Source organism: Niveispirillum sp. KHB5.9, from assembly GCF_048066115.1.
Classification (GTDB): domain Bacteria; phylum Pseudomonadota; class Alphaproteobacteria; order Azospirillales; family Azospirillaceae; genus Niveispirillum.
Window position 1 is genome coordinate 55,733 of sequence record NZ_JBLTYX010000022.1, and the last position, 51,811, is coordinate 107,543.

The 51,811-nt window shown below is 65.9% G+C and carries 43 protein-coding genes (1 of these 43 only partly in view); 22 read left to right on the forward strand and 21 right to left on the reverse strand.

Features of this window, described 5'->3' with window-relative positions:
* The 4 genes from wrbA to ACM9HJ_RS25840 all read right to left on the reverse strand — a co-directional run.
* Positions 1 to 36, reverse strand: the beginning of a protein-coding gene (wrbA, locus tag ACM9HJ_RS25825) for an NAD(P)H:quinone oxidoreductase (protein ID WP_416574668.1). Its footprint begins 567 nt before the window's first position; only the first 36 of its 603 coding nucleotides appear in the window; the start codon lies at positions 34 to 36; its stop codon lies beyond the left edge, outside the window.
* A gap of 11 nt (positions 37 to 47) precedes the next feature.
* A complete protein-coding gene (locus tag ACM9HJ_RS25830; protein WP_416574669.1) occupies positions 48 to 2,219 on the reverse strand; it encodes a TonB-dependent receptor in 2,172 nt (723 codons plus the stop codon).
* A 338-nt stretch (positions 2,220 to 2,557) separates the two neighbouring features.
* Positions 2,558 to 3,409, reverse strand: coding sequence for an IclR family transcriptional regulator domain-containing protein (locus tag ACM9HJ_RS25835; protein WP_416574670.1), 852 nt, complete (start codon positions 3,407 to 3,409; stop codon positions 2,558 to 2,560).
* 68 nt (positions 3,410 to 3,477) lie between these two features.
* Positions 3,478 to 4,605: a CaiB/BaiF CoA transferase family protein gene (locus ACM9HJ_RS25840; protein WP_416574671.1), complete on the reverse strand. Its 1,128-nt coding sequence runs from the start codon at positions 4,603 to 4,605 to the stop codon at positions 3,478 to 3,480.
* Between the two features lie 206 nt (positions 4,606 to 4,811).
* Here ACM9HJ_RS25840 and ACM9HJ_RS25845 point away from each other — a divergent pair, with 206 nt between their 5' ends.
* Positions 4,812 to 5,588 carry a citryl-CoA lyase gene (locus tag ACM9HJ_RS25845; RefSeq protein WP_416574672.1) on the forward strand — a complete coding sequence of 259 codons (777 nt, stop codon included), beginning with the start codon at positions 4,812 to 4,814 and terminating at the stop codon, positions 5,586 to 5,588.
* A 23-nt stretch (positions 5,589 to 5,611) separates the two neighbouring features.
* Here the strand turns inward: ACM9HJ_RS25845 and ACM9HJ_RS25850 are convergent, their stop codons facing one another.
* Positions 5,612 to 6,352 (reverse strand): SDR family oxidoreductase, encoded by a 741-nt coding sequence (locus ACM9HJ_RS25850; RefSeq protein WP_416574673.1) that lies wholly within the window; start codon positions 6,350 to 6,352, stop codon positions 5,612 to 5,614.
* An 87-nt stretch (positions 6,353 to 6,439) separates the two neighbouring features.
* Here ACM9HJ_RS25850 and ACM9HJ_RS25855 point away from each other — a divergent pair, with 87 nt between their 5' ends.
* Positions 6,440 to 7,093 carry a TetR/AcrR family transcriptional regulator gene (locus ACM9HJ_RS25855; protein ID WP_416574674.1) on the forward strand — a complete coding sequence of 218 codons (654 nt, stop codon included), beginning with the start codon at positions 6,440 to 6,442 and terminating at the stop codon, positions 7,091 to 7,093.
* Between the two features lie 5 nt (positions 7,094 to 7,098).
* On the opposite strand, the gene ACM9HJ_RS25860 is transcribed toward ACM9HJ_RS25855, so the two are convergent.
* Positions 7,099 to 7,824: an extensin family protein gene (locus tag ACM9HJ_RS25860; RefSeq protein ID WP_416574675.1), complete on the reverse strand. Its 726-nt coding sequence runs from the start codon at positions 7,822 to 7,824 to the stop codon at positions 7,099 to 7,101.
* Between the two features lie 338 nt (positions 7,825 to 8,162).
* Here ACM9HJ_RS25860 and ACM9HJ_RS25865 point away from each other — a divergent pair, with 338 nt between their 5' ends.
* On the forward strand, positions 8,163 to 14,456 hold the full coding sequence (locus tag ACM9HJ_RS25865; RefSeq protein ID WP_416574676.1) for a HAMP domain-containing protein: 6,294 nt from the start codon (positions 8,163 to 8,165) through the stop codon (positions 14,454 to 14,456).
* Between the two features lie 18 nt (positions 14,457 to 14,474).
* On the forward strand, positions 14,475 to 16,580 hold the full coding sequence (locus ACM9HJ_RS25870) for a response regulator (protein WP_416574677.1): 2,106 nt from the start codon (positions 14,475 to 14,477) through the stop codon (positions 16,578 to 16,580).
* 11 nt (positions 16,581 to 16,591) lie between these two features.
* On the opposite strand, the gene ACM9HJ_RS25875 is transcribed toward ACM9HJ_RS25870, so the two are convergent.
* The 13 genes from ACM9HJ_RS25875 to ACM9HJ_RS25935 form a co-directional block, all read right to left on the reverse strand.
* Complete coding sequence (locus ACM9HJ_RS25875) at positions 16,592 to 16,855, reverse strand: DUF5985 family protein (protein WP_416574678.1); 264 nt, start codon at positions 16,853 to 16,855, stop codon at positions 16,592 to 16,594.
* A gap of 112 nt (positions 16,856 to 16,967) precedes the next feature.
* Complete coding sequence (locus tag ACM9HJ_RS25880) at positions 16,968 to 17,237, reverse strand: DUF5985 family protein (protein WP_416574679.1); 270 nt, start codon at positions 17,235 to 17,237, stop codon at positions 16,968 to 16,970.
* Between the two features lie 3 nt (positions 17,238 to 17,240).
* Positions 17,241 to 17,606, reverse strand: a complete 366-nt coding sequence (locus tag ACM9HJ_RS25885) for a hypothetical protein (RefSeq protein ID WP_416574680.1) — start codon at positions 17,604 to 17,606, stop codon at positions 17,241 to 17,243.
* 159 nt (positions 17,607 to 17,765) lie between these two features.
* Positions 17,766 to 18,992 (reverse strand): MFS transporter, encoded by a 1,227-nt coding sequence (locus ACM9HJ_RS25890; protein WP_416574681.1) that lies wholly within the window; start codon positions 18,990 to 18,992, stop codon positions 17,766 to 17,768.
* Positions 18,993 to 19,256: 264 nt separating this feature from the next.
* Positions 19,257 to 21,647: a TonB-dependent receptor gene (locus tag ACM9HJ_RS25895; RefSeq protein ID WP_416574682.1), complete on the reverse strand. Its 2,391-nt coding sequence runs from the start codon at positions 21,645 to 21,647 to the stop codon at positions 19,257 to 19,259.
* 50 nt (positions 21,648 to 21,697) lie between these two features.
* Complete coding sequence (locus ACM9HJ_RS25900; RefSeq protein ID WP_416574683.1) at positions 21,698 to 22,393, reverse strand: class II aldolase/adducin family protein; 696 nt, start codon at positions 22,391 to 22,393, stop codon at positions 21,698 to 21,700.
* The gene (locus tag ACM9HJ_RS25905) at positions 22,390 to 22,641 is read right to left on the reverse strand and encodes a hypothetical protein (RefSeq protein WP_416574684.1); all 252 of its coding nucleotides are present in this window, start codon (positions 22,639 to 22,641) and stop codon (positions 22,390 to 22,392) included. Before ACM9HJ_RS25905 ends, ACM9HJ_RS25900 begins: the two co-directional genes overlap by 4 nt.
* A complete protein-coding gene (locus ACM9HJ_RS25910) occupies positions 22,638 to 23,459 on the reverse strand; it encodes a hypothetical protein (RefSeq protein WP_416574685.1) in 822 nt (273 codons plus the stop codon). The genes ACM9HJ_RS25905 and ACM9HJ_RS25910 overlap by 4 nt, the downstream gene beginning before the upstream one ends.
* Before the next feature lie 5 nt (positions 23,460 to 23,464).
* The gene (locus tag ACM9HJ_RS25915; RefSeq protein ID WP_416574686.1) at positions 23,465 to 24,331 is read right to left on the reverse strand and encodes an alpha/beta fold hydrolase; all 867 of its coding nucleotides are present in this window, start codon (positions 24,329 to 24,331) and stop codon (positions 23,465 to 23,467) included.
* Positions 24,331 to 25,176 (reverse strand): alpha/beta fold hydrolase, encoded by an 846-nt coding sequence (locus ACM9HJ_RS25920; protein ID WP_416574687.1) that lies wholly within the window; start codon positions 25,174 to 25,176, stop codon positions 24,331 to 24,333. The genes ACM9HJ_RS25915 and ACM9HJ_RS25920 overlap by 1 nt, the downstream gene beginning before the upstream one ends.
* 5 nt (positions 25,177 to 25,181) lie before the next feature.
* On the reverse strand, positions 25,182 to 25,943 hold the full coding sequence (locus ACM9HJ_RS25925; RefSeq protein ID WP_416574688.1) for a dienelactone hydrolase family protein: 762 nt from the start codon (positions 25,941 to 25,943) through the stop codon (positions 25,182 to 25,184).
* Between the two features lie 11 nt (positions 25,944 to 25,954).
* A complete protein-coding gene (locus tag ACM9HJ_RS25930) occupies positions 25,955 to 28,144 on the reverse strand; it encodes a hydantoinase B/oxoprolinase family protein (protein WP_416574689.1) in 2,190 nt (729 codons plus the stop codon).
* 127 nt (positions 28,145 to 28,271) lie between these two features.
* Positions 28,272 to 30,365 (reverse strand): hydantoinase/oxoprolinase family protein, encoded by a 2,094-nt coding sequence (locus ACM9HJ_RS25935; protein ID WP_416574690.1) that lies wholly within the window; start codon positions 30,363 to 30,365, stop codon positions 28,272 to 28,274.
* Positions 30,366 to 30,742: 377 nt separating this feature from the next.
* Between ACM9HJ_RS25935 and ACM9HJ_RS25940 the strand changes: the two genes are divergently transcribed.
* The 15 genes from ACM9HJ_RS25940 (at position 30,743) to ACM9HJ_RS26010 (ending at position 47,784) form a co-directional block, all read left to right on the forward strand.
* Positions 30,743 to 31,558 carry an IclR family transcriptional regulator domain-containing protein gene (locus ACM9HJ_RS25940; protein ID WP_416574691.1) on the forward strand — a complete coding sequence of 272 codons (816 nt, stop codon included), beginning with the start codon at positions 30,743 to 30,745 and terminating at the stop codon, positions 31,556 to 31,558.
* Between the two features lie 366 nt (positions 31,559 to 31,924).
* Positions 31,925 to 34,036 (forward strand): TonB-dependent receptor, encoded by a 2,112-nt coding sequence (locus ACM9HJ_RS25945; RefSeq protein WP_416574692.1) that lies wholly within the window; start codon positions 31,925 to 31,927, stop codon positions 34,034 to 34,036.
* 58 nt (positions 34,037 to 34,094) lie between these two features.
* Complete coding sequence (locus tag ACM9HJ_RS25950) at positions 34,095 to 34,952, forward strand: hypothetical protein (protein WP_416574693.1); 858 nt, start codon at positions 34,095 to 34,097, stop codon at positions 34,950 to 34,952.
* Complete coding sequence (locus tag ACM9HJ_RS25955) at positions 34,939 to 35,697, forward strand: HpcH/HpaI aldolase family protein (RefSeq protein ID WP_416574694.1); 759 nt, start codon at positions 34,939 to 34,941, stop codon at positions 35,695 to 35,697. Before ACM9HJ_RS25950 ends, ACM9HJ_RS25955 begins: the two co-directional genes overlap by 14 nt.
* 10 nt (positions 35,698 to 35,707) lie before the next feature.
* On the forward strand, positions 35,708 to 36,823 hold the full coding sequence (locus tag ACM9HJ_RS25960) for an ABC transporter substrate-binding protein (RefSeq protein ID WP_416574695.1): 1,116 nt from the start codon (positions 35,708 to 35,710) through the stop codon (positions 36,821 to 36,823).
* 188 nt (positions 36,824 to 37,011) lie between these two features.
* Positions 37,012 to 38,724: an ABC transporter permease gene (locus ACM9HJ_RS25965; RefSeq protein WP_416574696.1), complete on the forward strand. Its 1,713-nt coding sequence runs from the start codon at positions 37,012 to 37,014 to the stop codon at positions 38,722 to 38,724.
* On the forward strand, positions 38,717 to 39,799 hold the full coding sequence (locus tag ACM9HJ_RS25970) for an ABC transporter ATP-binding protein (RefSeq protein WP_416574697.1): 1,083 nt from the start codon (positions 38,717 to 38,719) through the stop codon (positions 39,797 to 39,799). Before ACM9HJ_RS25965 ends, ACM9HJ_RS25970 begins: the two co-directional genes overlap by 8 nt.
* A gap of 4 nt (positions 39,800 to 39,803) precedes the next feature.
* Complete coding sequence (locus ACM9HJ_RS25975) at positions 39,804 to 41,201, forward strand: ethanolamine ammonia-lyase subunit EutB (RefSeq protein WP_416574698.1); 1,398 nt, start codon at positions 39,804 to 39,806, stop codon at positions 41,199 to 41,201.
* On the forward strand, positions 41,198 to 42,031 hold the full coding sequence (gene eutC, locus ACM9HJ_RS25980; RefSeq protein WP_416574699.1) for an ethanolamine ammonia-lyase subunit EutC: 834 nt from the start codon (positions 41,198 to 41,200) through the stop codon (positions 42,029 to 42,031). The genes ACM9HJ_RS25975 and eutC overlap by 4 nt, the downstream gene beginning before the upstream one ends.
* Positions 41,934 to 42,599, forward strand: coding sequence for an RraA family protein (locus ACM9HJ_RS25985; protein WP_416574700.1), 666 nt, complete (start codon positions 41,934 to 41,936; stop codon positions 42,597 to 42,599). The genes eutC and ACM9HJ_RS25985 overlap by 98 nt, the downstream gene beginning before the upstream one ends.
* On the forward strand, positions 42,596 to 44,542 hold the full coding sequence (locus tag ACM9HJ_RS25990) for a PepSY domain-containing protein (protein WP_416574701.1): 1,947 nt from the start codon (positions 42,596 to 42,598) through the stop codon (positions 44,540 to 44,542). The genes ACM9HJ_RS25985 and ACM9HJ_RS25990 overlap by 4 nt, the downstream gene beginning before the upstream one ends.
* 166 nt (positions 44,543 to 44,708) lie before the next feature.
* Complete coding sequence (locus ACM9HJ_RS25995; protein ID WP_416574702.1) at positions 44,709 to 45,533, forward strand: carbon-nitrogen hydrolase family protein; 825 nt, start codon at positions 44,709 to 44,711, stop codon at positions 45,531 to 45,533.
* A gap of 4 nt (positions 45,534 to 45,537) precedes the next feature.
* Positions 45,538 to 46,410 (forward strand): proline iminopeptidase-family hydrolase, encoded by an 873-nt coding sequence (locus tag ACM9HJ_RS26000; RefSeq protein WP_416574703.1) that lies wholly within the window; start codon positions 45,538 to 45,540, stop codon positions 46,408 to 46,410.
* Complete coding sequence (locus ACM9HJ_RS26005) at positions 46,407 to 47,072, forward strand: RraA family protein (RefSeq protein ID WP_416574704.1); 666 nt, start codon at positions 46,407 to 46,409, stop codon at positions 47,070 to 47,072. Before ACM9HJ_RS26000 ends, ACM9HJ_RS26005 begins: the two co-directional genes overlap by 4 nt.
* An 82-nt stretch (positions 47,073 to 47,154) precedes the next feature.
* Positions 47,155 to 47,784 (forward strand): GntR family transcriptional regulator, encoded by a 630-nt coding sequence (locus ACM9HJ_RS26010; RefSeq protein WP_416574705.1) that lies wholly within the window; start codon positions 47,155 to 47,157, stop codon positions 47,782 to 47,784.
* Between the two features lie 25 nt (positions 47,785 to 47,809).
* Here the strand turns inward: ACM9HJ_RS26010 and ACM9HJ_RS26015 are convergent, their stop codons facing one another.
* Complete coding sequence (locus tag ACM9HJ_RS26015; protein ID WP_416574706.1) at positions 47,810 to 48,670, reverse strand: hypothetical protein; 861 nt, start codon at positions 48,668 to 48,670, stop codon at positions 47,810 to 47,812.
* A 232-nt stretch (positions 48,671 to 48,902) separates the two neighbouring features.
* On the opposite strand from ACM9HJ_RS26015, the gene ACM9HJ_RS26020 reads away from it, so the two are divergent.
* Positions 48,903 to 49,073 (forward strand): hypothetical protein, encoded by a 171-nt coding sequence (locus ACM9HJ_RS26020; protein ID WP_416574707.1) that lies wholly within the window; start codon positions 48,903 to 48,905, stop codon positions 49,071 to 49,073.
* Position 49,074: 1 nt separating this feature from the next.
* Here ACM9HJ_RS26020 and ACM9HJ_RS26025 read toward each other — a convergent pair whose 3' ends face one another.
* Positions 49,075 to 49,770, reverse strand: a complete 696-nt coding sequence (locus tag ACM9HJ_RS26025; RefSeq protein WP_416574708.1) for a tRNA-uridine aminocarboxypropyltransferase — start codon at positions 49,768 to 49,770, stop codon at positions 49,075 to 49,077.
* 201 nt (positions 49,771 to 49,971) lie between these two features.
* Between ACM9HJ_RS26025 and map the strand changes: the two genes are divergently transcribed.
* Positions 49,972 to 50,790: a type I methionyl aminopeptidase gene (gene map, locus ACM9HJ_RS26030; RefSeq protein ID WP_416574709.1), complete on the forward strand. Its 819-nt coding sequence runs from the start codon at positions 49,972 to 49,974 to the stop codon at positions 50,788 to 50,790.
* A 98-nt stretch (positions 50,791 to 50,888) separates the two neighbouring features.
* On the forward strand, positions 50,889 to 51,734 hold the full coding sequence (gene radC / locus ACM9HJ_RS26035; protein WP_416574710.1) for a RadC family protein: 846 nt from the start codon (positions 50,889 to 50,891) through the stop codon (positions 51,732 to 51,734).
* The last annotated feature ends 77 nt before the right edge of the window (positions 51,735 to 51,811 follow it).

A 51,811-nucleotide genomic window follows, 5' to 3' on the forward strand; every position in this document is an offset into this window, starting at 1 on the left:
GTAACTGGAATAATAAAGGACAAGCACCTTTGCCATGAGTATCCCCTTTAAAATTTCATGCCATATTCCAGGCCATACCGCCGGGGCCGTCCCTTGAAGACGAAGCCGCCGGGCGAGAATTCGGCATTGTATTTCTTGTCGAACAGGTTGTCGGAATAGGCGGACAGGGTCCAGTTCTCTCCCTCCAACCCCAGGCGGACATCGACAATATCCAGCGGGTCACGGACCGTGCTGTTCTGGATGTCGAACCAGGTCCTGCCGATGCGGCGATAGTCGGCACGCATCGTGCCGGACAGGCCGCTGTCGCCCAGGGCTGTGGTGTATTGGGCCCCGACATTCAGCGTGTAGCGGGAGATCAGCGGCGCCTCGTTGCCCAGCACGGTGGGATCGGGGAATTCCTTGATCTTGCTGTCGGTAAAGCCGTAGCCGACATTGACCTGCAGACCCGTGGTCAGGAAGGCGGTGGCGTCCAGTTCGAACCCGCGCAGGCGGGTTTCCGGCACATTGCCCAGGTTCTGGGTCGAGTTCGCGGCCAGGAAGACGAAGAAGTACGAATTGTCGGAGATGGTGTTGTAGACGGAGCCGTTCAGGCGCAGCTTGCGGTCCAGCAGCTGTGATTTGAACCCGGCCTCCACGGTGCTGGCCGTTTCCGCCTTGAACACGTCCGACACGCCCAGGATGCCGTTGGATGCCGCCACCGCGCCCACCCCGGTCTGGTTGAACCCGCCGCTGCGGAAGCCCTTGGAATAGCCGGTATAGAGCGTCAGCGCCTCATCCGCCTTGTAGGTCAGGGTGAATTTCGGCTGCCAGGCGGTGAAGGTCTCCTTGCGCACCTCCCCCGACCGGCCGGCGGGGAAACCCGCGACATTGGGCAGGAAGGCGGTGGGCGTCAGGGTGGTGTTCTCCCGCTTGTCCTTGTCATAGCGCAGCGACAGGTCGGCGGTCAGCTTCTCGGTCAGGTCGTAGCTGCTGCTGGCGAACAGCGCCCAGGCGAAATTATCCTGACTGTCGGCCAGGAAGGAGAATTGCGGGTTGCGCGGATCGGTGCTGGGCGTGCGGTAGACGGGGAACACCCCCTGCCCCCGATCGATCATGTTGCCGGTGGAGATGTAACGCTTGGTGCCGATCATGTAGCCACCGACGCTCCACTGGAACCGGTCGGTGGTGGGCGAGGCGAAGCGCAGCTCCTCGCTCCAGGCCTTCACGTTCAGATACTGGCTCTGGTTCAGATCGAAGCCCAATATCTGGAAGAACAGGCTTTCCTGGATCGGCAGGAAGTCGAAGGCGTCACCGGTCAGCACCTCCTTCACCATGTCGTAGGAGGTGACGGAGGTGAGGCTGCCGGCATCCGTCTCATATGCAATGCGCAGCGAGGTGCCGTACATGTCGCGGTCATTCTGGCCGGGATTGTTGACCCGCACCGGCAGGCTGGTGTCGTTCACATCGGTGACGATGTTGAAATAGAGCGCCTGGGTGCGCAGTTGCGACGCCGACCCGCGCACATCCACGGTCAGATTGTCCGTGGGCTGGAACAGCAGGGTGCCGCGCAGCGACAGATCCTCGTACGGATCGGCCTTTTCATCCAGATAGGCGTTGCGGATCAAGCCGTCATTATTGACGTAGGACCCAGCCAGCCGGAATTTCACCTTCTCCGACAAGGGCCCGCTGATCCCGGCGCGGGCGGAATAGCCGAAGCCGTTTTCCACCCCGACCTTGACGCGGGTGTCGAACGTGTCGGTCGGCTGTTTGGTGCGGATGACGATGGCACCGCCGATGGCGTTGCGGCCATAGAGCGCCCCTTGCGGACCTTTCAGCACCTCGATCTGGTCGATATCGAACAGTTCCTGGCTGAACTGCGCGGCATTCACCTGCTGCACGCCATCGACAATGACGGCCACCGACGGCTCGGAATTGCGGGCCTGGGTGATGCCGCGGATGATGATGAAGGCGTTGCCGGCGTTCTGCGTTTCCACCAGCGTCACGTTGGAGGTCAGGTCGATGAAATCGGCCGGCTTCTCGATGCCCGCCATTTCGATGGCATCGGCGGTGAAGGCCATGATGGCGGCCGGCACATCCTGCTGCGCCTGCGGCCGGCGCAGGCCGGTGACCACCACCTCCTCGATCTCCTGGTTGGATTGGGCGCCGGCCGGCGCCGTGGCCGCCAGGGCAAGGGCCGAGGCGCCGGCTAAACAGGCGAGGCGCCAAGAGGAACGTGCCATGCAAAACCTCCCGTTCGTCACTTGTCATTGAAGGCGCACGTCGTTTTCCGCCGCTTCGGCGGTCGGTGCGCTTGGGTCCGCGTGTGGCGCGGCCGTCGGATCGTTGCCCGTGATGCGAACAATCCATCCTTCGATTATCGAAGTCAAGTTCGATGTTCGAAGTTTTTTCCGTTGTCGAAGAATGCGGTGCGCACAAAGAAAAACGCCCCGGCGGGTGGGCCGGGGCGTTGGTGGGACGTAGGTCAGGTCGAGCCGAAGGCGAGCCCTGACGAGTGATGGTGCGGGAGAATTGTCAGGGCTCGGGGCTTTGCTCCTCGACCTGACCTACGGCATCAACCTCAATTCCTGGCCAGCGAGTGCATCAGGAAGGGCCATTGCTGCAACGATGCTTCGATACCGCGGGCGGCGGTGCGCAGCAGCGGCAGGCGGGTGCGCACCAGCTCATCCTGGGAGATGCGGGTGGTGGAGGTGGAACAGTTGATGGAGGCGCAGACATTGCCCTCCTTGTCGCGCACCGGCACGGCGACGGAGACGATGCCGTAATCCAGCTCGTCCAATGCTGAATCATACCCGACCTCCCGCACCCTTTGCAGGCGGCTGGCCAGTTCCTCGCGGTTGATGATGGTGCGTTCGGTGAAGCGGGTCAGGTTGGCCTTGGCCAGATAATCGGCCAGTGCCGGGGCCGGCTCATGCGCCAGCATCACCTTGCCCAGCGAGGTGGCATGGGCCGGAAACCGCGTGCCGACGCTGGCGCCGATGCGGATATGGCGGTTGGTGGAGACATGCACGAGGTACAGGATGTCATGGCCGGACAGGGTGGCCATGGAGGCACTGTCGCCGGTCTCGTCGCGCAAGGCCTGGAGGTGCGGTGTCACCACCTGTTCCAGGTTCATCGAGGCCAGATAGGCCGAGCCGAAGACCAGCACCTCCGGCCGCAGCAGGAAGCGCCGCCCGTGCCGACCGACATAGCCCAGCGCCACCAGCGTGTTCAGGCAGCGCCGCGCCACGGCAGGGCTCAAACCCGTCGCGGCCGCCACCTCGCTCAACTGCATTTCCGGGCGCTGCTGGTTGAAGGCGCGCAGGACCGTCAGGCCGCGTTCCAGGGTCAGCAGATATTCGGGGTCCTTCTCCCGCTCCGCTGCCGGCTCCCGCTCCGCCGCCGGTTCATCCTTCACGCCCGTGTCCGCCATCGCGTCTGCCCTGTCCGCCGAAATCCCAGCGGGCCAGCTATAACCGCAGCACCGGCCGACCGCCAGAACTATGCTTTGCCCAGGAGGACGGCGTTATGTTCGCCCAACACCGGCGGCGGCGTGATGGTCAGGTCGCGCTCGCCATCGAAGGTGACGGGGGAGCGGACGGTGCGGAACGTACCCATCTGCGGGTGCTCGGCCTCCACTGCCAGACGCAGGTGCCGGGCCTGATCGGTGGCGAGCGCCGCCGCCGCGTCATGCACGGGGGAGTGCGGCACATCCTGGCGGCCCAGCCGGTCGCACCAGTCGGCCAGGCTGCGGGTGCGGAAGATGGGGGCCAGCTGTTCCACCACCTTCTCGTAATTGGCGATGCGGGCCTGGCGGTCGGCGAATTCCGGGCGTTGCAGCATGTCGGGCCATTCCACGGCCTGGGCCAGCCCTTCCCAGAATTTCGGCGGCGAGGACATGTGCAGCGCGATCCATTTCCCGTCGGCACAGACGAAAACGTAAGACTGCGACACTGACGGCCGGGAATAAGGCCCCATGATCTGGTCGGCGGAGAAGAAATGGGTGAAATCATCCAGGTTGAAATGGCACATGGCCTCCAGCATGGACAGTTCCACCAGCCGCCCCTTCCCCGTGCGGTGGCGTTCATGCAGGGCGCCCAGGATGCCATAGGCGGCATAGAAGCCGGTGATCGCATCGGCCAGGGCCGGGCCCACCACGCGCGGGTTGTCGGGGTTCAGCACCAGGCGCAGAAAACCACTGGCGGCTTGCGCCACCGTGTCGAAGGCCGGGCGCTGGCTGTCCGGTCCCGTGGCGCCGAAGCCGGAAATGGCGCAATAGATCAGGCGCGGGTTGAGCGCCCGCAGCCTTTCGGCATCGACATTCAGCTTGGCGGCCGCACCGGGGCGGAAATTCTGGATGAAGATGTCGGCACCGGCCACCAGCTCGTCCAGCTTCGCCCTTCCGGCCGCATCGCGCGTGTCCAGGGTGATGGAGCGCTTGTTGCGGTTATAGGTCTGGAAATGCGGGCTGTAGAGGCCGCCATTGAAGGCGCGGAACGGGTCGCCGGTGCCCGGCTGTTCGATCTTCACCACATCCGCACCCAGGTCCGCCAGCAGCATCCCCGCCGCCGGCCCGGTGATGAAGGTGCCCATTTCCAGTACCCGAACATCCTTCAGGACTTTTGCCATCTCATGCTCCAATCGGGGGAAGGGCCGCGGATGCAAGGGCCGGGCGGCGGGGCATATCCCCGAGGCCGGACGGCGGGCGCCGTCGCTTCCTGCCTTCCGGTATATCGACTTCGATAATCGAAATCAACTTCGATCATCGAAATTTACTTGTCAGGAAAGTCGGGCTGGGATTAGGTGGGTGGCAGACGACCCACGGGAGCAGCCCCATGCGCATCGGCAAGACCGACCAGCCCCTCACCGCCATCTCCACTTCCGACGCGGACAGCATCACGGTACGGGGGCTGGATCTGTGCGGGGAGATTATCGGCAGGATGGATTTCACCCGCTATTTCTGGCTGCTGGTCACCGGCACGCATGCGGATGAGAACCAGCATTTCTTCGCCGATGCGGTGCTGACCGCCATCGCTGAACATGGGCTGGTGCCCAGCGTGGTGGCGGCACGCATGACCTATGCCGCGGCACCGGAGGCGTTCCAGGGCGCGGTGGCGGCCGGCCTGTCGGGCTGCGGCACCGTCGTGCTGGGCAGTGCGGAGGTGGCGGGGCAGTTCCTGGCGGAACTGGTCGCGGCGGCGGGGGATGGTGATCCGGCACCTGTGGCGGCGGCGCGTCTGGCCAAGCATAGGATGGAAAAGCGCGCCGTGCCGGGTTTCGGCCATCCGCTGCATGCCGATGGCGACCCGCGCGCGCGCCGGCTGCTTGAACTCGCCGATGAACGCGGCGTCGCCGGTCGGCACATCGCCATGCTGCGCGCGGTGAAGGCGGCCCTGCCCCATACCCATGGCCGCGACCTGCCGATCAATGTCAATGGCGCCATCCCGGCGGTGATGCTGGATATCGGCTTCCCGCTGGCGGCCCTGAAGGGCATATCGCTGCTGGCCCGCACCGCCAGCCTGATCGCCCATCTGCGGGAGGAGGCGGAGCGGCCGATCGGCTTCATCCTGGCGGACGAGGCGGCGAAGTCCATCACCTATGATGGTGGTTGACGCCGCCCCTCCAACCACACGTATCAGGCGTTCAGGCCGCCATCCACGGTGACGACCGATCCGTTGATCTGGCGCGCCGCCGGGCTGGCCAGGAAGGCCACCGCCGCCGCCACATCCTCTGGCACACCATAACGCCCCAGCGGGGTCAGGGCACGCAGCCCGTCGGAGAAGTCGCCATCGGCGGGGTTCATGTCGGTGTCTGTGGCCCCGGGCTGCACCAGGTTGACATTGATGTCGCGCGGCCCCAGTTCCCGTGCGAGACCGCGGGCCAGGGAAACTTGCGCCGATTTCGTCATCGAATAGACCGTCACGCCGGCGGCGACCATGCGATCGGCCAGCGAGGAGCCGATCAGGATGATGCGCCCGCCCGGGCCCAGATGCGGGATGGCCGCCTGGGTGATCAGGATCGCGGCGCGGACATTGATGTTCAGCAGCGCGTCGATATCCTCCGGGCTGATCTCCGCCAACGGGCCGCCGCGGGCGATGCCGGCATTGTTGACCAGGATGTCGATGCCGCCCAACCCAGCTACCGTCTCCGCGACGGAGCGCTTCACGGCCGCCGGGTCGGCGCTGTCCGCCTGGATGGCAAGGCCGCGCCGTCCCTTGCCCTCGATGGCCCTGACGACCTCCGCCGCGCGGTCGGCCGACTTCTCATAGGTGATGGCGACATCCGCGCCCTTCTCCGCCAGCGCCAGGGCAATGGCCGCCCCGATGCCACGCGATCCGCCCGTTACCAGGGCGCGCTTACCATTCAACTCACTCATCATCTGATCCTTTTCTGTATCGATCGACACATAAATGCATAGCTAGGATCATTGCCGGTCGACGTCAATGGAATTATATATCGATCGATGCAGAATTCAAATGAACCAACCCCCGCCCCCCAACTGCTAGCCGGTCGCGCCCGGGGGCGGCCGCGTGCCTTCGACCGGGAGGCGGCCCTGGCCAACGCCACCCGGCTGTTCTGGACCAGGGGGTTCGAGGCGACGTCAATCAGCGACCTGACTGAAGCGATGGGAATCGGTTCTCCCAGCCTGTATGCCGCGTTCGGATCGAAGGAGGCGCTCTATGCCGAAGCGCTGGCTTATTACGGCCGGAACTATGAGAGCTTCGTCTGGGCCAATTTCAAGGCGGCCGGAACGGCGCGGGCGGCAGTCGAGGCACTGCTGATGGATTCCGCTGCCGCCCTGACCGGCTGTGTCGCCGACATTCCGCATGGCTGCATGGTGACCCTGTCGTCGGTAGACAGCGAGGGGCATGCGGTGTTGGGCGGGATGGTGCGGGCGGCCCGCGCCGTGACGCTGGAACGACTGAAGGCGCGGCTGGAACGCGGCATCGCGGCGGGAGAGATTCCGGTCACGACGGACATCCACGCTCTTGCCCGCTTCGTGCAGACGCTCCAGAGTGGCATGTCGATCCTGGCCCGCGACGGGGCCGGCCGGGTGGAGTTGGAGGCGGTGGCAGCTACCGCCATGCTGGGATGGGACGCGCGCATCGGCGCCTGACGCCCTCACCGGCAGATGCCGAAGCGGGCCATGTCCAGATGGAAATGATCGCGGTGCAGGGCGTTGTATTCGGGGCCCAGCACCGTGCGGAAAATATCGCACGCCCCGTCATGCGCGTCGCGCCAGAACAGAGCGCGCGGCCCTGTTCCGCCCCTTTCCCCCCAATCGCGGACCAGCGTCGTCTCCCGCCCATCGGCCAGGGTGATGGCGGCGATGTCGATGGCGTTGGCGGTGGCGTGTTGGCTGCGCCGCCCCCCTTCGCCGCGACCGGTACGCACGGCGCGGCAGGCATACGTGCCCAGATGGCGGGCGGAGATCGGCCTGGTGCCCAGATGGCGCTCGGCAGCCGGGATCAGCACATGCCGTTCATAAAGCGCCAGCCCAGCCAGCACCGGGCAGGAAGCGGTTACGCGTCCCTGATAGCGCAGCAGGGATTGGCGCAGGGTGGCCGCACCCGACAGGTCGCAGCCCGGTTCCGCCCCTTCCCGATCGGGTATGGTCGAAACATCCACCCCCGCCCGGCCGAGCCAGGCGAGGCAGGCGGGCGTATCGTCGGCCAGCCGCGCCAATTGCCAACTGGTCAGCCAGCCCGGCTTCTGTGCCGGGTCGGGCAATGCCCAGGGGTTCCAGCGCGCGAGGATGATCGACGCCGGTTGGCCACCGCGCCCGGCGGCCATGATACCCAGGCCGCCCAGAACCAGCAGCAGAAGGATGATCGATATCCGTTTCACGCAACCAGATATGGGATGGGGATGACCGCCCTGCCAGTATCATTCCCGCAATTGGTGCGGACGCAGGGCGGAACTATGGATTCGGCAGCGATACGATCCAGGGCTACCCGCCCACCGGTTCACGGTTGGCATAAGACATCAGGCTAGGCGGCGCAGACCATTGCCCTACTCGCCGATTGCTCGACAATCCGGTACCCGTATGGAGGGGGAAAAGGAGGTACCCGTCGGTCCTCCGTCCGACGCTTTTGGTGTGTTTGTTGGCACCCTGCTCGTCGCGAGGCGGGCCGGGTCCGCCATTTCCCCCTGTTGTGCGACACGGGTTTCCCAGGGGAAAAGCGATGACGGCCGAACTCGACACCATCGACACTGCCAATGACGGCATGCTGCCGGTGGGCATGCCCGCCAACGACATGACCTCCCTGGACCTGGATGCGCTGCTGGCGGGGCTGCAGGCCATGCGGGCCGGCGATTTCTCCGTGCGGCTGCCGGGGAACCTGACCGGGCTGGCCGGCAAGGTCGCCGACACCTTCAACGACATCGTCGCCGCCAACCAGCATATGGCGCAGCAGCTGGAACATGTCGGCCAGGTGGTGGGCCGCGACGGCAAGACCCGCACCCGCGTGCGCTTCGGGCTGGCCAGTGGCGCCTGGACGGACATGGAGAATTCGGTCAACTCCCTGATCGACGACCTGCTCTGGCCCGTCAACGCCGTCACCCGCTCCATCAGCGCCGTCGCCAAGGGCGATTTGCTTCAGACCATGCCGCTGGACGTGGATGGCCGCCCGCTGAAGGGCGAATTCCTGCGCGCCGCCACCATCGTGAATGCCATGATCGGACAGCTGGGCATCTTCACCTCGGAAGTGACGCGCGTGGCGCGCGAGGTGGGTACCGACGGCAAGCTGGGCGGCCAGGCCCAGGTGCGCGAGGTGACGGGCGTGTGGAAGGATTTGACGGAGAGCGTCAATTCCATGGCGTCCAACCTCACCGCCCAGGTGCGCAACATCGCCGACGTGACCATCGCCGTGGCCAATGGCGACTTGTCCAAGAAGATCACCGTGGACGTGCGCGGCGAGATTTTGCAGCTGAAGGAAGCCATCAACACGATGGTGGACCAGCTGCGGTCCTTCGCGTCGGAAGTGACGCGCGTGGCGCGTGAGGTGGGGACGGAAGGCAAGCTGGGCGGCCAGGCGCTGGTGCCCGGCGTGGCCGGCACCTGGAAGGATTTGACAGACTCTGTGAACGCCATGTGCGGCAACCTGACGGCGCAGGTCCGCAATATCGCCCAGGTGACGACGGCCGTGGCCCGCGGCGACCTTTCCCGCAAGATCACCGTGGACGTGTCGGGCGAGATCCTGGAGCTGAAGGAGACCATCAATACGATGGTCGACCAGCTGAACGCCTTTGCCGGTGAAGTGACGCGCGTCGCGCGAGAGGTGGGTACCGAGGGCCGCCTGGGCGGTCAGGCGCAGGTGCCGGGCGTGGCCGGCACCTGGAAGGATTTGACGGACAGCGTGAATTCCATGGCCGGCAACCTGACGGCCCAGGTCCGCAACATCGCCGAAGTGTCCACCGCCATCGCCAATGGCGATCTTTCCAAGAAGATCACCGTGAACGTGTCGGGCGAAATCCTTCAGCTGAAGGAAACCATCAACACGATGGTCGACCAGTTGAACGCCTTCGCCGGCGAGGTGACGCGCGTGGCGCGCGAGGTCGGTACCGAAGGCCGCCTGGGCGGTCAGGCCAACGTGATGGGCGTGGCCGGCACCTGGAAGGATTTGACCGACAGTGTGAATTCCATGGCCGGCAACTTGACGGCCCAGGTCCGCAACATCGCCGAAGTGTCCACCGCCATCGCCAACGGAGACTTGTCGAAAAAGATCACCGTGAACGTGTCGGGCGAGATTTTGCAGCTGAAGGAAACCATCAACACGATGGTCGACCAGCTGAACGCCTTTGCCGGCGAGGTGACCCGCGTGGCGCGAGAAGTCGGTACCGAAGGCAAGCTGGGCGGTCAGGCGCAGCTGAAGGGCGTGGCCGGCACCTGGAAGGATTTGACGGACTCGGTCAATTCCATGGCATCCAACCTGACCGGACAGGTGCGCAACATCGCCGAGGTGGCGACCGCCGTGGCGCAGGGCGATCTTTCCAAGAAGATCACCGTGAACGTGTCGGGCGAGATCCTGCTGCTGAAGGAAACGCTGAACACCATGGTGGATCAGCTGCGTTCCTTCGCCGGCGAGGTGACGCGCGTGGCGCGCGAGGTGGGTACCGAGGGCCGGCTGGGCGGGCAGGCCAACGTGTCGGGCGTGGCCGGCACCTGGAAGGATCTGACCGATAGCGTGAATTCCATGGCCGGCAACCTGACGGCCCAGGTCCGCAATATCGCCGAAGTGTCCACCGCCATCGCCAATGGCGACCTTTCCCGCAAGATCACCGTGGACGTGCGTGGCGAAATCCTTCAGCTGAAGGAAACGCTGAACACCATGGTGGATCAGCTGAACCGCTTCGCGTCGGAAGTGACGCGTGTGGCGCGTGAGGTCGGCACCGAGGGCAAGCTGGGCGGTCAGGCGCAGGTGCCCGGCGTGGCCGGGACGTGGAAGGATTTGACGGAGAACGTCAATTCCATGGCGTCCAACCTGACCGGCCAGGTGCGTAACATCGCCGAGGTGACGACAGCCGTGGCGAGAGGCGACCTTTCCCGCAAGATCACCGTGGACGTGAAGGGCGAAATCCTGGAGCTGAAGAACACCATCAACACCATGGTGGACCAGCTGAACGGCTTCGCCGGTGAGGTGACGCGCGTGGCGCGCGAGGTCGGTACCGAAGGCAAGCTGGGCGGTCAGGCACAGGTGCCCGGCGTGGCCGGCACCTGGAAGGATCTGACCGACAATGTGAATTCCATGGCCGGCAACCTGACCGGTCAGGTGCGTAATATCGCCGAGGTGGCGACCGCCATCGCCAATGGCGACTTGTCCCGCAAGATCACCGTGGACGTGCGCGGGGAAATCCTGCTGCTGAAGGAAACGCTGAACACCATGGTGGATCAGCTGCGTTCCTTCGCCGGTGAGGTGACGCGCGTGGCGCGCGAGGTGGGTACCGAGGGCAAGCTGGGCGGCCAGGCCGTGGTGCCCGGCGTGGCCGGCACCTGGAAGGATCTGACCGACAATGTCAACCTGCTGGCCGCCAACTTGACCACCCAGGTGCGCAACATCGCCGAGGTGACCACGGCGGTGGCGCGCGGTGACTTGAGCCGCAAGATCACCGTGGATGTGAAGGGCGAGATTCTGGAGCTGAAGAACACCATCAACACCATGGTGGACCAGCTGAACGCCTTTGCTGGCGAGGTGACGCGCGTGGCGCGCGAGGTAGGCACCGAAGGCAAGCTGGGCGGCCAGGCGCAGGTGCCCGGCGTGGCCGGTACCTGGAAGGACCTGACCGACACGGTGAACGTCATGGCCGCCAACCTGACCGAACAGGTGCGCGGCATCGTGAAGGTGGTGACGGCGGTGGCCAACGGCGACCTGAAGCAGAACCTGACCGTGGCGTCGAAGGGCGAGGTGGCGGCGCTGGCCGAGACCATCAACAACATGACCGACACGCTGGCCACCTTCGCCGATCAGGTGACGTCGGTGGCGCGCGAGGTGGGCGTGGAAGGCCGGCTGGGCGGCCAGGCGCATGTGCCGGGTGCGGCGGGCACCTGGAAGGATCTGACCGGCAACGTCAATCTGCTGGCCGCCAACCTGACCACCCAGGTCCGCGCCATCGCCGAGGTGGCGACCGCCGTGACCAAGGGCGACCTGACCCGGTCGATCCAGGTGGAGGCCCGCGGCGAGGTGGCGGAACTGAAGGACAATATCAACACCATGATCGGCAATCTGCGCCTGACCACGGAGCGCAATACCGAACAGGACTGGCTGAAGACCAACCTGGCCCGCTTCACCAGCATGCTGCAGGGCCAGCGCGAGCTGACCACGGTCGGCCGGGTGCTGCTGTCGGAACTGGCGCCGCTGGTCGATGCCCAGCATGGCGTGATCTATCAGGTGGAGAGTGAGGGGGCGACCCCCGGCCTGCGCCTGCTTTCCGCCTATGCCGATGATCCCATCGTCGGCCATCCGGAACGCCTGGGCATGGGCCAGGGCCTGATCGGGCAATGCGCGCTGGATGCGCGGCGCATGCTGATCACCGAGATGCCGTCCAATGTGGTTCCGATAGGTTCCGGCGTATTCAAGGCCCTGCCCCGCAACGTCATCGTCCTGCCCGTGCTGTTCGAGGGCCAGGTGAAGGCGGTGATCGAGCTGGCGTCGCTGGGCGCCTTCACCGATCTGCAGATGACCTTCCTGGAACAGCTGACCACCGGCATCGGCATCGTGCTGAATTCCATCGAAGCCACCATGCAGACCGAAGGGTTCCTGAAACAGTCGCAGCAGCTGGCCGGCGAATTGCAGACCCAGCAGCGCGAATTGCAGCAGACCAATGAACAGCTGGAACAGAAGGCCCAGCAGCTTGCCGAACGCAATGTCGAGGTGGAAGCCAAGAACCAGGAGATCGAGCAGGCCCGGCGGGCCTTGGAGGAAAAGGCCACCGAACTGGCGCTGACGTCGAAATACAAGTCGGAATTCCTGGCCAATATGAGCCACGAGCTGCGCACGCCGTTGAATTCCATCCTGATCCTGGGCCAGCAGCTGGGCGACAATCCCGATGGCAACCTGTCCGACCGGCAGGTGGAATTCGCCCGCACCATCCATGGCGCCGGCACCGACCTTCTGAACCTGATCTCCGACATCCTGGACCTGTCGAAGATCGAGTCCGGTACCGTGTCGGTGGATGCGGAGGAGATATTCTTCTCCAACCTGCTGGAGGTCATGGCCCGGCCCTTCCGCCACGAGGCGGAAAGCCGCAAGCTGGGCTTCGAGGTGGTGATGGCGCCGGACCTGGACCGGAGCATGATCACCGATGCCAAGCGGTTGCAGCAGGTGCTGAAGAACCTGCTGTCCAACGCCTTCAAATTCACCGAACGCGGCGGCGTGCGCCTGACCGTGTCGCCAGCCAAGAGCGGCTGGAGTGCGGAGAATGCCAGCCTGAAGCACGCGGCCAGCGTCGTCGCCTTCGAGGTGTCGGATACCGGCATCGGCATCCCGCCGGAAAAGCAGCGCATCATCTTCGAGGCGTTCCAGCAGGCCGATGCCGGCACCAGCCGCAAATATGGCGGCACCGGCCTGGGCCTGGCCATCAGCCGCGAGCTGGCCAACCTGCTGGGTGGCGAAATCCACCTGCGCAGCCAGCCGGGATCGGGCAGCACCTTCACACTGTACCTGCCGCTCACCTATGCCGGCGTCACCGCGCGGCTGCCGGAACCTCAGCAGCACGGACGTCCCAACCTGCCCGCCGGCCTGGTCGTGCGCATGCCGGAACGGCCGATCGAGGCGGTGCCTGACGACCGTACCAACCTGTTGCCCGACGATACCGTGCTGCTGATCGTGGAGGATGATCCGCACTATGCCCGCGTCATGGTCGATCTGGCGCATGATCGCGGCTTCAAGGTGCTGGTGGCCCATCGCGGGGCGGACGCCCTGGCGCTCGCCCGGGAATTCAAGCCCACGGCCGTGTCGCTGGACGTGTTCCTGCCCGACATGCTGGGCTGGACGGTGCTGAGCCAGCTGAAGCAGAGTCCCGCCACCCGCCACATCCCCGTGCAGATCGTCACCCTGGACGAGGATCGCCAGCACGGTCTGGCCCGCGGCGCCTTCGCCTTCCTCAACAAGCCGACGACGACCGAAGGGCTGGAGGCGGCCCTGGCCCGCATTCAGGAATATGCCCGTCCGCGGCGCAAGCGCCTGTTGGTGGTGGAGGACAATACAGCCGAGCTGATGAGCGTGACGGAGTTGCTGGGCCATGACGATATCGACATTTCCACCGTCGGCACCGGCGGAGACGCGCTGGAAAAGCTGCGGTCCGAACCTATCGACTGCGTCGTGCTGGACCTGAAGCTGCCGGACATGTCGGGCTTCGAGGTGCTGGAAAGCATCAGTGAGGATGAGGATCTGCGCGACGTCCCCGTCGTGGTGTTCACCGGCCGCGAATTGTCGCCGGACGAGGATGCGCGGTTGCACACCATGGCCCGCAGCGTGGTGGTGAAGGGCGTGGAAAGCCCCGAACGCCTGCTGGACGAGACGGCCCTGTTCCTACACCGCATCGTGTCCGACCTGCCCGGCCCCAAGCGCCAGATGCTGGAACGGCTGCACAGTTCCGACGATGATCTGGTCGGCCGCACCGTGCTGCTGGTCGATGACGATGCCCGCAACATCTTCGCCCTGTCCAGTGTGCTGGAACGGCGCGGCATGGTGGTGCTGACAGCCACGACGGGCAGCGAGGCCATCTCCGTCCTGGAATCGCGGTCGGATGTCACCATCGTGCTGATGGACATCATGATGCCCGGCATGGACGGGTATGAGACCATGCAGGTGATCCGGGCCAAGCCGGTGTTCCGCCGCTTGCCCATCATCGCCCTAACGGCCAAGGCCATGAAGGGCGACCGGGAGAAGTGCCTGGAAGCCGGCGCGTCCGACTATCTGGCCAAGCCCGTCAACACCGACCAGCTGCTGTCCGCCCTGCGGATGTGGCTGCATCGTTGAGGCGGGGGGGAGGCGGCAATGGCCATCAAGCAATCCGACAAGGTCAATATCCTGCTGGTCGACGACCAGCCCGCCAAGCTGATGAGCTATGAGGTCATCCTGCGTGACCTGGACGAGCATCTGCTGAAGGCCAATTCGGCGCGCGAGGCGCTGGAACATCTGCTGCGGCACGAAGTGGCGGTCGTCCTGATCGATGTCTGCATGCCGGAGTTGGACGGGTTCGAGCTGGCGGCGATGATCCGGGAACATCCGCGCTTCCAGGATATCGCCATCATCTTCGTCTCCGCCATCCAGGTGGCCGATCTGGACCGGCTGCGGGGATATCAGGCCGGCGCCGTGGATTACGTGCCGGTGCCCGTGGTGCCGGAGGTGCTGCGCGCCAAGGTCCGTATCTTCGCCGAACTGTTCCGCAAGACCCGCCAGTTGGAGCGGCTGAATGCGGAGCTGGAATTGCGGGTGAAGGAACGCACTGCAGCATTGGAGGCATCCAACGCCCGCCTCACCGACAGCGAACAGCGCCGCACCCTGGCCATGGCGGCCGGGCGCATGGGGTCCTGGGACTGGGACGTGGCGTCGGGCATCTGCGCCTGGGACGAGGGGCAGTTCCGGCTTTACGGCTTGGAGCCCGGCGCGTTCGTGCCCAACCAGGAAAGCATCGCCGCCTTCATCCATCCCGACGACCGGCAACTGGTGCATGAGGCCAGCTGGGCCGCCGTGAAGGCGGGCCAGCCGCTGAATACCGAATTCCGCATCCGCCACGCCGATGGCAGCTGGCGCTGGTGCGTGTCCATCGCGGCGGTCAGCCCGGATGCGGGCGGCGGCCCCACCCGGCTTTGCGGCATCACCTATGACGTGACCGAACGCAAGAATGCCGAACATGCGCTGCGCACCCTGAACGATGATCTGGAACGGCGGATCGAGGAGCGGACGCGCGAGCGCGAACATGCGCTGGCCCAACTGTTCGAAGCACAGAAGATGGACACGATCGGCCAGCTGACCGGCGGCATGGCCCATGATTTCAACAATCTGCTGATGGCCATCCTGGGCAGCCTGGAATTGATGAAGAAATGGCTGCCGCCAGACGATGCGCGCATCCTGCGCCTGCTGGATAATGCCAGGCAGGCGGCGGAGCGCGGGTCGGCCCTGACCCAGCGCCTGCTGGCCTTCGCCCGGCGCCAGGAACTGAAGCCGGAGGCGGTGGACGTCTCCCGCCTGGTCGGCGGTATCGAGGATCTGTTGCAGCGCGCCCTGGGCCAGAGCGTGCGCATCGCCAAGAGCCTGCCCAATGACCTGCCGCCGGTCTGCGTCGATGCCAACCAGTTGGAACTGGCGCTGCTGAACCTGGCGGTGAACGCGCGCGATGCCATGCCGGTGGGTGGCGTGCTGGGCGTTGCCGCCAAGACGGAAGAAATGGAGGCCAAGGACGGCCTGCGCCCCGGCGCCTATGTCCGCATCACCGTATCGGACAGCGGCATCGGCATGGATGCCGATACGCTGGCCCGCGCCACAGAACCGTTCTTCACCACCAAAGGCCCGGGCAAGGGTACCGGCCTGGGCCTGTCCATGGTGCATGGGCTGGCCGCACAATCGGGCGGGCGCCTGAAATTGTCCAGCAAGCCGGGCAAGGGTACGACCATCGACCTGTGGCTGCCGCGGGCAGAGGTGATCCTGCCCACGGGTGAGGTGGTGGCATCCCTTGGCGGGGTAATGGAAGGCGGTACCATCCTGCCGCGGTCGGTCCTGCTGGTCGATGACGACACATTGGTCAATATCGGCACCGCCGCCATGCTGGAGGATCTGGGCCATAATGTTGTCAGCGCCCATTCCGGGGCCGAGGCGCTGGAGATCATGCGGTCGGGCCAGCATATCGATATCGTCATCACCGACCACGCCATGCCCGGCATGACCGGCATGGAACTGGCGCGTCATCTGCGGCGTATGCGCCCCGACATGCCGATCATCCTGGCATCGGGCTTCGCCGAGCTGCCGCAGGGTCCGGACGAGGTGCTGGACCTGCCGCGTCTGGCCAAGCCCTATCGGCAGGAGGATCTGGCCGCCTCGCTGCTCGTCGTCCTGGGGCAGAGCCCGACGGCACCCAATGTCATTCCATTATGGGGAAGGTGAGGGGTGGGGTATCACCGTGACCGCCGCCTGGCGTTCTTCTCCACCACGGCGGCGATGATGATCATGAAGGCCAGCAGCCGCAGAAGATAGAGCCAGCTCACCTCCTCGCGCGGCAGGTCGGCCACGGCCACCAGTCCCTGGTTGAGCGCCAGCAGCCAGAAGGCCACCGCGAAGGCACCGAACAGCAGGTCACGGGTGCGTGACCAGAACCGCAGGAAGAACAGGCCGGCCAAGAGATAGCCCATCGTGATCAGGCCCCAGATGAAATGCTGCATGGCCCCTCTCCTTTTGTTCCCTCAAGCGCCGGGCGCCGCCATCCGGCGGCTTGGCTTGCGCGCCACGTGGCGCAGGCCGGCGGTCGCCGTCCTGATGAACCAACCACGCCCCTCAATCCGCATCCCAGACGAAGCCGATCAACAGCACGCAGATCGCCCCCAGCGACGTGATCTGGCGCATCGGCTGCAGATCGACATCGGGCAGCAGCCACATGTCGAGAACGACGAACAGGTTGTTGAAGGCCAGCAGCACGAAGCAGATGGCCACCCACATCAGCAACCTGACCCGGCTGGCCCGGTATGACCTGACCAGCAGCGCCGCGCAGGCTGTGCTGGCCGCGAAGCAGAGCAGGTAGATGAAGGGCTGGATGGCGAAGTCCATGGGTCAGTCCCGCTTCAGCTTGAAGGCATCGGCCAATGTATAGAGCTTCTCGTTGGGGGCTGTCAGGATGGCGCGGTGCACCGCGAACGGCTTGTCACGGTGCGCCTCCTCCAGCTTTTCCGCCAGGCGGTCCAGAACGGGCGAGGCCGGGGCATAGCGGAACAGCCTGTCGGCATCGGTAGTGACCAGGCCGGCATTGCTCAGGGCTTTCAGTCCCTGGCTGACGGCCGGCAGGCTGCCGCGCAATTCCAGCACCAATTCCTGTTCCGTCCAGCCGCGCTCACGGTGGCCGCGCAGGAACATCACCAGTTCCAGTGCCCAGACGGACTTGAAGGATGTTTGGATGAAGTCGAGCAGTTCCTTGTCCATCACCACCGTGTACGGTCAATCCGTCCGCTCGACAACCTTGCGACTTGGACTAGGCAATTCGTGCGGAAGAGGTAGTTCAAAACGGATCAAGGCCGGCACCAGGGGGGGCTGGCAGCCGGCCTCGACTGGACAAATCCGGGGCTCGAGCCCGTTCCCGTCTCAATGCGCGATGGCACCCCCGGCATGCAGGCGCGAACCGGCCATATGGGCCAGCGCCAGCAGCGCCCCCCCGGCCAGCAGGGCCAGCGGCACCATCAGCAGCACCACCTGATCGCCCGTGGCCCCGGCGCCGATCATCTGTCCGGCAATCAGCGGGCCGGAGATGGCGCCGACGCGCCCCGCCGCCACGGCGGCTCCTACCCCGGTGCCCCGCGTCTGGTCGGGATAGACCTTGGGCGCCAGGCCATAGAGCGCGAACTGCGCCCCCAGCACCAGGAAGCCCGCCCAGAAGGCCAGCACCAGCAGCATGTCCATGTCGCCGGCCAGCGACAGCAGATACATGACCAGCGCCATCAGCAGGTACCCCGTGGCCATCGGCCCGCGCGCACCGTACCGGTCGCACAGGAAACCGGCGATGATGGACCCGAAGATGCTGCCGATATTCAGCACCAGCGAGGTCAGGAAGGCCTGGGCCGGCGGAAAGCCCTTGGCGATGATCAGGGTGGGCAGCCAGTTCAGCAGCAGCGACAGCTGCAACAAGGTCAGCGCGAATACGATCCACAGCATCAGGGTCGGTCCCGCCTGCTTCGCCCCGAACAGGGCCTCGCCGATCGGTGTGCGCACACCCTGACCACGTGGCGCCACCCGCTTGGTCTCCGCCATGAAATACCACAGCGCCGGGACCACCAGCAGCGGCAGGGCGCCGCCGACGATGAACAGCCCGCGCCAGTCCATGCCGCCGGGCGCCAGCTTGGCCATCAGCGATACGATGATGCCGCCCACCGCCAGCCCGCAGGAGATCGACGCCACCGTTATGGTGACCCGTGCCTTGGCCGTCACTTCCGACGCGATGGCGATGACATTGGGGAAAGTGCCGCCCAGGCCCAGGCCGGTCAGCACGCGCAGCACGAACAGCGAATGATAATCCCACGCCCAGCTTGAGACGAGTGTGGCCGCCCCGAAGGCCAGGACCGACCCGACCAGCACCGGCTTGCGCCCCACCTTGTCGGCCAGCCGCCCGCCGGCCAGCGCCCCGATGGCCAGACCGATCAGGCTGGCACCGAAGGCCCAGCCGATCTCCTGCGGTGTCAGGCCCAGTTCACGCGTCAGCTGCGGGGCCGCCACGCCGATGACCTGCAGGTCGAACCCTTCCAGCACCGCCACCAGGAAGCAGAGAAGGATGATACCCCGGCGGGCACCGGTGGGGATTTCCTGTTCGCTTTGCATGTTCCTCACCCTTGTCCATCCGCCCAAGCGGCTGTGACTTTTTTTGAGGAGACCATGGCACATACATACCATGGTCTCCACCAGATGTTTGGTCGCTTCATCAGTCGCCATCCCGTTTTGGGAGACTTCCGCAAAACTCTCGGGGCACCGTCGTTGCCACTCTCTCCACCGTCACCCCGGCGAAGGCCGGGGTGACGGTGGATATTGCGAAAACCCTCATGGCCCAAACTTCCACAAGGGATAAGCAAGGACTGGCTACGATCCTCAAAAGCTCCAAGTCAGCGACACGCCATATTCCGCCGGCCGGCCCGGGGAATGGGTCAGCGTGGCCAGCGTGTTCTGGCGGCCATTGGTGCCGGTGGTGATGTAATATTTGTCGAAGATGTTGGTGCCGAATGCCGCCACCTTCCACTGCGCGCCGCTGTCATACTCGACCCGGACATTGGCCACGCCATAGCTGGGCAGCTTCACCGAGTTGGAAGTGGAGTTGTTGGAATATTGGCTGCCCTTGTAGGCGTAATTGGCGTTCAGGCTGACATCGCCCTCGCCCACCGGGATGCTGTACTGGGCACCCAGCGTATAGGTCCATTCCGGCGACCGGGCCAGCGGCTGGGCCCAGCAGCGGTCGAAGGTCAGGGCGCCGCCGGGGCAGCTGGCCGGGTCGAACAGCGGGCTGCCGGTGGGCAGATCGACATATTTGATCTTGGTGTAACCGACATTGGCGTTCAGCGTCAGACGCTCGATGGGCGCCACGGCGAATTCGCCCTCGAACCCGTCGATCTCCAGCTTGCCGGCATTCAGGAACAGCACCTGCAGGGCGCCACGGGAGAAATCGGCAAGCTGGACGACCAGATTGTCGTATTTCATGTGAAAGCCGGTCAGGTTGGCGCGCACCCTTTTGTCGAACCATTCCGACCGCACGCCGGCCTCCAGATTCTTCACCGTCTCCGGATCGAAGGAGGTGATGGTGGGTGCGGCCGTGCCCAGCGTGACGATATCGACATTGAAGCCACCGGACTTGAAGCCCTTGGAGTAGGTGGCATAGGTCATCAGCGCGTCCGTCCACTGGTAATCCAGCGTCAGGCGGTAATCGATGGCGTCCCAATGGTTGGCATTGGTGCGCGGCGAGCCGCCCGCCGGCAGGGCCGGGGTGAAGATGCCGACCTTGCTGATGAACACATCCTTGTCGTCATAGGAATAGCGCGCACCCGCCGTCACCCGCGCCTTGTCGGTCAGGTCCAGGGTCGCCTGGCCGAAGGCGGAGTAGCTGTTGGTCTTCAACTGCACATTGGCGTCGAAGCCGTTGCAGCATTCCACGCGGCCGGCATTGACCACCGCCTCACGCAGGAAGCGGCGTTCGGCCGGGGTTTCGTGGAAGTAATAGAGACCGGCCACCCATTCCAGCCCCTCGTGGCTGCCCAGCAGCTGGAGTTCCTGGGAGATGCTGTCCATCTCGTTCAGGGTATAGTTGGTCTGGGCGCCGAACAGGCCGTAATCGCCCTGGTCGATGTCGGTACCCTTGTTGTAGCCGGTGATGGAGCGCAGGGAGAGCGCGTCATTGATATCGATGCCGATATCGGCCGACAGGAAGGTGTTCTTGGTCTTGCGCGCATCGTCGCACAGGCTGGCCTGCGGCCTTGAATTGGGCACCAGATTGGGCGCATCGCCGAACTTGGCCGCATTCAGCGCGATCTCGTCCATGATGCAGCTATCCGGCACGGAATAGCCGTCGGGGGTGACGAAGCGCGGATCGTCGGCCACGATGGGCGTCTGGCCCTTGGACGCCAGATAGGCGTTGTAGGCATTGACCGCCGCGATGGGGAAACCCGACGCCTGGCGCAAGCCGACACCGGCGATCACCGTGGGTGAGCCGTTGCTGCGGTTTTCCGTATAGGCGGCGGTCAGGTCGATCAGCACATTGTCGGTGGGCTTCAGGCGCAGGGCGCCACGGATGGCGTAATCATCCTGATTGCCGCGCGTGCGGTCGGTGCCGATGACATCGACATAGCCGTCACGCTTGAAATAGGCACCCTGGCCCCGGAAGGCCACCTTGTCGGAAATGGGCACATTCAGGATGCCCTCGATATCCGTGCGGTCATGGGAACCATAGGTGCCGGTGATACGGCCTTCCAGCTCATCACTGGGCTTGCGGGTGATATAGCGGATGGCACCGCCCGTGGTGTTGCGGCCGAACAACGTACCTTGGGGGCCGCGCAGCACCTCGATCCGCTCCACATCCAGCAGGTTCAGGATGGCACCCGTGGAACGCGGGTAATAGACATCGTCGACATAGAGCCCGACGCCCTTCTCATTGTTCGCACGGCCCGATGTCTGGCCGACGCCGCGGATGGAGAAGTTGGGGGCGGAATTGCCGACGGGGGCCGACCCGCCGATGGACACGTTGGGCAGGAAGTTCTGCAGGTCATCCACCGAACGCACATTGGCCTTTTCCAGCGCATCGCCGGAGAAGGTGAGGATGGAAAGCGGGGTGTCCTGAAGCGATTCCGACCGGCGCTCCGCCGTCACCACGATCTCTTCCAGCAACGGAAACGGATCGGCGGCGGGTGCTGCCGTCTGGGCCTGTGCGGCCCCCGCGGCAGCCAGCAAAGCCAGGGCCGACACCGTATATCTCTGCATCCAGACCATCTTGCCCATTCTTCTTCCTCCCTCTGTCTTGCCTTATGGCATTGTTTGCCGATGAAAGCTCAGGCGTGCGTGTCCACCCGTCGCTTGAAATAATCCCAGGCGCGCCGCGCCGGCACCTCGGCCAGGATGGCGTCGAAGCTCAGTTCGACCTCCCCGTCGCTGAGATAGCGGACGGGGCCCAACTGGCGGGCCTTCAGGTCCAGCCCGGCATTGACCTGCAGGTAGACGGCCATGATCACCGCGGCGCGCAGGCTGTCGCCCACCACCACCCCGCCATGACCACGCATCAGCACGGCCCGGCCGCTGCCCAGCCGGGCGGCCAAATCGCGGCCCTGTTCGATGTTGGTGACCAGCAGCGACGTCTCCCCGAACCGGTCGGCGATGTCCCAGACGGGCACGGTGCCCAGCGGCCCGGCGACATGGATCAGCGGTCGCACTTCCGTGCCGGTGACCCCGAAGGGGATCAGGTCGTGGGCGTGGGAATGCACCACCGCGACCACATCCGGCCGCTGTTCATAGATGGCGGCATGGATGAAGCGCTCCAGGTACGGCGCGCGGGTATCGCCATCCGCCGCCTGCCCGTCCGGGCCGAAGACCATGATGTCGTCTGGCGTCACAAGTTCCGGGCTGACGGAACGGGACAGCAGGAAATGGCCCGGCCGGTCGGGATGGCGCAGGCTGACATGGCCGAACGCATCCACCACGCCTTCATTGGCCAGAATGCGGTTAGCCAGGGCCAGATCCTGCCGGCTCATGTCAGCCCCCGCCGTCGATATTCCCCGACATAGCGCACGCCCAAGGTGCCGGCGAAATTGCGGACCAGCAGCGGGTGCAGGCCCCATTCATACAGCGTGGCCACGTCGCGCGCCGCCAGCACTTCCCGTTCCTCCGCCGTCATGTCATAGGCGGTGAAGGCCTTGGCCGGCTCCTCGGCGAACGCCGCCTGCAGGTCGGGTTCCTTGTCGAAGCGGAACAGGAACTTCTCCAGGTCGCGGCGGCTCATGACAGGATCTCCGTCACGGCGATGCCGGTATTCCACATGGAAACGGGCTCGTACGCGATCTCCCGCGCCCCCGTGGCGTTCACGGCCCCGGCGGCGGCCAGCCAGTTGCGGATCTCCGCGGCCCCGTTGCCGGCACCGTTGATCACCCAGTCGCTGTCGAACGCGGCGATCTCGTCCAGCCGGCCGGCGGTGAACAGGTCCAGGAATTGCCGGTCGAATGCCGTATTGATCGTGCCGGTCTGCGGCGTGCCGACCCAGTGGGACAGGCCGCCGGTGCCGACAATCGCCACCCGTTCCGCCACACCCTGCGCCCGCACCACATCACCCAGCGCCCGGCCGAAAGCCAGGGCGCGGGCATGGCTGGGCAAGGGGGCGACGGTGCAGTTGATATAGACGGGCAGGACCGGCACATCCCAATCCTGCAACAGCAATTGCAGGGGGCAGGAGAAGGCATGGTCCAGCTTCACGTCGCGCGCACCTGCCGCGTCGAAGCCGGCATCCACCAGCCCCGCCTGCACGGCGGCGCCGAAGTCGGCAATGCCGGTATAGTCGCGCTTGGGCACCCCGAATTCGCCCCAGCCCTCGAACCGGTCGCCGGTACCGATGGAAAAGATGGGCAGGAACTCATAGCCGTAGGTCAGGAAATGGTCGGTGGCGATGGTGACCAGCACGTCCGGGCGCGCCGCCTTCAAGGAGGCCGCCAGCGTGCGGAACCCGTCGAAGACCCGCTCGGCGCGGGCCTCGTCGGCCCCGCCATCGGGAAGGCGCATCATGGCGCCGGTATGGGCCGTCGCAGCGGCCCAGACGAAGCTGCCCATGGCCCTCACCCCTTCAGGAAGTCGATGATCAGGCGGTTGACGGCGTCGGCCTGCTCGAACTGCGGCCAGTGCCCGGCGCCTTCCACCAGGGAGAAGCTGGCATTGGGCATGATCTCCGACACCTTCTTGGCCACGGTCCAGGGGGTGGTCGGGTTATGGTCGCTCCAGATGATCTTGGTGCGGATATCCAGCCTGGACAGCTGTTCCTCATCCAGCAGATAGCGGCGGTTCTCCTCGCCCGGCTGTTCCTCCACCATCTTGGGCATGGCGGCCCGGCTGTCGGGCAGCATGAAGAAGTGGAAGCGGGTATCCACCAGTTCCTCGGTGGCGACCTCCTTGTTCCACATCAGCCATTGCAGCCGTTCCTTGACCTTGTCGCGGGTCGGCGCCTCGCTGGCCTTCTTGGTGACGCTCTTCACCTGCTGGTGGATGCGGGCACTCTCCGCCTGGCTTTCCGGATCGCTCAGCAGAAAGCCGGCCCCGGTGATGGAGATCAGGGAGGCGACGCGGTCGGGATAGGCCTGGGCGAAGTTGAACCCCGTCCAGCCGCCCAGCGACTGGCCCACCAGATGCGCCTTCTCCGCCCCGACGGCATCCATGAAGCGCTTCAGATGCTCCACGAACAGGGGCGCGTGGTAGGTCACGTCCAGCGGCTTGGCGCTCAACCCATGGCCGATGGCGTCCATGGAAATGGCGCGAAAGCCGGCCTGCCCCAGCGGCACGACATTGCGGATGAAGCCCTCGGCATGGCCGGACAGGCCGTGCATCATGATCACCGGCATGCCTTCGCCCGCCTCGATCACGCGGGTGCGCCAGCCGCCGGCGTCGTAATATTTCACTTGCGCGCCCAGGGCGTCGGTCCAGAAAGACATCATTCTCTCCCGTCTTTTAGAAAGTCGCCGATCAGGCTGTTGGTCCTGTCGGCCTGTTCGTATTGCGGCCATTGCCGTGCACCCTCGACCACCGCCAGCTGCGCATCGGGGCAGGCGGAGACGGCGCGGGCCACGATCTGGCCATCGGTGTTTCCGTCGTTTCCCCGGATGAACAGGGTTGGCATCGACAGGCCGGCCAGCCGTTCAGGGGTCAGCAGGAAGGGGCCATTGTCGGCCTGGCGCACCTTCAGATGCACCGCCCGCGCCGCCTCCGGCTGATACAGCGCCAGTCGGGTGGCCAGGATTTCCGGGTCGACACTGTCGGGATCGGCCAGCAATCCCGACAGCCGCTTGCGCACGGCCTCCAGGGTCGGTTTCTCGAACGCCTCGCCACCGGCCTTATAGGCCTGGGCGATCTTCGGATCGGCCAGCCGCTCGGCCTCCGCCTGCAACCCCGCCGGTTCGATCAGCACCAACCTTTCCAGCAATTCCGGCCGGTTCAGGGCCAGCCAGGCCGCTGCCCAGCCCCCCAGGCTCTGGCCCACCACATGCGGGCGGTCCAGGCCCAGGGCCTTGATCGTGTCCGCCACATGGGCGGCCAGCCGGTCGATGGTGTAATCGCCGTCAAAGCCTTCCGTCAGCCCATGGCCGGCCAGGTCGATGGCGTAGACCGTGAACCGGACCGACAGCGGGCCGATGGTACGGGCGAAGGTTTCCAGGTGCCCGCCGCGACCATGCAGCAGCAGCAGCGGCGCCCCCTGGCCCAGCCGGACATAGCGGGTGCGAAGGCCACCGGCCTGCACGAACCCCACCTCCCCGCCCAGCATTTGCGTCCACAGGCTCATGGCGCCTATCCCAGATGCTGGTGGAAGAAGGTGACGAAGCGCTGGAAGGTCAGCGCCGCCGCTTCCGGCGAATAGCGTTCCAGCGTGCTGTCCATGTAGGCGTGGCGCGCCCCCTCATAGAGGTGGAAATCCACCGGCTGGGGGCTCTGCGCCAGCAGCGCCGCCCGCAGAGCCTGCGTCTGCTCCAGCGGGATCGCCTCGTCATTCGTGCCGAAATGCAGCTGCAACGGGCACTGGATCTTCGGCGCCAGGGTCAGGCGGGAGCGCTCCTGGCCATCCGGGGAATAGGCGGCCGGCAGGATGGGCAGGGCATAGAGGATGACGGCGCAGGCCAGCTTGTTGGGCGTGGCCGCCCAGGCCAGCGAGGTGCCGCCGCCCAGGCAGTAACCCAGCGTGCCGATGCGGGCTGGATCGACGTTGGGCTGGGCCGCCAGGAAGTCGAAGCCCGCCTGCATGTCGGGCACCGCCGTCTCATCCTTCGCGGCCAGGAACGCCTTGCTGCGGCGTTCCTCCGGCGTGGTGTAATCCTGGGGCGGGCGCCCGCCGATCCGGCTATAGGGATCGACGGACAGCACCACGAACCCTTCCGCCGCCAGACGGCGCGTTTCCGCCTGGCGATGTTCGGTGACGCCCAGATTTTCCGGGGCCGTGACGATGGCCCCCCAGGGGCCGGCACCCGCCGGTTCGGCCAGATATCCCCGGATCGTGTCGGTGCCGTTGGGGAAACTCACGCAGCGGCCGGTGACGGGATAGGTGGGGTTGCTCATCATCCCCTCCCTCAGGCCGCGATTTCGATGTCGAACAGGCTGGCCTCGCCCCGCCGCTTCACCTCCACATCCAGCAAGGTGCCGCAGCCGGGGCAGGCATGGCGCACCACCTCCAGATCCACATGCACACGCACACGGGGGCCCAGATCCTCGGCACTGGCCGGGGCATGGGCGGCATAGTCCTTCCAGTTCTCATCGGCGGGTGCGATGACATGGCCGCAATTGCAGACGAAGTAATTGCGGCCATCCTCCAGCCGCAGGATGCGGGCCACGTCGCCGACGATGGCGGCCGCTTCGGCATTGCCATGCACATGCGGCACCTGCGCCAGCTTGCGGGTCACCGGCCAGGACAGGCGCTCCTGGCGGATGGCATCACGCTTGGCCGCCGTCGCCGCCTCATCCACATCACCCGACCCATCCAGGACGACGCCGAAGATGTTCAGGGCCGACGCGGCGGAGAAGGCACCACCCGCCACGTCGCGGGCCACCAAGGCCGGCTCCCGCCCGATCGGATCGCCCCAGCCGCCGCCGGCGGTCGGGTTGCACTCATACACATCGTTATGGGTGAATTCGAATTCCGGCGGCTTGGCGGTGAAGGTGGTTTCCTCGCCGATCAGCCCGTTCATGCTGTCGGGGAACACGCCGCCTTCCATCAACTCGCGGATATTGGAATTGCGCAGCAGGCGGCGATGGTTGCAGCCGCTGGGATAGCCGCCGAACAGCCCGCGCGAGGTCGGCGACTGATATCCATGGCAGGCCACCAGCGATTCAACCTCATGCACATCGTGCAGGACGAAGGCAGCACCCGCCGCCAGGCCGCCGGCATTGCGGCCGGGACCGGAACTGTCGGTGATGATGCGCCGGTACATGTAGAGCACGGGCAGCTTCAGCTCCGTCGCCTCGACATTCGGCGCGCGGCCGGCGGTGATGTTGCGCTGGCCCGACACGGTGATGCCGTCGCGATGGGCATAGGCGCCGCCGCCCGACAGCATCACCTCCAGGATGGGGGCCGTCGCCGGCTCGCCATACTGGTTCTTGCCATGGATATGGAACAGGTCGGGGCCGCTGGCGGGAGCCGCCTGCGCCTCGCGCACATAATCGGGGTGGCTGGCCAGCAGCTTGGACATCACCTCCGTCGTCGTCACCTCCACCAGCCACATGGCGCCCAGGGGGCCTTGTGAGCAGGGGGCAGGAAACTTGCAGGAAACCACCGACCCGTCGCGCGACAGCACCTCCAGCGGGCGCAGCAAGCCGTCATTCCAGGGCAGGTCGAAGGCGATCAGCGGCAGGATGCCGGCATAGATGCCGGCCAGCAGACCGGTGCGCGTGGCATTGACGAAGCCCGGCGCCTGATCGTCGGAACCGGTATAGTCGAAGATGATGCTGTCGCCCTGCTTCCGCAGTTCGACATGGATCTTGTAGATCTTGTTCTCGAACCCGTCATGGTCCAGGAATGCCTGGGCGCGGAAGATGCCGTCGGGCAGCTCATGCAGGCGCTTGCGCATCTTGGCTTCCGACAGGTCCATCATCCCGTCCATGACGGTCAGGACCGTGTCGACGCCATACTTGGCCACCGTATCCAGCACGCCCTTCACGCCGGTGTTGCAGGCGGCCATCAGCCCCTTCAGGTCCAGGCTGATATTGATGGGCAGGCGCGACATGCCGGTGATGAAGTTCAGCACATCGGCCCGCAATTCACCCCGGTCCACCAGCTTGACGGGCGGGATCAGGATACCTTCCTGGCGGATATCCTTGGCCATGGAGGCGAAGCTGCCCGGCACCATGCCGCCGACATCCAGCTGATGCGCACACGCCCCGGTCCAGCCGATGCGCTGGTCACCCACGAAGATCGGGGCCAGGATGCCGATATCGGGGCAGTGCAGCGCGCCCTTGTGCGGGTGATTGACGATGAACATGTCGCCGGGGCGGATGCCCGGGTTTTCCGCGCAATCCTCGATCACATGCTTGACCATCAAGGACAGCGAGGCGGCGTGGAAGGTCACCGTCCGGCCCATGGTCGCCACCTCGCCGAAGGCGCGGTAGAGGCCGGTATTGAAGTCCGTCGCCTCGTTCACCAGGGTAGAGCCGGAAACGGCGGCCAGGGTCGCGGCCTGCTCGTCGGTGATGGACAGGAGCCGGTGGCGGATCACCTCGAAGGTGATCGGATCGACATCCTGGGTAACGTAGTTGTAAACGTCCATGGGTCTGGTCCCCGGTATCTGGAGCGGCTTTCAAGCCGCTTCGGCGGCGACTGCCGCCGCGCCGCACGTGCGGCGTGAAGCCAAGCCGCGGATGCGGCGCCGGCGCTTGAGGAAACGAAAACGAGTGTCAGGCGGCTTGCGACGTTCGGATGATGATGTTGCCGTAGGGCTCCATCTCCGCATTCTGGTCGGGGCCGACGACGATGGTCGTGTCCGGCCGCTCGATGATGCAGGGGCCGGCGACGGGCCGGCCGGGGCCGATATCCTCGCTGCGATAGATCGAGGCGGACAGGAAGCCACGGCCGTAGAAATAGACCTCGCGGGCATCGATGGGCTTGTTGGAGCGGTTGGTGCCATCCACCTTGCGCGGCACCGGCTTGATCACCGGCGAGGTGCCTTCCACCCGGACCACGGAGAATTCCACGCCGGAAATGCGCAGCGCGGTGTTCTTGCCATAGACCCGCTCATACTGTTCCTCGAACCGGTCGACCAGGGCGTCGATGCCGGCCGCGTCCAGGGCACCGTCAGGCACCGCCACGCTGATCTCGTGCACCTGCTGGCGGAACCGCATGCCGATGAAGCGCTTGATGGTCACGCCATCGCCCAGCGCCTCGACGCAGCGCACGGCCAGGCCGTTCAGGCTGTCATTGATCCGGGATATGTCCACATGGTCGGACGCACGGCGGAACCGGGCCGGGGCATGCTGGCCCAGCGCCAGGGAGAAGGACCGGTGCCGGTCGCCGGTAACGGTGCCATAGGCGGAATGGGCCGGGCCGGTATTGGGGATGATGATGGTGGCGATGCCGGCAGCCTCGGCGAACTGGTGGGCATGGGTGGCCCCCGCCCCGCCATAGGCCATCAGCACGAAATCGCGCGGATCATAGCCGGCACGCAGCGTCACGCGGCGCAGCAGGTCGGCCATCTGGTTGTTGGCCACCTCGCGGATGCCGGACGCGGCCTCCGCAACGCTCATGCCCAGCGGTTCGGCCACATGGTCGCGCACCGCCTTGTGCGCCGCCTCGATATCCAGGCGCATCTTGCCGCCCAGGAAATATTTGGGATCGATGATGCCCAGCACGACGTCGGCATCGGTGATGGTCGGCTCCACCCCGCCGCGCCCGTAACAGGCGGGCCCCGGCGTGGAACCGGCACTCTCCGGCCCCACGGTCAGATGGCCGTCGCGCACCCGGGCGATGGATCCGCCGCCGGCACCGATGGCCGTGACCTTGATCGACGGCAATGCCACATGGAACCGCCCCTCCTCACGCACCGTCTCCAGCAGCGGCTGGCCATTGACGATCAGCCCGACATCGAAACTGGTGCCGCCCATGTCGGCGGTCAGGACGTTGGGATAGTTCAGCAATTCGCCCAGCTTCTGCGACGCCAGCACGCCGCCGGCGGGGCCTGAGGTCAGCAGGTTCGCCGCCTGGAACGCCGCTTCCGATGCCGGCAGCACACCACCACCGGATTCCATGATGGAGATGGGACCGTCGAACCCGTGGCCCCGGATCGCCTTCTCCAAGCCATTGATATAACGGTGGATGACGGGGCCCAGATAGGCGTTGATGGCCGTGGTCGATGCCCGCTCATACTCCCCGATGATCGGCACCAGGGAGGATGAGGTGGTGACGAACACGCCCGGCGCCTCTTCGGCCACCAGTTCCGCCAACCGGCGCTCATGCGCCATGTTGCGGAAGGACCAGAGCAGACTGATGGCGATGGATTCCACGCCGTCTTCCACCAGCTTGCGGATGCTGGCACGGGCCGCATCCTCGTCCAGCGGTACGATGATCTCGCCCTTGTAATCCACCCGCTCGACGATACCGGCGGTCAGCGACCGGGGCACGATGGGATCGGGCAGGCGGCGGACGGAGAAATGCGAGATCTCATGTGCCGCCATGCCGACCCAGCCGCCCATGGCGCGCTGGATGCGCAGCGTATCCTCGAACCCGCGGGTGGTCAGCAGGCCGGTCTTCGCCCCCTTGCGCTCGATGAAGGCGTTGGTGGCGGCCGTGGTGCCGTGGGAGAAATATTGCAGCCGGGCGACCAGTTCCGCCGGTGCCAAACCCAGCGCTTCCGCCGCCAGGTTCATGGCGTTCAGAACGCCCTTGGTGCGATCCTCCGGCGTGGTCAACGCCTTGAAGATGCGGATGTCGCCATCGTCCGACAACAGGACCAGGTCCGTGAACGTGCCGCCGATATCCGTACCGATGTAGGACAAAGAAACCCCCTATTCGCTCGCCAGCAGGCCTTCATCGCAGCGCTTGGGCTGCGGGGCCGCCATGGATGGGCATGCCGCGACGGGGGACCGCCGCCGGCACGCGATATGAAGAACCGAATTCCGTGTGGAGATGGTCGGGGACGTCACAGTCCCGGAACCCGCTCCTCCCTCGTGATCTTGCTTGTTTCGCCGACGTTATTTTGTCCGCTGTGCGGACGTTTGTCCGATATGCGAATGATTGATCACACCAGACCTGTTGTCAAACGAAAAGTTCGGCTACAGCTTGGTTGGCAGCCGCGGCTGTTGACGCCGCCACCGGCGTCCGACACTTTCGGGGCCAAGCGGAGATGGCAGCCGCATATAAGGAGAAGACGGGAATGGCGCGTCGCCAGGCTGGGGCCGCACCGGGGAACAATCCGGAGGAACTGCACGAAACCTATGAGGATGATCCCAATTTCGTGGTGTCGCTGGCGCGCGGGCTGAACGTGCTGCTGGCGTTTGCGGGCTCACGCAAGCATCTCAGCATCTCCGACATCAGCCGCATCACCGGCCTGTCGCGCGGTTCCGTGGCGCGGCTGGTGAACACGCTGGAAAAGCTGGGCTATGTAAGGTCGGAGGGGCGGTCGTTCCAGCTGCTGCCCAAGACGCTGGCCCTGGGCCAGGCGTATCTGTCGTCGAACTCTCTGGCCACCATGGCGCAGGAGACGCTGGACCGGATCGGCAACCAGGTGAATGAGAGCTGTTCCATCGCCGTGCTGGATGAAGGCCATGTCACCTTCGTGGCGCGGTCGGCCAGCCGGCGCATGGTGTCAGCGTCGCTTTCCGTGGGCAGCCGCATTCCCGCCTACTGCACCTCGCTGGGCCGCTGCATCCTGGCGCATCTGCCGCATGATGAGCTGGAGCGGCAGCTGGCCAATACCAGCATCGTCGCCCATACCAGCCGCACCGTCACCAACCGCGCCGCCCTGGATCAGGTCCTGGAGCAAGTGCGCCAGACCGGCTATTCGATCTCCGACAGCGAGTTCGAGGAAGGTTTGACCTCCATCGCCGTGCCGGTCTTCGGCCCGGGGCAGAAGGTGGAGGCAGCACTGGGCGTGGCCGCCATCCGCTATCCCCACGACGCACTGGTCGGCACCATCCTGCCGGTGCTGAAGGGCACGGCGCGGGATTTGGGGGCGTTCCTGCGGTTTTAGGGGGCGCGCAGCCGCCTGCGTTAGTTCTCTGCGAAAACTCCTGGGCACCGTCGTTGCCACTCTCTCTACCGTCACCCCGGCGAAGGCCGGGGCCCAGATGACAAGCACTTCGCTCTACGACTTGGGCCCCGGCTTTTGCCGGGGTGACGGTAGATATTGCGGGAACCCTCGCAGCCCCGATGTCTGCGGGGAGAGACAGACACCCCCGACCCCATCAATATCCTATTGATAAAATGTGATTTCCTCTGCGCCCATCCTCATCCCGATCACGGCTCCAAAATTGGCTACCATTTGGCGCTAAGATTGGCTACTATCCGTCCGCAGCCGACGCCAAAGCCGGCACCATGAACGCGGGAGCACAGGGTTATGAGAGATTTGAAGCGGGTTCTATTGCTGGGCATGGCGGCGACGGGGGCGCTGGTCCCCACCGCGCAGGCCCAGGAGATGGAGCTGGAGGAGATCGTGGTCACGGGCTCGCGCCTGTCGGCAACGATCGAGACCTTCCCCGGCTCCTACACCGTGGTCAGCCGCAAGGACCTGGAGGACCAGTTGTCGACCACCGCCGATATCGGTGCGGTGCTGGCCAACATGGTGCCCGGCATCGCCGCGTCCAACGGCACCGCCGCGAATGTCGAGCAGAGCCTGCGCGGCCGGCCGCTGCGCGTGTTCATCGACGGCATTCCCATCTCCAACCCGCTGCGCGACGGCGGCCGCGACCTGCGCCTGATCTCCCCCACCGTCATCGGCTCGATCGAGGTGATCCGTGGCGCCTCGGCGCTCTATGGCCAGGGCGGTGCCGGCGGCATCATCAACTACATCACCAAGGATGCGCCCTCGACCGAGGAATTCCGCTTCCGCACCGAGATCGGCACCAGCCTGTCCACCCAGCATCTGGCCGACAGCACGCGCCCCAGCTTCTCGCAGAGCGCGTCCGGCAGCGTGGCCGGCATCGATGTCAACCTGAACGGGTCGTATGAGCGCGTGAACAGCATATTCGACGCCGACGGCGACCGCCTGGCGCCCGATCCGCATAATTTCGGCGGCATCGCCGACAGCAATATCTACAACCTGTATGGCAAGCTGGGCTATTCCTTCGGTGACCAGCGCATTGAGGCGATGGTCAATTACTACCAGCAAAAGCAGGACACCAACTACGTCACGGTCAGCGGCAATATCGCCAAGGGCATCAAGGAAACCGCCGTCAAGGGCATGGCCGACGCCCGCGCCATCGACCCGGAGAACCGCAACCTCATCTCCTCCATCGGGTATGAAAACAGCGATGTTCTGGGCTCGACCCTGAACAGCAAGCTCTATTACCTGGAGAATTACAGCGTCTTCTCCTTCGATGCGGCGCGCCTGGGCGGCACCCAGACGACGATCTCTTCCGAGAAGATCGGCTGGCAGACCGATTTCACCACCAAGCTGGATGATTGGGGTCTGGAGGGCGGCACGGCACTCTGGGGCTTCGACATCGCGCGCGATACGACCGAACAGCCGCTGATCCCGCTGACCGACAAGCCGGGCGACGGCCGCACCTTCACGCCGCCGCTGAAGCAGATGAACTATGCCGCCTTCATCCAGCTCGACCTGCCGGTGACCGACTGGTTCACGCTGCGCGCCGGCGTGCGGCACGACAAGTTCAACATGGAGATCGACGATTTCGTCGCCGGCCTGACCGGGGTGAAGGTCGCGGCGGGTGAGCTGGATTACAGCGCCACGCCCGTCAATATCGGCGGCACCCTGCATATCGTGCCGGAAGCCGAGGTTTTCGGCGGCTTCTCCCAGGGTTTCTCCATCCCCGATATCGGGGCACCCCTGCGCCGCGTCACGGCCACCAACCTGGATAATTTCGATCCCAAGCCGCAGCTTGTGAACAATTACGAGATCGGCCTGCGCGGGTCGGTGATCGATATCGACTACACCGTGGCCTATTTCATCAGCAAGTCCAAGTACGGCACCGACTTCGTCATCGACACGGTCAACCCCACCGAGGCCGCGACGCTCCGCGAGAAGGAGCGGATCAAGGGTATCGAGGCAACGCTGACCGGCAAGATCGGCGACGCCACCCGCTGGGGCGGCAGCTTCGCCTGGTCGGAGGGCAAGCGCGACGCCGACCATGACGGCAAGGTCGACACAGCCCTGACCGGACGGCGCATCGGGCCGGAACAGTATAATGCCTGGCTGGAACAGGAGATCACCGCCGACTGGTCGGGCCGCCTGCAGGTCAACCGCACCGGCAGCCGCAACAAGTTCCCCAATGCCAGGATCAACGATTTCTATACCGGCCGCGTGCGTCCGGTGACGCGCGTCGATGCCTCCACCCAGTACCGCATGGACAAGGTGCTGTTCACCGTCGGCGTGAACAACCTGTTCAACAACGACTATTATTCCGTCACGTCCCAGATGATCAACCGCGACCAGCTGTACAGCAAGGGCGAGGGCCGTACCCTCTTCCTGAAAATGTCCGCGGACTACTGATCCGACCGTCCCGGTCCTGCGGCTCCGGCCGCATCCTGATCCCAATGGATGACCCAAGATGACTCTGCCCGTGAACGGCGCGGAACGGGGCTTCACGCCCTACGATATCGGCAGGACCCCGGCAACGGCCTGCCGTATCGACCAGCGCTTCTCCTACTGCCTCTATGTGCCGGCCAGGGTGGTGGAAAACCCCGCCGCGGCCGGGCGCATCCTGGCCGTGGTCCATGGCACGGATCGCGGCAACCAGGCGCTGCGGGACCTGTTCGTCCCCTATGCGGAGGCCACGGACAGCATCATCCTGGCCCCGCTGTTCCCCTGCGGAATCGGCGAGCCGCAGGAACGGGACAATTACAAGTATATCGACTATCAGGGCATCCGCTTCGACCTGCTGCTGCTGGACATGGTGGATGAGGTTTCCGCGCGCTATGGCGTGGATGCGGGCCGCTTCGACCTGTTCGGCTTTTCCGGTGGGGCGCATTTCGCCCACCGCTTCCTTTATCTGCATCCCTCACGGCTGCGGGCTCTGTCGGTGGGGGCCCCCGGCTCCCCCACCCTGCTGGACAGCACCCGCCCCTGGTGGGTGGGGGTGGCCGATCTGGAACAGAAATTCGCCGTCCGCCTGAACCCCGACGCGATGAAGGATGTGCGCATCCATCTGGTCGTCGGGTCGGACGATACCGACACCTGGGAGATCACCCACAGCCCCGGTTCCCGCCATTGGATGGAAGGGGCCAACGATACCGGCGTGACGCGGGTGGAACGACTGCGTAGCCTGGCCGCCAACCTGCAAGCCAATGGCCTGGATGCACGGCTGGAACTGCTGCCGGGCGTACGCCATGCGCGCGACGCCCTGTCGGCCGCCGCCATCCGTTTCCTGGAAGCCCTGGACGAAGGGGGCGGCGATGTTCCGACCTAATCGGCTGAAACGTCTGCTGGCCGAAAAACACCCCGCGCGCGGCGCCTGGCTGTTCATGGGCAGCCCGGTGGTGACCGAAGCCATGGCCCCCATGGGGTTCGATGCGCTGATCATCGACCATGAACATTCGCCGGGCGGGCTGGAAACCGCCATCCACCAGATGCGGGCGATGGCGGGAACGGATACGACCATGCTGGCCCGCCTGTCCGACAACAATCCCACGCCCATCCGCCATCTGCTGGATGCCGGGGTGGAGGGGGTGATGGCCGCCAATCTGGACAGTGCCGATGCCGCCGACCGTCTGGTCCGGGCCACGCGCTATCCCCCGCATGGCATCCGGGGTGCCCATTACACCGTCTCCCGCGCGTCCGGCTGGGGGGCGTGGAGTGTGGATGTGGCGGAGCGGGGCGAGGCGGAGACACTCGCTATCGGCCTGATCGAAAGTGTGGAGGGCGTGGATGCCATCGCGGAGATGGCCCGGGTCCCCGGCCTGGACATGCTGTTCATCGGCCCGCTGGACCTGTCGATCAGCGCCGGCGTGCCGGGACAATATGACGCCCCCGCATTCAGGGATATTCTCCAGGCGGCCGAACGGCGCATCCTGGAGGCGGGTCTGGCACTGGGCGGCACCATCCTGCCGGGTCTGCCGGCGGCTGCAATGTTCGCGCGGGGCTATGGTTTCGTGACGGTCGGTGCCGATGTCACCTTCCTGCGCCGGGGGGCAACCCTGGCCCTGGACGGTTAGAGGGGACGAGATGATGCAGGACCGACATCCCCTAACCCAGCGTACCCGCCGCCAGTTCCTGGGCGCCCTGGCCGGCACGGCCGCAGCATCCCTGCTGCCCCTGCCGTCGCGCGCCCAGGACCTTGTCGAGGCGTCGAAGCAGGAAGGCAGCCTGCTGATCTATTCGATCATGGCCGAGTACAACTGGCGGCCCATCCTGCGCGGGTTCCAGGCGCTTTATCCCTGGATCAAGGTCAATTGCCTGGACATGGGCCCGACCGAGGTGTTCGAGCGTTATTACGCCGAAACCTCCGTCGACCGGCCATCGGCCGACATCATCGTGTCCAGCGCACCCGACGCCTGGATGCGGTTCGCGGCCAAGGGCGGCATCGGCCGGCATGACAGCCGGGAGATACCCAACCTGCCGGGCTGGAGCCTGCCCATGCCCGGCCTCTACACGCTGTCGGCCGACCCGATGGTCATGGTCTATAACAAGCTTCTGCTGAAGCCGGAGCAATATCCCGACGGGCTGAAGCGGCTGGCTGTGCTGGCGGAGGAGAACCCGCTAAAGTTCCGCAAGCGCGTCACCACCTATGACGCCGCCGCCCATGCGCTGGCCTACGCGGTGCACTGGACCGCCATCACCGCCGGCCGGCCCGGCGGCTGGGACCTGATGGAACGGCTGTCGCCCGCCGTGCGCGTGGAAACCGGCGGGGCGGCGATGATGGAGAAGGTGACGACCGGTGAATATCTGGTCGGCTTCAATGTCTCCGCCGTCACCGTCTGGCCGCAGATGGCGTCGAAGGGTCGGGCGGAGATCGTGGATTGGACGCTGGACAAGGATGGCACGGTGCTGGTCCCGCGCGGCATGGCCGCCACGGCGGCCGCGCGCAATCCCGCCAGCGCCCGGCTGATGCTGGATTACATCCTGTCCCATGACGGTCAGGTGGCGGCGGCCCAGGGCGGGCTGATGCCCTACCGCGCCGATGTGCGGGCGGACGAGGTGCCCTATCTCACCTATGCCGGGCTAGTGGCAAGGCTGGGCGGCGAGGACCGGATCGTCCATGTCGGCTACGACCCCACCATGCTCGACACTTACCAACCCTTCATCCAGCACTGGAACGCCACGTTCAAGGCGCGGCGGTGAGGGATTCGATCTCTCATACCGTCATCCCGGCGAAAGCCGGGACCCAGGAGCCAAGCGCCCGACGGTTCAACAGCGTTGATCGACACTGCATACAGGTTTGACGCTGCCGCCCCTGGGTCCCGGCTTCCGCCGGGATGACGGAAAGTTGGCTTGCATTTCACCCCCCTGACAAAGGACCGGACCGGCCCATGTCCCTGGCGGAATCCCAATCGAGATTGTTCAGGCCCGACCGGGCGCTGCTGATCCAATCGGCCGTGGCGCTGGCCACGATGGCGCTGGTGCTGGGCCCCCTGGTGCCCGTCCTGTGGCAATCGCTGCTCGACCGACCCCTGTATGAGGCGGCACCGCTGCTGAGCCTGGACAATTACGTCCGGCTGTTCACCAACCCCCGCTTCCACGAGGCCCTGGGCAATTCCATCCAGCTGGCCCTGCTGTCGACCCTGATCGCCACGGTCCTGGGTGTCGCCTTCGCCCTGTTCCTGGAACGCACCGACATGCCGGGGCGGGGGTTGCTGCGCAACCTGACGCTCTGGCCCATGTATGTGTCGCAACTGGTCATGGCGTTTGCCTGGTTCATCCTCTACGGCCCGTCCGGCTATATCACCCTGGCGGTGGAGCGGGTGGCCGGCGTGCCGCTCTGGGACATGTACAGTATCCTGGGTATGGGGCTGCTGGCCGGCACCTCGCAGGCGCCCGTGGTCTATCTGTTCTGCTCCTCATCCGCCCGCATGGCCGACGCCACGCTGGAAGATGCCGCCCGTTCCGTGGGTGCCGGTCCCTTGCGGGTGCTGTGGAGCGTGTCGCTGCCTTTGATGCGCCCGTCCATCATCTATGCAGCGTTGCTGACCTTCATCGGTTCGCTGGAGATGCTGGCGGTACCGCTGGTCTTCGGCAAGCCGGTGGGGTTGGAGTTCTTCACCACCTTCCTCTATACTGAGGGTCTGGGCGCCATCACGCCCGACTATGGCCTGATCGGCGCGGCGGCCACGCTGCTGCTGGCCGTGATCTCCGTGCTGCTGCTGCTCCAGGGCCTGCTGCTGCGCCAGTCCAAGCGTTTCGTCACCGTGCGCGGCAAGGCCCAGCGGCCCAAGCTGGCGGCCATCGGCCCCGTGGGACGCGTCGTCTGCGCCCTGATGCTGGCCTATACGGTTTTGGTGCTGCTGCTGCCGCTGACCGGCATCGTCCTGCGCTCGGTCACCAGCTTCCTGACGCCGCTGATGTCGCCCTTGGACCTGCTGACCTGGGAGCATTTCGAGGTGCTGTTCGGGTACGACGCCTATCGCCGCTCCATCACCAATTCCATCATCATCGCCACGGTGGGCGGGGCGCTGGCCACCGTGTTCGTGGCCCTGGTGGCGCTGGTCGCGCACCGGTCGGATTTCCGCTTCCGCCGCGCCCTGGAATTCATCGCCCTTTATCCCCGCGCCATGCCGGGCATCATCGCCGGTATCGGCATGTTCTGGGCCATGCTGCTGCTGCCCTTTGCCCATGTGCTGCAGGGCACGATCTGGCTGCTGATGCTGGCCTTCACCATGCGCGGCATTCCCATGGCCTTCGGAGCACTCTCTCCCACCCTGCACCAGATCGGCAAGGAACTGGACCAGAGCGCGCGGTCGGTGGGGGCCGACTGGTGGACCACCGTCCGGCTGATCATCCTGCCGCTGATGAAGCCGGCCCTGTTCTCCGCCTATGTGCTGCTGTTCCTGGCATTTTTGAAGGAATATGCCGCCGCGGTGTTCCTGTTCGCGCCCGGTGCCGAGATCATCGGGACGACAATGCTCTCCTTCTGGGCCAATGGCAGCACCGGCCCGGTCGCCGCCCTCTCCGTCATCCAGCTCGCCATCACGGCTTTGTTCGTGGCGCTGGCGCGCCGTTCCTTGAGGACCAACAAAGATGTCTGAAGTCGTCGTCGACCGCCTGGTCAAGCATTACGGGCCGGTGCAGGCGCTGCACGAGGTCAGCCTGCATGTCCCCGACGGTGAGTTCCTGACCCTGCTGGGCCCGTCGGGCTGCGGCAAGTCCACCACCCTGTTCGCCATCGCCGGGCTGGACAGCCCGTCCGGTGGCAGGATCACCGTCGGCGGCCGGACCTTCTATGATGGGTCCACCGGCCTGGAACTGCCGCCGGAAAAGCGCAATCTGGGCCTGGTGTTCCAGTCCTATGCGCTGTGGCCGCACATGAATGTGCGCCAGAACCTGGCCTTCCCGCTCCGCCTGCGCAAGGTGGGCAGGAAGGAACAGGATGTGCGGATCGAAGAGGCGCTGTCCCTGGTGGAGATGGGCGCCTATATCGACCGCTATCCGCATGAGCTGTCGGGCGGGCAGCAGCAGCGCGTGGCCCTGGCCCGCACCCTGGTCTTCCGCCCCTCGCTGCTGCTGCTGGACGAGCCCCTGTCCAACCTGGATGCCAAGCTGCGCATCAAGGCGCGTTCCTGGCTGAAGCAGTTGCAGCGCCAGTTGGGCCTGACCACCATCTATGTCACCCATGACCAGTCCGAAGCCCTGGCGCTGTCCGACCGGATCGCGGTGATGGAGAAGGGCCGCGTGTCGCAGCTGGGCACGCCGGAGGAGATCTACCGCCGCCCCGCCAACGCCTTCGTGGCCGATTTCGTCGGTGCCAGCAATTTCCTGCCCGGCGAGATCGTCGAGCGCACCGCCGGCACGGCGAAAGTGAAGCTTGCGGGTGGTGAGGTGCTGTCGGCCCTGTGGCCCGACCCGGCATCCCCGCCTTCTGGTGCCCTGGTGACGGTGCGGCCCGAACATATCGCCCTGTCGGCGGAGCCGCCCGTGCCCGGCCCCGGCCTCAACATCCTGTCCGGCCGCATCGTGGAGCGTTCCTATCTGGGCGCGCGCCTGCTCTATGCCGTGGATTGCGGCGGCGGTCTGGTGCTGATGGCGGAGACGGAGACGCGGGTGGAGGGCGATAGCGCCTGGTTGCGCTTCGCCGTGGACGACACGCTGCTGGTCCGGGCCTGATGCCATGTTGCGCATCGACCTCAGGGGCACCCGCCACACCTTCCCCGACCTGAAGGCGCTGATGGCGGCGGCCACGCCGCTGCGCTCGGGCGATCAACTGGCCGGCATCGCGGCGGGGAGCGACGAGGCGCGGGTGGCCGCCCGCCACATCCTGGCCGACCTGCCGTTGAAAACCTTCCTCTCCGAGGCGCTGGTGCCGTATGAGCAGGACGAGGTCACCCGCCTGATCATCGACTGCCATGACAAGGCGGCCTTTCAACCTGTGTCCAGCCTGACCGTTGGGGAGTTCCGCGACTGGCTGCTGGATGACAAGGTGCGGGCCAAGGAATTGTCGGTGCTCTCCCCCGGCCTGACGGCGGAGATGGTGGCGGCCGTGTCCAAGCTGATGCGCAACCAGGACCTTGTCGCCGTGGCCCGCAAGGCGCGGGTGGTCAGCCGGTTCCGCAGTTCCATCGGCCTTCCCGGCCGTCTGGCGGTGCGGCTGCAACCCAACCACCCGACCGACGATCCGGCGGGCATCGCCGCCTCCATCCTGGATGGGTTGCTGCATGGCTGCGGCGATGCGGTCATCGGCATCAACCCCGCCACCGACAATGTGGTGGGCGCCATCAATCTGCTGCGCCTGATCGACGATCTGCGCCTGCGCTATGCCATCCCCACGCAAAGCTGCGTGCTGACCCATGTCACCAACTCCCTGCAGGCCATCGAACGCGGTGCCCCCGTCGATCTGGTGTTCCAGTCCATCGCGGGCACTGAAGGGGCGAACCAGGGTTTCGGCATCGACCTTGCCCTATTGCGCGAGGCGCAGGACGCGGCCCTGTCGCTGAAACGCGGCAGCATCGGCGATGATGTCATGTATTTCGAGACAGGCCAGGGCAGTGCGCTCTCATCCGGCACCCATCACGGCGTGGACCAGCAAACCCTGGAGGTCCGTGCCCAGGCGGTGGCCAGGGCGTTCAAGCCGCTGCTGGTCAATACCGTCGTCGGCTTCATCGGCCCGGAATATCTCTATGACGGACGGCAGATCCTGCGCGCGGGCCTGGAGGATCATTTCACCGGCAAGCTGCTGGGCCTGCCGATGGGGGTTGATGTCTGCTACACCAACCATGCCGAGGCCGACCAGAACGACATGGACAACCTGCTGACCCTGCTGGGGGTGGCGGGCGTGGCCTTCGTCATCGGCGTGCCGGGTGCCGACGACATCATGCTGAATTACCAGAGCACGTCCTTCCATGACGCGCTCTATGTCCGCGACGTGCTGGATGCGCGGCCGGCCCCGGAGTTCGAGGCCTGGCTGGCGCAGATGGGCATGCTGGACGCGCGCGGCCGCGTGGCCCCGCTGGACATCGCCACCTTGCCGCTGGCCCGCGCCATCGCCGACCAGCGGTTCATCACGCCATGAACCAACCGCCCACAGACGACCCGCTGGCCAGATTGCGCGCCGCCACCCAGGCCCGAATCGGCCTGGGCCGGGCCGGCCACGGCCTGCCCACAAGGGCATTGCTGGATTTCGACCTGGGCCATGCCCGCGCCCGCGATGCCGTCTGGACGCCATTGAACGCCGATGAGGTGGCGGCACAGGCCGGCGACTGGCCCGTCCTGACAGTGCACAGCCGGGTGCCCGACCGGGCCACCTATCTGCGCCGCCCCGACCTGGGCCGCCAATTGGGGGAAGAGGATGCGGGCACCCTGCCCGCCGGCCCCTTCGACCTGTCGATCATCATCGGCGACGGATTGTCGGCCCGCGCAGCGCAATCCCATGGTGCCGCCTTGGCGTTGGCATTGCGCGACCTGCTGCCCGGCTGGTCCCTGGCCCCGCTGGTGCTGGCGACCCAGGCGCGCGTGGCCCTGGGCGATCCGGTGGCGGCCGCCATGGGTGCGCGTTTCGCCCTGATGCTGATCGGGGAACGGCCGGGCCTATCGGCCGCCGACAGCCTGGGCGCCTACCTGACCTTCGATCCGCGTCCGGGCCGCCTGGATAGCGCGCGCAACTGTGTTTCGAACATCCGCCCGCCCCACGGGCTCTCCATCGCCCAGGCCGCCACGACGCTGGCCTGGCTGCTGACGGAGGCACGCCGGATCGGCGCCACCGGCATCGCGCTGAAGGATCAGACGCCAGCAAAGGACCAGACCCATGTTCACCATCAATCCCATGCCCAACCAGCCATCAGGCCCTCTGATCGACCTGCTGTTGCAGGTGGAGACGGCAACTTTGGGCCATTTCCGCCATGACGGGTTCATCGATCCCGCCATCCGCCTGGTCCTGCCCCGGGCGCGCATCGCCGGCCCGGCGGTGACGGTGCGCATTCCCGGTCCCGACAGCACCCTGCTGCACCACGCGGTCAGTTCCGCGCGGCCCGGCGATGTACTGGTCATCGACCGTTGCGGCGACACGCGCCATGCCTGCTGGGGCGGGGTGACGACCAACGCCGCGCGGCTGGCCGGCATTGCCGGCATCATCATCGACGGCCCGGCCACCGATTTGGGGGAGATCACCAAGGCCGGCCTGCCCGTCTGGTGCCGGGGCCCCTCATCCCTGACCACGAAGTTCCTGGCACTCGACAGCGCCATGAATGTGCCGGTCAGCGTCGGTGGTGTGGCCATCAATCCCGGCGACCTGATCCTGGCCGATGAAAGCGGCGCCATCGTTTTGCCCCCGGACGCGGCGCGAGCGGCGGCCGAACACGCCATCAGCCTGCAGGAACGGGAGAAGATCGTGCTGGCACGGCTGGCGGCCGGTGAAAGGCTGGCCGACATTTCCGGCGCCACCGACCTGATCCGCCGGGCCGGTGCCGCATGAGACTTCAGGCCTGGCACCGCTGGATCGGGCTGATCCTGGGCCTGTTCATCACCATCCAGGGGCTGGGCGGGACATTGCTGCTGTTCCGCACGCCGCTCAACCACCTGCTGCACGCGCAAGCCTTCGCACCCGGCAGCGTCCCGGCCCTGGACGCCAATATCCAAGCCATCCGCGCCACCGGCTGCACCCTCATCCGCATCGACCTGTCGGACACTCTGCTGTTCCACCTGACATGCGACGGGGAGCCGTTCATGGCCACCGCCGCCGATGGGCGTGTGCTGCGTCTGGCCCCGCTGCGGCAATGGCCGATGGAATGGCTGTTCCAGTTCCATTACCGGCTGGTGGCCGGCACGGGCGGTCAACAGGCGGTGGGCTGGATCGGCATCGCCCTGCTCTCCCTTTGCCTGACCGGTTTCTGGCTGCTGCTGCGCACGGGCCGGCGCCAGGGCTGGCGTCATCTCTGGCTTCCCGGCCTGGGCAGCGCACCCCTGCGCCGCTGGCGCGACCTGCATCGCAGCGCCGGCCTGTATCTGCTGCCCCTGTTGCTGCTGCTGGCCCTTACCGGCATCGCCATGGCCTGGAACAGCAGCGTCACCAGCGCCCTGCCCGTCACGCCGCGCCCCGCACCCCTGGTCTTCGACCGCCAGGGCGCGCCACTCCTGCCGCTCTCCCGGATCGTGGAGAAGGCCGAAACAATGGTGCCCACGGCCCCCGCCAGCAGCATCCGCCTGCCCGGCGGCCATGGGCGGGTGGTGATGGTCATGCTGGGCCGCCCGGACAGCCCGGATTACGAACAGCTCTGGTTCGACGGCTATGACGGGACCCTGCAGGGCACCCGGCGCGCGGCCGACCGCGCCCCTGCCGACCGGTTCATGGACCTGCTCTATCCGCTGCATACCGGTGCCCTGTTCGGCCCGGCCGGCCTGTTCCTGATGCTGCTGGCGGGATTGTCCCTGCCGGGGTTCCTGGCCACCGGCTGCTGGCTCTGGGCAAAGCGGCGCGGACCCTTGTCCCTGCGCGTGTCTGCCCTGGCCGCCGATGGCACCGGCGTCCTGCGCATCGACCTGCGCCATCCCTGGGGCCTGCCTCTGCCCCGCTTCGGGCCGGGCGACCATGTCGACCTGCATCTGCCCAACGGGCTGGTCCGGCAATACAGCCTGTGCGGCCGGCCGGGCCGGCGCCGCACCTGGCGCATCGCCGTCCGCCTCTCGGATGTCTCCGGCGGTGGCTCTTCCTGGGTCCATACCCATCTGGCCGTGGGCATGCCCCTGCGCATCGGCCGCCCCCGCGCGCATTTCCCCCTGGATAGCGGCACCGGCCCCGTCCTGCTGCTGGCCGGTGGGATCGGCGTCACCCCGCTTCTGTCCAAGGCCTGGGCGCTGTGGGAACAGGGCCGATCCTTCACGCTGCTGGTCTGTTCACGTGACCGCGAGGCCCGCCCCCTGGCCGCCGCCATCGCCGCCACGCCGCTGAGCCCCTTCTGCCGCTGGCATGACAGCACCAGCGCCGGCCGCCTGGACCTCGCCGCCCTTCTCGGCACCCAACCCCCCGGCACCCATCTGCATGTCTGCGGACCCGACGGCTTCATGCAAGCGGCTCTGGATCAGGCAGGCGCCCTTGGCTGGCCGCCCGACCAGCTGCATTGGGAGGCTTTCGCCCCCGCCACCCCGACCGGTCCCGGTTTCACCATCGGCCTGGGCGACAGGCGCATCGCCGTCCCCGCCGGGGAAAGCCTGCTGGAAAGGCTGCTGGCCGAAGGCATCGCCATTCCCCATTCCTGCCGGCGCGGCCTGTGCGGGCAATGCGTGGTGACGGTGCGATCCGGCGCCATCGACCATCGCGACAGCATCCTCGACGCCGAAGACTACGCCGCCGGCCGCATGACCGCCTGCTGCTCCCGGGCGGCGGGAGAGGATGGACATCTGGAATTGTCTGTTCCGTAGGTCAGGTCGAAGGCGAAGCCTGAGCCCTGACATTTCCGGCACTGTCGTTCGTCAGGGCTCGCCTGCGGCTCGACCTGACCTACGGCCGCTTCATCAAGACAGTTGACACATCCCAAATGGTAGCCAATTTTGGCTGTGCAGATTTCAGCCAAAATGGAGCGCCGTAATGTCCCTCCCCGTCGCGCTGGTGCAAAGCACCGCGACCTCCGATCCCCAGCACAATCTGGCCGCCGTCACGCCGCTGATCCGGCAGGCGGCGGCGGGTGGAGCGAAGCTGGTCTGCCTGGCCGAGGCGTTCGATTATCTGACCCCGTCCTTCGCGGCCCTCAGCGACTATGCACTGCCGGAACCGGTGCATCCGGCCCTGATCCTGCTGTCTAAACTGGCCAAGGAACTGTCCCTCTGGCTGCTGGCCGGGTCGGTATCGGTGAAACTGGATGATGGGCGCATGGCCAACCGTTCCACCCTGATCGGGCCGGACGGGGCCATCACGGCCCGCTATGACAAGATCCATCTGTTCGATGTCGACCTGCCCGACGGCTCCCGCTTCCGGGAGAGCGATTTCTATCGCCATGGCGGCCGCGCCGTGGTCGCCGACGGACCGGACGGGGCGCGCATCGGCATGGCCATCTGCTACGACGTGCGCTTCCCGCATCTGCACCGCGCCCTGGCGCAGAACGGGGCGCAGATCATCACCGTGCCCGCCGCCTTCAGCTCCATGACCGGCCCGCTGCATTGGGAGGTGCTGCTGCGCGCCCGCGCCATCGAGACGGGGTGCTTCATCCTGGCCCCGGCCCAGTGCGGCGACAATTACGCCGGCCGCCGATCCCATGGGCAAAGCCTGATCATCGATCCCTGGGGCCGCGTCCTGGGCCGCCTGGGCGACGAGGTCGGGGTGCTGTCGGCCAATCTCGACCTGGGCGAGGTCGAGGCCTTCCACGCCGCCATCCCCTCGCCCGTCACCAACCGCCCCTTCCGGATCGAGGCCTGAGCCCATGCAGACCATCACCAGACGCATCACCCTGCGCGAGGGCCATGATGTCGTGGCCTATATCCATGGCGAGGGTGACCGCACCCTGCTCCTTGCCAATGGCGGACCGGGCTTGCCCAATCTCTATCTGCGCGATCCGCATCTGCGGCTGGTGCCCCAGGGCTACCGCATCGTCGGCTGGGACCAGCTGGGCTGCGGGGCCAGTGATCGGCCCGACGATCCCGGCCTCTGGACCCTGGAGCGCTATGTGGGGGAGGCCGAACAGGTCCGTCGCGCCCTGGACCTGGGGCCGGTGGATTTCCTGGGCCATTCCTGGGGCACCTGGCTCGGCACCGAATATTGCCTGACCCACCCGGACAATGTGCGCAGCTACATCATCGCCGACGGCGCCTGCGACATCCCGCATCTGGTGGGGGAACTGAACCGCCTGCGCCTGGCCCTGGGATCGGAAACCGTGACCATGATGGTAGCGCATGAGGCGGCGGGAACCCTGGATCATCCGGAATATCAGGCGGCGGTCACGCTGCTGAACCACCGCCATGTCTGCCGCCTGAAACACTGGCCGGAGCCGCTGACCGCGTCGCTGGCGCAATGGAACATGGCGCCCTATGTCGCCATGCAGGGCCCGAACGAGTTCACCTATACCGGCAACATGAAGGACTGGAACCGCGTGCCCGCCATGGGTGCCATCAAGGTTCCCTGTCTGGTCCTGGCCGGCAAATATGACGAGCTGACGCCGGCCTGCAGCCTGCGCATGCACATGGCCCTGCCGAACAGCCGCATCCGCATCTTCGACCACAGCTCCCACATGCCCTTCTATGAGGAGCCGGATGCCTATTTCGCCGAACTGACGGATTTTCTGGAGAAATCAGCATGAGTGGCCTTCTGCATCTTGGTCCCGCCCCCACACGCCCCGACCCCGCCCTGTGGCGGGATCTGCGCGATGTGCCCAGCTCCGTCCTGGCCGACGTGACCCGCGATGTGCGGGCGGCGGGCCATCCGCTGGCCATGGTCGCCCCCCGTGCGCCCTTCATCGGCCCGGCCGTCACCGTGGAAGCCGGCAGCCTGGCGCAATGGAGGGCGCTGGAGAGCGTGCAGCCCGGCGACGTGCTGGTCATCGCCAGTGACGGGCGGCGCGATTGCGCGGAATTCGGCGCCGTCTTCGCCGCCATCGCCCAGGCGCGCGGAGTGGCCGCCATCATCACCGACGGGCTGTTGCGCGACCGGGCAGAGATCGCGGAACTGTCCATGCCGGTGCTGGCCGCCGGCAGCCACCCCGCCTCTCCCTTCGATCCCTCGCCGGGCCGGGTCAACCTACCTGTCATGCTGTTGGGCCTGACGGTGCGGCCCGGCGATCTGGTGGCCGGCGACGCGGATGGGATCGTGGTCATCCCCGTGGAAAGCCTGGGCAAACTGGCCGACCGCCTGCCGGCACAGAAGGCCAAGGAGGCAGCGCTGCAAAAGGCGATCGCCGACGGACAGATGCCCGACGCACTGATCGCCGGTCTCGCCCGGATACCGGTACAGCCCGCCCCCTGATGCAACCAGTCCTTTGCGACAAGAGGAGCGTCTGCTAATATGTTGAGCAGAAATTGGATAATAAATTGGCTACCACCCGATCATGGCAATGACCAAGGAAAAGGCCGATGGTGCCGGCAGTCTCGTCAGCCGGCTTGAAGCCGACCTGCTGGGCGGCGTGTTCCGGCCCGGTGAATGGCTGAAACAAACCGATATCGAAACGAATTACGAAGCACATCGTTTCGATGTCAGAATGGCCCTGCTGGACCTGAAGACGCGGCAGCTGCTGGAACATGTGCCCAACCGCGGCTACCGTGTCGCCAGCCTGTCGCAGCAGGACCGCGAGGAACTGATCGAGGCGCGCACCGTGCTGGAGGTCGCCGCCGCCCGCCGCGTGGTGGAGCGCGCGACGGAAGAGGATCTGGTCGAACTGGACGCGCTGGTGGCGGAGTTCGAGGCCAACATGGCCGACGCCGACCTTCCCCTGCTGCGCAGTCTGAACGCCAAATTCCATGACCGGCTCTACGCCATCTGCGGCAACCGCGTGCTGATGGAAGAGATCAAGGCGCTGCGCCATCGCGGCCTTCCCGGCGTGCGCGGCTGGCGGGCCACCTCCTCCATCCAGCGGTCCAACCGCGACCATGGCGAAATGATCGCCATGATCCGAGCCCGCAACGCCGACGGCCTGGTGCAGACGATCGAAACGCACCTGAACCGCTGGCGCGAGGGGTAAAGGGCACCGCTGGCACAAGGCGGCATCACGCCGCCTTTACCGTCTCCGATGCGCTGCTGCCATCCTTCAGGTCGGGCTTGGGCCCGCCGAAGCGCAGGCCCATCGCGGACGGCCCATCCTTGGCCGCCTCTTCCTCCGCCCGGGCCGCGGCGGCGGCACCAGTCACGCCGGTGGGCGTCATCCGGTCGGTCAGGCGCATGGTCTCCCGCCACATGCGTTCATCGTCGGTGGGCGGGGCGCCATCGGCCTGCATCAGCCGGTCGCCCATGCCGGTGCAGTCCAGCGTCAGCTCATCCCCGTCCAGGGTGAAGCCGTTGGCCTTGCCGATCTGGTTCATGGCGTTCTTCAGGTTGTGGTCGGCATCCTTCTGCGACACGCCGCCATTGACCTGCCGCATCCAGCCGGCCTTGGCCGCCCCCTGCTCCACCTGCTGCGCATCGCCGATCAGATCGGTCAGACTGTCCTTCAGCCCCTGATCGCCATCCAGCACCTGCTGCACCTGGGCGGCACGGGGGTCGTCGCCCGCCACTTCCGGCTGGCCCTGGTCGTTCAGCTTGAACTTGATCGGCGGGCTGGCCTGGATGCCGGCGATGGCCAGCGCCATCTGCAACTGGTGTCCCACCTGGCGGCGGGCGGTTTCCACCTCCGCCGCGGTCGGCGGTTCCTCCTGCGCGGTGGTGGCACTTTCCACCAGGCTGTGGTTGGTGGCGGTCAGGCCGCCGACATCCATGCTCTTGCCGGTGGGTGCGCCGTGGAAGCCGATCTCGCCGCCGGTGCCGATATCTTGCGTCCCGGTGGCCGATGTACCCGTGCTCTTGGAACTGCCGGAGACCGCCGATGCCGGTTGCCAGCGGGTGCGGGCGGCCAGTAATGCCTGGATATCCATGGGTCATTCCTTCCCAACGCTAGGCAATATCTGCCTATGCCGCTGGGCAGGCTTTGCCGGCACCCGAGCAGCGGAGGAGAAGCGGTTTCCCTTGGCGTCCGGCGGTTTCTCGCATGCCTTTGTCCCGGACACCCCGTCATTGCGGGGAAGGGTGCGGGATGAAAAGCAACCGGTATGCCAACCCGCTGGCCTGCCCCTTGCGGCGGTCAGGCACCCACCCCACATGCGGAAAATGACAGAGAACCAAATCCTGGCCCTCATCTCGTCCGTGCTGGTGCTGATCCTGGTGCTGCGCGGCCGCGCCGGGGCAATACCGCGCGAAGGGCTGCTGCCGAAGATCGCCATCTGGCTGGCGATCTTCGCGGCAGTCGGCCTGGCCTATAAATTCTTCGGGCCGAACTGAATCACTCGATCGGTGCCGCCCCCGCCTTCACCGGCCGCCGCTTGCGCTTGCGCCAGCGTGACAGCAGTTCGTCGAACGGCTTCAGCAGACGGTCCTGCAAAGCCGGATCGCCTTCCAGCTTGCCATAGACGAAGGCCCCGGCTTCCAGCGTGGAGACGCTTTCCTTGCGCGGTTCCTTGCGGACATTGCCATAGGCGGAGCGGAAATCCGGATGGATGACGATGCGGCGCAGCTTCAGCATCCAGGCATTGCGCCACCACAGGGTCTTGGCCTGGGCCCAGGTACCGTCGATCAGGACGATGCCTTCAAGGTCGGACAGGATCAGGTCGCTGTCGGGCGCCACATCCTTGCGCCCGAACACGGCGATGCCACCACGCGGCACCTTGGCCACCTCGTCCTTGGCTCCCATGAACAGCACGCCCCAGCGCTTGGCCTCCACCTGCCGGCCCAGGGCCTTGGACAGTGACGGCCAGGACAGGCCGATCTTGACGACGCTGTTTTCGATCTGTCCGGCCAGCAGCCGGGCGGTGCCCAGCTCCACATCCTGTTCCTGCGGATGCATCAGGACCAGCAATTGCAGACGCGTGCGTTCCGGCACCAGCTCGGCACACAGGCACAGATCGTCGGGCTTGCCGCAGGTGGCGCAAGGGGGCGGGGGGGCCGGCGGCGGCGGAAGGATCAGGTCGTCTTCATTCATGATGGGGCCTTATAACCCATCCGTGCGCACCTTGGCAGGGGGTGGGCACGCAATGCCGCCATGGCAAGGGGATGGGCCGGCCCCGGCCATGCGACACAACCAGCCCAGGCATTGGGACGGCGGGTTTGCGGCCCGCCCCGGGCATCGTGTAAAGTACCGGGCTTGAGATTCCGGTTTCCGCTTCGAAAGTACCGACCCCCGATGACCCAGGCCGAATTCGCCGACGATTACGAAGACAAGCGTTCCATCAAGCTGCACAAGCCCGAGGATTTCGAAGGCATGCGCCGGGCCGGCCGTCTGGCCGCCGCCACGCTTGATTACATCACGCCCTTCGTGGTTCCCGGTGCGGTGACGGAGGAGATCGATGATAAGATCCTGGCCTATGTGGAGGCCAATGGCGGCACATCGGCCACCGTCGGGTACAAGGGCTATACCAAGGCCAGCTGCATCTCCATCAACCATGTCGTCTGCCACGGCATTCCCGGCCCCAAGCGTCTGGTCGCCGGCGACATCGCCAATATCGACGTCACCGTCATCGTCGATGGCTGGTTCGGCGATACGTCCCGCATGTATCTGGTGGGCGATGTCGGGCTGAAGGCGCGGCGTCTGGTCGATGTGACGTACGAGGCGCTGATGCGCGGCATCTCGGTGGTGAAGCCGGGGGCAACGCTGGGCGATATCGGCCACGCCATCCAGTCCTATGCCGAAAGCTTCCGCTTCTCCGTCGTCCGCGACTTCTGCGGTCATGGCCTGGGCCGCGTCTTCCATGACGCGCCGTCGGTGCTGCATTACGGCCAGAAGGGCCGGGGTGCCGTGCTGGAGGAAGGCATGTTCTTCACCATCGAGCCGATGATCAATGCCGGCCGGTACGAGGTGAAGGTCCTGTCCGACGGCTGGACCGCCGTGACCAGGGACAAGAGCCTGTCGGCCCAGTTCGAACATTCCATCGGCGTCACCAGCGAAGGGTTCGAGATATTCACCCTGTCGCCCGCCGGTTACACGAAGCCTCCCTACGCGTAAGACTCCATTCCGCTTCCCGTCTGGCATCCATCGCCGCCCGCTGCTACACTTGTAGGAGAGTGGCTTGATATGGTCATGCACATCACGGATGTATCGCGATGGCGGTGAAGCGGACGGTGAAGACGGCCCGGCTGGATGAGGCGGCGGCGGGAACCCTGCCGCCAGACGATGATCTGCTGGCCTCCCTGGTGGCGGGCCGCCCCCGCCCTTCCCCGCCCCCCAAACCGGAACCGGCGCCGACGCCGGCGGAGGAAGCGGCGGAGGAGGAGAAACCGCATTACCACGGCCACCGCGACCGGCTGCGCAATCGTTTCCTGGCGGCCGGTCCCGATGCGCTGCTGGATTATGAACTGCTGGAACTGCTGCTGTTCCAATGCATCCCGCAGAAGGATGTGAAGCCCCTGGCCAAGGAGCTGCTGGCCGCCTATGGCAGCCTGTGGGCCGTCACCCAGGCGACACCCGAGAGCCTGCGCCAGCGCTTCGGCTTCTCCGATCTGCGCATCGCCCATATCAGGGTGGTCGGCGCCATCGGCCTGCGCATGGCCAAACAACAGGTGATGGGCCAGACCATCCTGTCATCCTGGCAGAAGCTGCTTGATTACTGCGCCGGCGCCATGGCGCATGAACCGGTGGAACAGTTCCGCCTGCTGTTCCTGGACCGCAAGAACACCCTGATCGGCGACGAGGTGCAGCAACGCGGCACCATCGACCATACCCCCGTCTACCCGCGTGAGGTAGTGCGCCGCGCCCTGGAACTGGGCGCCAGTGCGGTGATCCTGGTCCATAACCATCCCAGCGGCGACCCCACGCCCAGCCGCGCCGACCTGGACATGACGAAACAGATCGTCACCGCCGCCACGGCCCTGGGCGTGGTCATCCATGACCATGTCATCATCGGCAAGGGCGGGAAATATGTCAGCTTCAAGAGTGCGGGATTGATGTGATCGCGGCACTTCCGCACCCATCACTACAACCTAACCGAAAGGTTAGATCGCAGAAAATTTGGCGAGTTCAACGCATA

What these genes read in the sequence shown, in the direction of transcription:
- ACM9HJ_RS25830 (WP_416574669.1), bottom strand. Translation starts at nt 2,219, where the DNA reads ATGGCACGTTCCTCTTGGCGCCTCGCCTGTTTAGCCGGCGCCTCGGCC.
- ACM9HJ_RS25835 (WP_416574670.1), bottom strand. Translation starts at nt 3,409, where the DNA reads ATGGCGGACACGGGCGTGAAGGATGAACCGGCGGCGGAGCGGGAGCCG.
- ACM9HJ_RS25840 (WP_416574671.1), bottom strand. Translation starts at nt 4,605, where the DNA reads ATGGCAAAAGTCCTGAAGGATGTTCGGGTACTGGAAATGGGCACCTTC.
- ACM9HJ_RS25845 (WP_416574672.1), top strand. Translation starts at nt 4,812, where the DNA reads ATGCGCATCGGCAAGACCGACCAGCCCCTCACCGCCATCTCCACTTCC.
- ACM9HJ_RS25850 (WP_416574673.1), bottom strand. Translation starts at nt 6,352, where the DNA reads ATGAGTGAGTTGAATGGTAAGCGCGCCCTGGTAACGGGCGGATCGCGT.
- ACM9HJ_RS25855 (WP_416574674.1), top strand. Translation starts at nt 6,440, where the DNA reads ATGCAGAATTCAAATGAACCAACCCCCGCCCCCCAACTGCTAGCCGGT.
- ACM9HJ_RS25865 (WP_416574676.1), top strand. Translation starts at nt 8,163, where the DNA reads ATGACGGCCGAACTCGACACCATCGACACTGCCAATGACGGCATGCTG.
- ACM9HJ_RS25870 (WP_416574677.1), top strand. Translation starts at nt 14,475, where the DNA reads ATGGCCATCAAGCAATCCGACAAGGTCAATATCCTGCTGGTCGACGAC.
- ACM9HJ_RS25875 (WP_416574678.1), bottom strand. Translation starts at nt 16,855, where the DNA reads ATGCAGCATTTCATCTGGGGCCTGATCACGATGGGCTATCTCTTGGCC.
- ACM9HJ_RS25880 (WP_416574679.1), bottom strand. Translation starts at nt 17,237, where the DNA reads ATGGACTTCGCCATCCAGCCCTTCATCTACCTGCTCTGCTTCGCGGCC.
- ACM9HJ_RS25885 (WP_416574680.1), bottom strand. Translation starts at nt 17,606, where the DNA reads ATGGACAAGGAACTGCTCGACTTCATCCAAACATCCTTCAAGTCCGTC.
- ACM9HJ_RS25890 (WP_416574681.1), bottom strand. Translation starts at nt 18,992, where the DNA reads ATGCAAAGCGAACAGGAAATCCCCACCGGTGCCCGCCGGGGTATCATC.
- ACM9HJ_RS25895 (WP_416574682.1), bottom strand. Translation starts at nt 21,647, where the DNA reads ATGGGCAAGATGGTCTGGATGCAGAGATATACGGTGTCGGCCCTGGCT.
- ACM9HJ_RS25900 (WP_416574683.1), bottom strand. Translation starts at nt 22,393, where the DNA reads ATGAGCCGGCAGGATCTGGCCCTGGCTAACCGCATTCTGGCCAATGAA.
- ACM9HJ_RS25905 (WP_416574684.1), bottom strand. Translation starts at nt 22,641, where the DNA reads ATGAGCCGCCGCGACCTGGAGAAGTTCCTGTTCCGCTTCGACAAGGAA.
- ACM9HJ_RS25910 (WP_416574685.1), bottom strand. Translation starts at nt 23,459, where the DNA reads ATGGGCAGCTTCGTCTGGGCCGCTGCGACGGCCCATACCGGCGCCATG.
- ACM9HJ_RS25915 (WP_416574686.1), bottom strand. Translation starts at nt 24,331, where the DNA reads ATGTCTTTCTGGACCGACGCCCTGGGCGCGCAAGTGAAATATTACGAC.
- ACM9HJ_RS25920 (WP_416574687.1), bottom strand. Translation starts at nt 25,176, where the DNA reads ATGAGCCTGTGGACGCAAATGCTGGGCGGGGAGGTGGGGTTCGTGCAG.
- ACM9HJ_RS25925 (WP_416574688.1), bottom strand. Translation starts at nt 25,943, where the DNA reads ATGAGCAACCCCACCTATCCCGTCACCGGCCGCTGCGTGAGTTTCCCC.
- ACM9HJ_RS25930 (WP_416574689.1), bottom strand. Translation starts at nt 28,144, where the DNA reads ATGGACGTTTACAACTACGTTACCCAGGATGTCGATCCGATCACCTTC.
- ACM9HJ_RS25940 (WP_416574691.1), top strand. Translation starts at nt 30,743, where the DNA reads ATGGCGCGTCGCCAGGCTGGGGCCGCACCGGGGAACAATCCGGAGGAA.
- ACM9HJ_RS25945 (WP_416574692.1), top strand. Translation starts at nt 31,925, where the DNA reads ATGAGAGATTTGAAGCGGGTTCTATTGCTGGGCATGGCGGCGACGGGG.
- ACM9HJ_RS25950 (WP_416574693.1), top strand. Translation starts at nt 34,095, where the DNA reads ATGACTCTGCCCGTGAACGGCGCGGAACGGGGCTTCACGCCCTACGAT.
- ACM9HJ_RS25955 (WP_416574694.1), top strand. Translation starts at nt 34,939, where the DNA reads ATGTTCCGACCTAATCGGCTGAAACGTCTGCTGGCCGAAAAACACCCC.
- ACM9HJ_RS25960 (WP_416574695.1), top strand. Translation starts at nt 35,708, where the DNA reads ATGATGCAGGACCGACATCCCCTAACCCAGCGTACCCGCCGCCAGTTC.
- ACM9HJ_RS25965 (WP_416574696.1), top strand. Translation starts at nt 37,012, where the DNA reads ATGTCCCTGGCGGAATCCCAATCGAGATTGTTCAGGCCCGACCGGGCG.
- ACM9HJ_RS25970 (WP_416574697.1), top strand. Translation starts at nt 38,717, where the DNA reads ATGTCTGAAGTCGTCGTCGACCGCCTGGTCAAGCATTACGGGCCGGTG.
- ACM9HJ_RS25975 (WP_416574698.1), top strand. Translation starts at nt 39,804, where the DNA reads ATGTTGCGCATCGACCTCAGGGGCACCCGCCACACCTTCCCCGACCTG.
- eutC (WP_416574699.1), top strand. Translation starts at nt 41,198, where the DNA reads ATGAACCAACCGCCCACAGACGACCCGCTGGCCAGATTGCGCGCCGCC.
- ACM9HJ_RS25985 (WP_416574700.1), top strand. Translation starts at nt 41,934, where the DNA reads ATGTTCACCATCAATCCCATGCCCAACCAGCCATCAGGCCCTCTGATC.
- ACM9HJ_RS25990 (WP_416574701.1), top strand. Translation starts at nt 42,596, where the DNA reads ATGAGACTTCAGGCCTGGCACCGCTGGATCGGGCTGATCCTGGGCCTG.
- ACM9HJ_RS25995 (WP_416574702.1), top strand. Translation starts at nt 44,709, where the DNA reads ATGTCCCTCCCCGTCGCGCTGGTGCAAAGCACCGCGACCTCCGATCCC.
- ACM9HJ_RS26000 (WP_416574703.1), top strand. Translation starts at nt 45,538, where the DNA reads ATGCAGACCATCACCAGACGCATCACCCTGCGCGAGGGCCATGATGTC.
- ACM9HJ_RS26005 (WP_416574704.1), top strand. Translation starts at nt 46,407, where the DNA reads ATGAGTGGCCTTCTGCATCTTGGTCCCGCCCCCACACGCCCCGACCCC.
- ACM9HJ_RS26010 (WP_416574705.1), top strand. Translation starts at nt 47,155, where the DNA reads ATGGCAATGACCAAGGAAAAGGCCGATGGTGCCGGCAGTCTCGTCAGC.
- ACM9HJ_RS26015 (WP_416574706.1), bottom strand. Translation starts at nt 48,670, where the DNA reads ATGGATATCCAGGCATTACTGGCCGCCCGCACCCGCTGGCAACCGGCA.
- ACM9HJ_RS26020 (WP_416574707.1), top strand. Translation starts at nt 48,903, where the DNA reads ATGACAGAGAACCAAATCCTGGCCCTCATCTCGTCCGTGCTGGTGCTG.
- ACM9HJ_RS26025 (WP_416574708.1), bottom strand. Translation starts at nt 49,770, where the DNA reads ATGAATGAAGACGACCTGATCCTTCCGCCGCCGCCGGCCCCCCCGCCC.
- map (WP_416574709.1), top strand. Translation starts at nt 49,972, where the DNA reads ATGACCCAGGCCGAATTCGCCGACGATTACGAAGACAAGCGTTCCATC.
- radC (WP_416574710.1), top strand. Translation starts at nt 50,889, where the DNA reads ATGGCGGTGAAGCGGACGGTGAAGACGGCCCGGCTGGATGAGGCGGCG.